The organism is Vibrio sp. HI00D65, from assembly GCF_001635455.1.
Taxonomy (GTDB): Bacteria; Pseudomonadota; Gammaproteobacteria; order Enterobacterales; family Vibrionaceae; genus Vibrio.
Genome location: NZ_LWEH01000181.1, coordinates 1 through 56,922, shown reverse-complemented (window position 1 = coordinate 56,922; position 56,922 = coordinate 1). Strand labels below are relative to the sequence as shown.

56 protein-coding genes, 14 tRNA genes, 2 rRNA genes, 1 other RNA gene and 1 pseudogene (1 of these 74 only partly in view) are annotated in these 56,922 nt (G+C 44.6%); 43 read left to right on the top strand and 31 right to left on the bottom strand.

Annotated features, from left to right (window positions below; genetic code table 11):
• From pdxJ to rpoE, 10 genes are all read right to left on the bottom strand, one after another.
• A protein-coding gene (gene pdxJ, locus A3712_RS14955; RefSeq protein WP_063524081.1) for a pyridoxine 5'-phosphate synthase crosses the window boundary here: on the bottom strand, positions 1-226 show its 5' end (the start). It extends 512 nt beyond the left edge of the window; 226 of the gene's 738 nt are visible here — the first part of the coding sequence; it begins with the start codon at positions 224-226; the stop codon falls past the left edge of the window.
• A complete protein-coding gene (gene recO / locus A3712_RS14950; RefSeq protein WP_032498827.1) occupies positions 223-951 on the bottom strand; it encodes a DNA repair protein RecO in 729 nt (242 codons plus the stop codon). Before recO ends, pdxJ begins: the two co-directional genes overlap by 4 nt.
• 104 nt (positions 952-1,055) lie before the next feature.
• Positions 1,056-2,027 carry a GTPase Era gene (gene era, locus A3712_RS14945; protein ID WP_008224485.1) on the bottom strand — a complete coding sequence of 324 codons (972 nt, stop codon included), beginning with the start codon at positions 2,025-2,027 and terminating at the stop codon, positions 1,056-1,058.
• Positions 2,020-2,697, bottom strand: coding sequence for a ribonuclease III (rnc, locus tag A3712_RS14940; RefSeq protein ID WP_063524080.1), 678 nt, complete (start codon positions 2,695-2,697; stop codon positions 2,020-2,022). Before rnc ends, era begins: the two co-directional genes overlap by 8 nt.
• A gap of 26 nt (positions 2,698-2,723) precedes the next feature.
• Positions 2,724-3,620 carry a signal peptidase I gene (gene lepB / locus A3712_RS14935; protein ID WP_063524079.1) on the bottom strand — a complete coding sequence of 299 codons (897 nt, stop codon included), beginning with the start codon at positions 3,618-3,620 and terminating at the stop codon, positions 2,724-2,726.
• Positions 3,621-3,717: 97 nt separating this feature from the next.
• The gene (gene lepA, locus A3712_RS14930; RefSeq protein ID WP_063524078.1) at positions 3,718-5,511 is read right to left on the bottom strand and encodes a translation elongation factor 4; all 1,794 of its coding nucleotides are present in this window, start codon (positions 5,509-5,511) and stop codon (positions 3,718-3,720) included.
• 132 nt (positions 5,512-5,643) lie between these two features.
• Positions 5,644-6,114: a SoxR reducing system RseC family protein gene (locus A3712_RS14925; protein WP_063524077.1), complete on the bottom strand. Its 471-nt coding sequence runs from the start codon at positions 6,112-6,114 to the stop codon at positions 5,644-5,646.
• Positions 6,111-7,073, bottom strand: coding sequence for a sigma-E factor regulatory protein RseB (gene rseB, locus A3712_RS14920; RefSeq protein WP_063524076.1), 963 nt, complete (start codon positions 7,071-7,073; stop codon positions 6,111-6,113). The genes A3712_RS14925 and rseB overlap by 4 nt, the downstream gene beginning before the upstream one ends.
• Positions 7,070-7,693 (bottom strand): RseA family anti-sigma factor, encoded by a 624-nt coding sequence (locus tag A3712_RS14915; protein WP_063524075.1) that lies wholly within the window; start codon positions 7,691-7,693, stop codon positions 7,070-7,072. Before A3712_RS14915 ends, rseB begins: the two co-directional genes overlap by 4 nt.
• A gap of 26 nt (positions 7,694-7,719) precedes the next feature.
• On the bottom strand, positions 7,720-8,298 hold the full coding sequence (gene rpoE, locus A3712_RS14910; protein ID WP_004739025.1) for an RNA polymerase sigma factor RpoE: 579 nt from the start codon (positions 8,296-8,298) through the stop codon (positions 7,720-7,722).
• A gap of 387 nt (positions 8,299-8,685) precedes the next feature.
• Here rpoE and nadB point away from each other — a divergent pair, with 387 nt between their 5' ends.
• Positions 8,686-10,302, top strand: coding sequence for an L-aspartate oxidase (gene nadB, locus A3712_RS14905; protein ID WP_063524074.1), 1,617 nt, complete (start codon positions 8,686-8,688; stop codon positions 10,300-10,302).
• An 88-nt stretch (positions 10,303-10,390) separates the two neighbouring features.
• On the opposite strand, the gene A3712_RS28715 is transcribed toward nadB, so the two are convergent.
• Positions 10,391-10,843 carry a protein YgfX gene (locus A3712_RS28715; RefSeq protein ID WP_331710893.1) on the bottom strand — a complete coding sequence of 151 codons (453 nt, stop codon included), beginning with the start codon at positions 10,841-10,843 and terminating at the stop codon, positions 10,391-10,393.
• On the bottom strand, positions 10,767-11,027 hold the full coding sequence (locus A3712_RS14900; protein WP_004735374.1) for an FAD assembly factor SdhE: 261 nt from the start codon (positions 11,025-11,027) through the stop codon (positions 10,767-10,769). Before A3712_RS14900 ends, A3712_RS28715 begins: the two co-directional genes overlap by 77 nt.
• Positions 11,028-11,194: 167 nt before the next feature.
• Between A3712_RS14900 and ygfZ the strand changes: the two genes are divergently transcribed.
• The 3 genes from ygfZ (at position 11,195) to A3712_RS14885 (ending at position 13,401) form a co-directional block, all read left to right on the top strand.
• Complete coding sequence (gene ygfZ / locus A3712_RS14895) at positions 11,195-12,166, top strand: tRNA-modifying protein YgfZ (protein WP_063524073.1); 972 nt, start codon at positions 11,195-11,197, stop codon at positions 12,164-12,166.
• 4 nt (positions 12,167-12,170) lie between these two features.
• Entirely contained in the window at positions 12,171-12,632 is a 462-nt protein-coding gene (locus tag A3712_RS14890) for an aminoacyl-tRNA deacylase (RefSeq protein WP_063524072.1), read from the top strand.
• 562 nt (positions 12,633-13,194) lie between these two features.
• On the top strand, positions 13,195-13,401 hold the full coding sequence (locus tag A3712_RS14885) for a DUF1107 domain-containing protein (RefSeq protein WP_004739018.1): 207 nt from the start codon (positions 13,195-13,197) through the stop codon (positions 13,399-13,401).
• Between the two features lie 104 nt (positions 13,402-13,505).
• Here A3712_RS14885 and A3712_RS14880 read toward each other — a convergent pair whose 3' ends face one another.
• From A3712_RS14880 to A3712_RS14870, 3 genes are read right to left on the bottom strand one after another with little or no spacing between them, the layout of a single operon-like run.
• On the bottom strand, positions 13,506-14,729 hold the full coding sequence (locus A3712_RS14880) for an FAD-dependent 2-octaprenylphenol hydroxylase (RefSeq protein WP_063524071.1): 1,224 nt from the start codon (positions 14,727-14,729) through the stop codon (positions 13,506-13,508).
• Between the two features lie 12 nt (positions 14,730-14,741).
• Positions 14,742-15,920, bottom strand: coding sequence for a 2-octaprenyl-6-methoxyphenyl hydroxylase (gene ubiH / locus A3712_RS14875; RefSeq protein WP_063524070.1), 1,179 nt, complete (start codon positions 15,918-15,920; stop codon positions 14,742-14,744).
• Positions 15,921-15,943: 23 nt separating this feature from the next.
• Positions 15,944-16,519 (bottom strand): YecA/YgfB family protein, encoded by a 576-nt coding sequence (locus tag A3712_RS14870; protein WP_004739012.1) that lies wholly within the window; start codon positions 16,517-16,519, stop codon positions 15,944-15,946.
• A 307-nt stretch (positions 16,520-16,826) separates the two neighbouring features.
• Here A3712_RS14870 and zapA point away from each other — a divergent pair, with 307 nt between their 5' ends.
• From zapA to serA, 5 genes are all read left to right on the top strand, one after another.
• Complete coding sequence (gene zapA / locus A3712_RS14865) at positions 16,827-17,135, top strand: cell division protein ZapA (RefSeq protein ID WP_004739010.1); 309 nt, start codon at positions 16,827-16,829, stop codon at positions 17,133-17,135.
• An 11-nt stretch (positions 17,136-17,146) separates the two neighbouring features.
• Positions 17,147-17,330, top strand: a non-coding RNA gene (ssrS, locus tag A3712_RS14860) — 6S RNA.
• 6 nt (positions 17,331-17,336) lie between these two features.
• Entirely contained in the window at positions 17,337-17,936 is a 600-nt protein-coding gene (locus tag A3712_RS14855; RefSeq protein WP_063524069.1) for a 5-formyltetrahydrofolate cyclo-ligase, read from the top strand.
• Positions 17,937-18,037: 101 nt separating this feature from the next.
• Positions 18,038-18,694 (top strand): ribose-5-phosphate isomerase RpiA, encoded by a 657-nt coding sequence (rpiA, locus tag A3712_RS14850; protein WP_063524068.1) that lies wholly within the window; start codon positions 18,038-18,040, stop codon positions 18,692-18,694.
• Between the two features lie 260 nt (positions 18,695-18,954).
• Positions 18,955-20,184, top strand: a complete 1,230-nt coding sequence (gene serA, locus A3712_RS14845) for a phosphoglycerate dehydrogenase (RefSeq protein ID WP_004739005.1) — start codon at positions 18,955-18,957, stop codon at positions 20,182-20,184.
• Between the two features lie 92 nt (positions 20,185-20,276).
• On the opposite strand, the gene A3712_RS14840 is transcribed toward serA, so the two are convergent.
• Positions 20,277-20,990 carry an oxidative stress defense protein gene (locus A3712_RS14840; RefSeq protein WP_063524067.1) on the bottom strand — a complete coding sequence of 238 codons (714 nt, stop codon included), beginning with the start codon at positions 20,988-20,990 and terminating at the stop codon, positions 20,277-20,279.
• A 110-nt stretch (positions 20,991-21,100) separates the two neighbouring features.
• On the bottom strand, positions 21,101-21,997 hold the full coding sequence (locus A3712_RS14835; RefSeq protein ID WP_063524085.1) for a LysR family transcriptional regulator ArgP: 897 nt from the start codon (positions 21,995-21,997) through the stop codon (positions 21,101-21,103).
• Positions 21,998-22,140: 143 nt separating this feature from the next.
• Between A3712_RS14835 and A3712_RS14830 the strand changes: the two genes are divergently transcribed.
• On the top strand, positions 22,141-22,770 hold the full coding sequence (locus A3712_RS14830) for a LysE/ArgO family amino acid transporter (protein WP_063524066.1): 630 nt from the start codon (positions 22,141-22,143) through the stop codon (positions 22,768-22,770).
• 82 nt (positions 22,771-22,852) lie between these two features.
• Here A3712_RS14830 and mscS read toward each other — a convergent pair whose 3' ends face one another.
• The 5 genes from mscS to tkt form a co-directional block, all read right to left on the bottom strand.
• On the bottom strand, positions 22,853-23,719 hold the full coding sequence (gene mscS / locus A3712_RS14825; RefSeq protein ID WP_063524065.1) for a small-conductance mechanosensitive channel MscS: 867 nt from the start codon (positions 23,717-23,719) through the stop codon (positions 22,853-22,855).
• 377 nt (positions 23,720-24,096) lie between these two features.
• Positions 24,097-25,173 (bottom strand): class II fructose-bisphosphate aldolase, encoded by a 1,077-nt coding sequence (gene fbaA / locus A3712_RS14820; protein ID WP_032549831.1) that lies wholly within the window; start codon positions 25,171-25,173, stop codon positions 24,097-24,099.
• 155 nt (positions 25,174-25,328) lie between these two features.
• On the bottom strand, positions 25,329-26,492 hold the full coding sequence (locus A3712_RS14815; protein ID WP_063524064.1) for a phosphoglycerate kinase: 1,164 nt from the start codon (positions 26,490-26,492) through the stop codon (positions 25,329-25,331).
• 165 nt (positions 26,493-26,657) lie between these two features.
• Complete coding sequence (gene epd, locus A3712_RS14810) at positions 26,658-27,707, bottom strand: erythrose-4-phosphate dehydrogenase (RefSeq protein ID WP_063524063.1); 1,050 nt, start codon at positions 27,705-27,707, stop codon at positions 26,658-26,660.
• Positions 27,708-27,921: 214 nt separating this feature from the next.
• A complete protein-coding gene (gene tkt / locus A3712_RS14805; protein ID WP_063524062.1) occupies positions 27,922-29,916 on the bottom strand; it encodes a transketolase in 1,995 nt (664 codons plus the stop codon).
• A gap of 356 nt (positions 29,917-30,272) precedes the next feature.
• On the opposite strand from tkt, the gene metK reads away from it, so the two are divergent.
• From metK to A3712_RS14785, 4 genes are all read left to right on the top strand, one after another.
• Complete coding sequence (metK, locus tag A3712_RS14800) at positions 30,273-31,427, top strand: methionine adenosyltransferase (RefSeq protein ID WP_063524061.1); 1,155 nt, start codon at positions 30,273-30,275, stop codon at positions 31,425-31,427.
• A gap of 365 nt (positions 31,428-31,792) precedes the next feature.
• A complete protein-coding gene (locus A3712_RS14795) occupies positions 31,793-32,590 on the top strand; it encodes a DUF2189 domain-containing protein (protein WP_063524060.1) in 798 nt (265 codons plus the stop codon).
• Between the two features lie 79 nt (positions 32,591-32,669).
• Positions 32,670-33,170, top strand: a complete 501-nt coding sequence (locus A3712_RS14790; RefSeq protein WP_063524059.1) for a SprT family zinc-dependent metalloprotease — start codon at positions 32,670-32,672, stop codon at positions 33,168-33,170.
• 152 nt (positions 33,171-33,322) lie between these two features.
• Positions 33,323-34,054 carry an endonuclease gene (locus A3712_RS14785; protein ID WP_063524058.1) on the top strand — a complete coding sequence of 244 codons (732 nt, stop codon included), beginning with the start codon at positions 33,323-33,325 and terminating at the stop codon, positions 34,052-34,054.
• 81 nt (positions 34,055-34,135) lie between these two features.
• On the opposite strand, the gene A3712_RS14780 is transcribed toward A3712_RS14785, so the two are convergent.
• Complete coding sequence (locus tag A3712_RS14780) at positions 34,136-35,473, bottom strand: hypothetical protein (protein WP_231891818.1); 1,338 nt, start codon at positions 35,471-35,473, stop codon at positions 34,136-34,138.
• 198 nt (positions 35,474-35,671) lie between these two features.
• On the opposite strand from A3712_RS14780, the gene rsmE reads away from it, so the two are divergent.
• From rsmE to A3712_RS27400, 5 genes are all read left to right on the top strand, one after another.
• Positions 35,672-36,403 carry a 16S rRNA (uracil(1498)-N(3))-methyltransferase gene (rsmE, locus tag A3712_RS14775; protein ID WP_063524056.1) on the top strand — a complete coding sequence of 244 codons (732 nt, stop codon included), beginning with the start codon at positions 35,672-35,674 and terminating at the stop codon, positions 36,401-36,403.
• Between the two features lie 9 nt (positions 36,404-36,412).
• Positions 36,413-37,363, top strand: coding sequence for a glutathione synthase (gshB, locus tag A3712_RS14770; protein WP_063524055.1), 951 nt, complete (start codon positions 36,413-36,415; stop codon positions 37,361-37,363).
• 106 nt (positions 37,364-37,469) lie between these two features.
• Positions 37,470-38,033, top strand: coding sequence for a YqgE/AlgH family protein (locus A3712_RS14765; protein ID WP_063524084.1), 564 nt, complete (start codon positions 37,470-37,472; stop codon positions 38,031-38,033).
• A 44-nt stretch (positions 38,034-38,077) separates the two neighbouring features.
• Positions 38,078-38,500: a Holliday junction resolvase RuvX gene (ruvX, locus tag A3712_RS14760; RefSeq protein WP_063524054.1), complete on the top strand. Its 423-nt coding sequence runs from the start codon at positions 38,078-38,080 to the stop codon at positions 38,498-38,500.
• A gap of 98 nt (positions 38,501-38,598) precedes the next feature.
• Positions 38,599-38,769 (top strand): hypothetical protein, encoded by a 171-nt coding sequence (locus A3712_RS27400; protein ID WP_157618766.1) that lies wholly within the window; start codon positions 38,599-38,601, stop codon positions 38,767-38,769.
• 60 nt (positions 38,770-38,829) lie between these two features.
• Here the strand turns inward: A3712_RS27400 and A3712_RS14755 are convergent, their stop codons facing one another.
• Entirely contained in the window at positions 38,830-39,939 is a 1,110-nt protein-coding gene (locus A3712_RS14755; RefSeq protein ID WP_063524053.1) for a PilT/PilU family type 4a pilus ATPase, read from the bottom strand.
• A 14-nt stretch (positions 39,940-39,953) separates the two neighbouring features.
• Positions 39,954-40,991 carry a type IV pilus twitching motility protein PilT gene (locus A3712_RS14750; protein ID WP_063524052.1) on the bottom strand — a complete coding sequence of 346 codons (1,038 nt, stop codon included), beginning with the start codon at positions 40,989-40,991 and terminating at the stop codon, positions 39,954-39,956.
• A 26-nt stretch (positions 40,992-41,017) separates the two neighbouring features.
• On the opposite strand from A3712_RS14750, the gene A3712_RS14745 reads away from it, so the two are divergent.
• From A3712_RS14745 to hemW, 7 genes are all read left to right on the top strand, one after another.
• Positions 41,018-41,722: a YggS family pyridoxal phosphate-dependent enzyme gene (locus A3712_RS14745; protein ID WP_063524051.1), complete on the top strand. Its 705-nt coding sequence runs from the start codon at positions 41,018-41,020 to the stop codon at positions 41,720-41,722.
• Positions 41,723-41,802: 80 nt separating this feature from the next.
• Positions 41,803-42,621, top strand: coding sequence for a pyrroline-5-carboxylate reductase (gene proC, locus A3712_RS14740; protein WP_063524050.1), 819 nt, complete (start codon positions 41,803-41,805; stop codon positions 42,619-42,621).
• 57 nt (positions 42,622-42,678) lie between these two features.
• Positions 42,679-43,236, top strand: coding sequence for a YggT family protein (locus tag A3712_RS14735; RefSeq protein ID WP_063524049.1), 558 nt, complete (start codon positions 42,679-42,681; stop codon positions 43,234-43,236).
• A 29-nt stretch (positions 43,237-43,265) separates the two neighbouring features.
• Positions 43,266-43,556 carry a DUF167 family protein YggU gene (gene yggU / locus A3712_RS14730; RefSeq protein ID WP_063524048.1) on the top strand — a complete coding sequence of 97 codons (291 nt, stop codon included), beginning with the start codon at positions 43,266-43,268 and terminating at the stop codon, positions 43,554-43,556.
• Positions 43,557-43,584: 28 nt separating this feature from the next.
• The gene (locus A3712_RS14725; RefSeq protein ID WP_063524047.1) at positions 43,585-44,016 is read left to right on the top strand and encodes a DUF4426 domain-containing protein; all 432 of its coding nucleotides are present in this window, start codon (positions 43,585-43,587) and stop codon (positions 44,014-44,016) included.
• 41 nt (positions 44,017-44,057) lie between these two features.
• On the top strand, positions 44,058-44,657 hold the full coding sequence (locus A3712_RS14720; protein ID WP_063524046.1) for an XTP/dITP diphosphatase: 600 nt from the start codon (positions 44,058-44,060) through the stop codon (positions 44,655-44,657).
• Complete coding sequence (hemW, locus tag A3712_RS14715; RefSeq protein ID WP_063524045.1) at positions 44,657-45,844, top strand: radical SAM family heme chaperone HemW; 1,188 nt, start codon at positions 44,657-44,659, stop codon at positions 45,842-45,844. Before A3712_RS14720 ends, hemW begins: the two co-directional genes overlap by 1 nt.
• A gap of 66 nt (positions 45,845-45,910) precedes the next feature.
• Here hemW and glsB read toward each other — a convergent pair whose 3' ends face one another.
• Positions 45,911-46,831: a glutaminase B gene (glsB, locus tag A3712_RS14710; protein ID WP_004738957.1), complete on the bottom strand. Its 921-nt coding sequence runs from the start codon at positions 46,829-46,831 to the stop codon at positions 45,911-45,913.
• 351 nt (positions 46,832-47,182) lie between these two features.
• A complete protein-coding gene (gene trmB / locus A3712_RS14705) occupies positions 47,183-47,902 on the bottom strand; it encodes a tRNA (guanosine(46)-N7)-methyltransferase TrmB (RefSeq protein ID WP_063524044.1) in 720 nt (239 codons plus the stop codon).
• A gap of 165 nt (positions 47,903-48,067) precedes the next feature.
• Here trmB and mutY point away from each other — a divergent pair, with 165 nt between their 5' ends.
• The 17 genes and pseudogenes from mutY to A3712_RS14620 all read left to right on the top strand — a co-directional run bounded on the left by mutY (position 48,068) and on the right by A3712_RS14620 (position 55,691).
• On the top strand, positions 48,068-49,123 hold the full coding sequence (mutY, locus tag A3712_RS14700) for an A/G-specific adenine glycosylase (protein ID WP_063524043.1): 1,056 nt from the start codon (positions 48,068-48,070) through the stop codon (positions 49,121-49,123).
• Between the two features lie 28 nt (positions 49,124-49,151).
• Entirely contained in the window at positions 49,152-49,424 is a 273-nt protein-coding gene (locus tag A3712_RS14695; RefSeq protein ID WP_004738952.1) for an oxidative damage protection protein, read from the top strand.
• A gap of 69 nt (positions 49,425-49,493) precedes the next feature.
• Entirely contained in the window at positions 49,494-50,627 is a 1,134-nt protein-coding gene (gene mltC / locus A3712_RS14690; protein WP_063524042.1) for a membrane-bound lytic murein transglycosylase MltC, read from the top strand.
• Between the two features lie 103 nt (positions 50,628-50,730).
• Positions 50,731-50,806: transfer RNA gene (locus A3712_RS14685), tRNA-Phe, on the top strand.
• A 74-nt stretch (positions 50,807-50,880) separates the two neighbouring features.
• Positions 50,881-50,956 (top strand) — tRNA-Thr (locus tag A3712_RS14680).
• Between the two features lie 7 nt (positions 50,957-50,963).
• Positions 50,964-51,039, top strand: a tRNA-Phe gene (locus tag A3712_RS14675).
• A 39-nt stretch (positions 51,040-51,078) separates the two neighbouring features.
• Positions 51,079-51,154, top strand: a tRNA-Asn gene (locus A3712_RS14670).
• Positions 51,155-51,225: 71 nt separating this feature from the next.
• Positions 51,226-51,301 (top strand) — tRNA-Thr (locus A3712_RS14665).
• A gap of 7 nt (positions 51,302-51,308) precedes the next feature.
• Positions 51,309-51,384, top strand: a tRNA-Phe gene (locus tag A3712_RS14660).
• Between the two features lie 39 nt (positions 51,385-51,423).
• Positions 51,424-51,499: transfer RNA gene (locus A3712_RS14655), tRNA-Asn, on the top strand.
• Between the two features lie 557 nt (positions 51,500-52,056).
• A pseudogene (locus tag A3712_RS14650) lies at positions 52,057-53,154 on the top strand (cache domain-containing protein); the annotation flags it as partial.
• A 356-nt stretch (positions 53,155-53,510) separates the two neighbouring features.
• Positions 53,511-53,586: transfer RNA gene (locus A3712_RS14645), tRNA-Phe, on the top strand.
• Positions 53,587-53,642: 56 nt separating this feature from the next.
• Positions 53,643-53,718, top strand: a tRNA-Thr gene (locus A3712_RS14640).
• A 24-nt stretch (positions 53,719-53,742) separates the two neighbouring features.
• A tRNA-Asn gene (locus A3712_RS14635) sits at positions 53,743-53,818 on the top strand.
• Positions 53,819-53,828: 10 nt separating this feature from the next.
• Positions 53,829-53,904 (top strand) — tRNA-Thr (locus A3712_RS14630).
• Positions 53,905-53,940: 36 nt separating this feature from the next.
• Positions 53,941-54,016, top strand: a tRNA-Asn gene (locus A3712_RS14625).
• A 427-nt stretch (positions 54,017-54,443) separates the two neighbouring features.
• Complete coding sequence (locus tag A3712_RS14620; protein WP_063524041.1) at positions 54,444-55,691, top strand: DUF1835 domain-containing protein; 1,248 nt, start codon at positions 54,444-54,446, stop codon at positions 55,689-55,691.
• Between the two features lie 507 nt (positions 55,692-56,198).
• On the opposite strand, the gene A3712_RS14615 is transcribed toward A3712_RS14620, so the two are convergent.
• The 4 genes from A3712_RS14615 to rrf (A3712_RS14600) all read right to left on the bottom strand — a co-directional run bounded on the left by A3712_RS14615 (position 56,199) and on the right by rrf (A3712_RS14600) (position 56,728).
• Positions 56,199-56,275: transfer RNA gene (locus A3712_RS14615), tRNA-Asp, on the bottom strand.
• Positions 56,276-56,305: 30 nt separating this feature from the next.
• Positions 56,306-56,421, bottom strand: a 5S ribosomal RNA gene (gene rrf, locus A3712_RS14610).
• 42 nt (positions 56,422-56,463) lie between these two features.
• Positions 56,464-56,540, bottom strand: a tRNA-Thr gene (locus A3712_RS14605).
• A gap of 72 nt (positions 56,541-56,612) precedes the next feature.
• Positions 56,613-56,728 (bottom strand): 5S ribosomal RNA (gene rrf, locus A3712_RS14600).
• Positions 56,729-56,922 lie beyond the last annotated feature (194 nt).

Genomic DNA, 56,922 nt, shown 5'->3' with positions numbered 1-56,922 from the left:
TCACTGCCATTTCTAAGTTCATGCGAGTTTGGATAGTTTCAGCCAGAATACGTACATCGCGATCAACGATGTGACGACGGTCTTCACGCAGGTGAATGGTGATACCGTCAGCACCAGCGCGCTCAGCAATTTCAGCTGCGTGTACTGGATCTGGGTATTTAGTACCACGTGCATTACGTAGTGTTGCAATATGGTCGATATTAACGCCTAAAAGGATTGAGCTCATTTTCCAATACTCCGTGCTCTAGAAAGACCTGCTCTTGGCAAAAACAGTTCTCTACTTTTTAATGGTTTGCCGCCAAGATACGGCTTTAAGGCTATGCGTGTAAAGCGTTTTGCCGCTTTTAACTGCTCTTTAGTGATAAACCTACGTTCGCTGATCGCAATAAGTTCATCGCCCATAAAAGTCAGGTTGTCTCGTCGCACTGAAGCAATGAAACCTTTCTGCTCTCGATAGCGATAAGTCATTGTTGGATCAATCGGTTCGCCAGTACCTGCACAGTGTAAAAAGTCGACACCATAGCCCATAGCAGATAGCAGTGCCAACTCAAAACGACGTAGTGCTGGCTCTGGGTTTTCATTATGCGCCAGCTCTGTTAAAGCATGAAGATAGTCGTGAAAAAGAGCAGGCATTGGCACTTCAGCCATCAGCACTCGGCCAATCAGCTCATTCACATACATTGCGGAGTAGAGGTTAATGCCAGTGAGAGGCAAACCTAAACTGATAGGCTCAGCTTGGCGCAGTGTTTTCATTGAGCTATTCCCCGACCACTTCAGTAATAGAGGCGTAAAAGGCTGCAACGCTCCTTTTAAATTGGAACGCTTGCTACGAGCACCTTTCGACATCAACGTTACACGGCCAAACTCTTCACTGAAAATATCCAGTATCAAACTCGACTCGCTATATGGCCTACGGTGCAATACAAAGCATCGCTGTAACCCTTCGCTCAATGATTCATCCTTCTTGCAGATACAAAAAGAGAGAGTTCGCACTCTCTCTTCAACTCACTATTTTGATTTCACATCCCGGTAAGGAAGGTGAAGTCCAATCTAGATTATAGATCGTCGATGTAGCCTAGTGAACGAAGTGCACGCTCATCATCAGCCCAACCAGATTTAACCTTAACCCAAGTCTCTAGGTAAACCTTACGACCGAATAGCTCTTCCATATCGATACGTGCCTCGCGACCAATCGTTTTGATCTTCTCGCCTGCTTTACCTATCACCATTTTCTTCTGACCGGTACGTTCAACAAGAATCAGTGCGTTGATGTGGAAACCATCATTATCTGGGTTGTAGTCGAAACGTTCGATCTCAACCGTTACCGAGTAAGGTAGTTCATCACCCGTAAAGCGCATTAGCTTTTCACGGATAATTTCCGACGCCATAAAACGCTGCGAGCGATCCGTCACATACTCTTCTGGGAAGTGATGTGTCGCTTTAGGTAAGTGTTCACGTACGTGCTTACGTAGTACATCAATGTTCTTACCTTGTTTCGCCGAGATTGGCACAACATCAATGAAGTCCATCTTCTTAGAGACTTCCATCATGTGCTGCATCACGTTAGTACGGTCTTGAACGTTATCTACTTTGTTGATGCAAAGTACAACTGGGAAGTCAGTCTTCTTCAGCTTGTTCAGAACCATCTCATCGTCTTCAGTCCAGTGGGTACCATCGACCAGGAAGAATACTAGGTTCACATCACTCAATGAGCTGTTTGCTGCACGGTTCATCAAACGGTTGATAGCACGCTTTTCTTCAATATGAAGTCCAGGAGTATCTACGAAGATCGCTTGGTAATCACCTTCAGTTTCCACGCCCATAATACGGTGACGTGTCGTCTGTGGTTTACGTGATGTAATAGAAATCTTCTGTCCCAGAATATGGTTCAGAAGTGTCGACTTACCTACGTTTGGGCGACCTACAATAGCGATGAAGCCACAGTGTTGGTTTTCCGGTAGGCTAGGTTGTTTGCTATCAGATGAAAAGAATGCATCGATATCGAATTCTTGGTTGTTATCAGACATTGCTTAGTTGCTCTAATGCTGTTTCAGCAGCCGCTTGTTCTGCCTTGCGGCGGCTAGTGCCTTTACCGATAACAGGTTTATCCACACCTGCCACTTCACACTCAACCGTAAACTCTTGGTTGTGTGCTTCACCTTTAATATTAGTCACTGTGTAGACAGGTAGAGGATTTCTTCGACCTTGTAAGAACTCTTGAAGACGAGTTTTCGGGTCTTTTTGAGATACTCCAGGCTGAATAGCTTCTAGGCGAGATTGGTACCAGCTTAAAATAATGCCGCGAACCGTCTCAGTATCACTATCTAAATAGATAGCGCCGATGATCGCTTCTACAGCATCCGCTAGAATAGAATCACGACGGAAACCGCCACTCTTCAACTCACCTGGACCTAATTTTAAGTAATCTCCTAGTTCGAATTCACGACCTAGTTCTGCCAATGTATGACCACGTACTAATGTCGCGCGCATGCGGCTCATATCACCTTCGTTTACCTTAGGAAAACGGTGATATAGATCATCAGCGATAACAAAACTTAAAATTGAATCGCCCAGAAACTCAAGACGTTCGTTATGTTTACCAGCGGCGCTGCGGTGAGTCAGCGCCAAGTGGATAAGATCGGCATCATTGAACTGATAGCCAATCTTTCTCTCTAGTTTATCAATTTGAGAATTCATGCTCTCTCGATGTGTTAATTGATCGATTAATGAATCCCACCGATGCGATTAAAACGCACACCAGTAGGAATCCATGTTGGAAGTACACTGTCGGAACCACGTTCGAATTCGAAGCTGATCCAAATAGCAACGGCCTTACCAACAAGGTTTGCTTCAGGGACAAAACCCCAGAAGCGGCTGTCTTTACTGTTGTCACGGTTATCACCCATCACAAAGTATTGCCCTTCTGGAACGACCCATTCGTTAACACCAGGACGAGGCTGATATGATTGCACACGATTACGACGCAATGGGTTAACTAAGATTTGGTGCTCTACGTCTCCAAGCTGTTCATTCAGTTGAATCAAAGGCACGCCGTCTTGAATAAATTGGCTCTCTTCAACATTACTTAATTTCACTGGTTTACAGCTACTTGTACCTTTCGCTTGGATACAGATTTCTTTACGACTGCTGTAACGAATAGTATCACCTGGCAGACCAACAACACGTTTAATGAAGTCAACATCTGGATCTAGCGGGTACTTAAATACGATTGAATCACCACGTTCTGGCTTACCTGTTTCTACCAATTGAGCGCGCCATACTGGGTCTTTAAGACCGTAAGCGTACTTCTCTACCAAAATGAAATCACCAACCAAAAGCGTTGGCATCATCGAGCCAGATGGGATTTGAAACGGTTCATAAATAAATGAACGCAAGATCAAAACAAATGCAAATACCGGGAAAATGGACACACTGTTCTCAACCCACCAAGGCTGATCCGTAACTTTTGCGCTGGTTTCAGCGTCTAGGCCATTGGTTTGTGCTTCCACATCAGCAAGCTTCTGCTGGCGTTTCTTCGCCCACACAAACTTTTCCAATGCCCATACAATGCCGGTCACTAGAGTTAAGAGCACTAAAAGGAGCGAAAATTTGTTAGCCATTGATATCCCTTAAATTTCATTTCTTTAAAAATAACGAAAGTGAAAGAATAGCGAGCTACCCTTTCACTTTCAATTATTCGTTTATCGTTGGATAAGCCTAGTCTTTGCCAACGTGAAGAATTGCTAAGAATGCTTCTTGAGGCAGCTCTACGTTACCGATCTGCTTCATACGCTTCTTACCTTCTTTCTGTTTCTTCAGAAGCTTCTTCTTACGACTCACGTCACCACCGTAACATTTCGCGATTACGTTCTTACGCAGTTGTTTAACTGTAGAACGAGCGATGATGTGGTTACCGATAGCCGCTTGAATCGCGATGTCAAACATTTGACGAGGGATGAATTCTTTCATCTTCTCAACGAGCTGACGACCACGAGTTTGCGATTGATCTTTGTGTGTAATCATCGCAAGTGCATCAACCGTGTCACCGTTTAGAAGTACGTCTACACGAACCATGCTTGATGCTTCAAAACGTTGGAAGTTGTAATCAAGTGATGCGTAACCACGAGACGTTGATTTCAGACGGTCGAAGAAGTCCAGTACTACTTCAGCCATTGGAATATCGTACACAACCGCTACTTGGTTGCCGTGATAAATCATATCAACCTGAACACCACGCTTCTCAACACACAGTGTGATTACGTTACCTAGGTAGTCAGAAGGTACTAAGATATTACAGCGTGCAATCGGCTCACGAATCTCGTTGATATCATTGATAGCAGGCAGCTTAGCTGGGCTATCAACATACAGCTGAGTGCCGTCTGTTTTTTCAACTTCGTATACTACGGTTGGCGCAGTTGTAATTAGGTCTAGGTCGTATTCACGCTCTAGACGTTCTTGAATAATCTCCATGTGAAGCATACCCAAGAAACCACAACGGAAACCAAAACCAAGTGCTGCAGAGTTCTCTGGTTCATAGAATAGAGAAGCATCGTTCAGGCTTAGTTTACCTAGTGCATCACGGAAGTTTTCGTAATCATCAGATGATACAGGGAACAGACCCGCGTATACCTGTGGTTTTACTTTCTTAAAGCCAGGTAACGCTTTTTCACAGCCGTTTTTAGCCAGTGTTAGCGTATCACCAACCGGTGCACCTAGAATGTCTTTAATACCACAAACAACCCAACCTACTTCACCAGTGTTTAGCTCTGTAGTGTCGATTTGCTTAGGCGTGAAGATACCTAGGCGATCTACCCCCCAAACTTGGCCGGTGCTCATTACTTTGATCTTGTCGTTCTTCTTCAAAGAACCGTTCTTGATACGAACAAGAGAAACAACACCAAGGTAGTTATCGAACCAAGAGTCGATGATTAGCGCTTGCAGTGGCGCTTCAGGATCGCCTTCTGGAGCAGGAATTGCTGAAACAATGTTTTCTAGAACATCGTCTACACCGATACCTGTTTTTGCAGAACAGCGCGTTGCCTCCATCGCGTCGATACCTACGATCTCTTCGATCTCTTCAGATACGCGCTCTGGATCAGCTGCTGGAAGGTCAATCTTGTTTAGGATTGGCACAACTTCCAGATCCATTTCGATCGCTGTGTAACAATTTGCTAGAGTCTGAGCTTCTACACCTTGACCAGCATCGACAACCAATAGTGCGCCTTCACAAGCCGCAAGAGAACGTGATACTTCGTATGCGAAGTCAACGTGTCCCGGAGTATCGATGAAGTTAAGTTGGTAAGTTTCACCATCTTTTGCGGTGTAGTTTAGTGTCACACTCTGAGATTTGATGGTGATGCCACGTTCACGCTCAAGATCCATCGAATCAAGGACTTGTGCAGCCATTTCACGATCGCTTAATCCTCCACAAACTTGGATTAGACGGTCAGATAGGGTCGACTTACCATGGTCGATGTGGGCGATAATCGAAAAGTTACGAATGTGCTTCATAATTTGGTGTGACAAACTCTTTAAATTAGGACGGTAAGAAAGCCGCAAAGCTATTTAAAAATAACCAACGGTGGCGGCATTTCAATCAAGTTGGCAGATTCTACCCAATTTAACAGCAAGACGCATCATAAATTAGACGAGCGGCTCACCGAGGATTCGAATCAATACGACTTCTTGCTTGGATTTGTCTTCAATCGGTTTAGCGAGTCGCTTCGCTAAAGCAATACCACCAGCTGTAAATAGGGCTGCGCTCAGTATAACAATCCCCTCGCCTCCTTGAAGTAGGGGTTGTAACAAGAGTTGTCCAATGCCAGCACCAATCATCAACATGAAAAGTGGGATGAGGTAAACAATAGCCGCAGACTGAAGTAGGCTTTTTTCAGGAAAGCCGATTTCTACAATCTGACCCACTTTCACAAGGTTTTTGGTCTTTAATTGCCAAAACAAGGATTTGTTGCCAACCGCTTTGGTGACAATACCAGTACCGCAGCTTTTTTGTGAAGAACAGCTGCTGCAACTAGTTTGTTGTTCGCAGCTCAATTGAACAAAGTATTGCTTACCTTTTTGTTCAACGGAGCTAACGGTAGCCAGCGCGGTCATCATTGCGCTGACACCTGATTATTGAAAGTAACAGATTGAGCGATACGCTTTGCTGTAGCTGGCGGGATATCGCCTACGACAGACACTTCTCTGTCACCCATGACTAAGCTGTGCAAGGTTCTGCGCCCTTGACGTACCAACTGGCCTTTCAATGAGTGTTCGTCTTTGTCGGCGATATATACCGAAAAGCTGAATAATCCATCGCTGAAAAGCTGACTCTCGACCATTTTATCGGTCGCAGCCATCTGGTAACGGCTCAACTCTTTTGACTTAAACCCTTCTGGAACCCATGAAGCTTGCCAGTCGGTCTCACTCACCAAACCTTCAGGTAATGATAAAACCTTCGGCAGTTGCGCTTGGTTTAAGCCGCCCATAGCTGCAGCGATTTTATCGTTCACGACATAAGAGATAGTTCGGTACTGTTCCAGTATTTCACCATCACGATCTAATAGATCGGCACGTAAAGGAAGACTGGTTTTCTCGTCCACCCAAACCACGTAAGAGTAACGAAGGCCATCTTTTGGCACTACGCGTAACACTTGGGTAGTGCTGCCCGCTTCACGAGAGCGCCCAACTTTTACAAAGTCGTAGTACTGATTCAGGGATTCGATATCTCGATTAATCATCGGAATAACAGGCGCAACCATGCTACCTGACTGGATCGTGAACGGCTCTGTGCCCGGTTCGATATAGCTCACTTCGTTACCGCGACGAATCACTTCACGAACGGGGCCACTCAGGTAGACAAGGTGTGCGAGTTGTTGGTCGTCGTTAACCGCATGGCGATAAACAAGAGGTTCGATACTGCTCTTCTTGATCAGTATGTAAGAGAGTTCGTAATTTAAATGCTGACTGGCCTCGTTCATTTGATGCAGCAAGGCCTTTGCAGTTATTTCCTCTGCAAAGGCTGTTGAAGACATCACGCTGAACAGTGTCAGTGCACTGACCAGGATTTTCTTCATTCAATGTCCGATTCTAGATGTGCATCTTCCATAGGCGACGCATCACTGTTTAATCTTAGTTGTAGCTCATAATCTTCTAGCATTGCATGAACGCGTTTACGCTGCTCTTGCAAATTTGCTTCAGATGCAGGTCTCTCTACCGACTCGCGCGTTAAGCTTACTGGCTCAGCAGATCCCGCAAATGGAATAGTCTGAAGTACAGGTAACTGTTCTGGTGCCGCTGGATCGCTGACACCATATTGTTGAACACCTAATACAACCGCTAAAGAAACACACGCTGCTACAGCAACTTGTCCAAACTGTTGTAACCACGCAGGAAGCTGTCGCTTCGCTTGCTGAGGTTTTGGTTGCTCTTCAATTGGAGCAACAGTAGGTTCAACATTCACTTGGTGCAGGTTTGGCATTGCACTGTGTGCAGGCTCATCTTCAAGCGCTGCTGCTACACTATCCGCAATGTTCCAATTTTTAGTTTCTGGCGCATCCCCACGCATAACGTCACCAATTAGGTGGTAACTCTGCCAGGTATTCATGCTTTCTTGATCAGATTCTAGATCTACAATGAGAGCTTTATCGATCGTTTCACCATCCATGAGTGCCGAAAGCTTTTCTTTATCAGCCATTATTTTCACCATAATTATTACAAGTTCTAGCGCTGCAAAAGAGGTTTAATTTTCTTTTCCACCGCTTCACGAGCTCGGAAGATACGCGAACGTACGGTTCCTACAGGGCAATCCATTACTTCTGCAATCTCTTCGTAGCTCAAACCTTCAAGCTCACGCAGCGTCATTGCAGTTTTTAAGTCTTCTGGCAGCGCTTCAATCGCTCCAAAAACGACTTGTTTCAATTCTTTTGACAGCGTTAAGTTCTCAGGGTTCGATATTTCTTTTAACGCGCTGCCTGTTTCGTAATATTCAGCATCTTCTGCATCTACATCCGTTGCGGGCGGTCTACGTCCCTGGGCAACGATATGATTCTTTGCGGTATTCACGGCAATTCGGTACAACCATGTATAGAAGGCACTCTCGCCACGAAAATTAGGTATCGCGCGGTAAGCTTTAATAAAAGCTTCTTGTGCTACATCAGGTACATCACCAGAATTATTCACGTATCGAGAGATAAGGTTACAAACTTTGTTTTGATACTTAACCACTAGTAAGTTAAATGCTTGCTTATCTCCACTCTGAACTCGCTCAATCAACACTTGATCGGTTAGCTGCTCGTTCATTCGAGCGGGTACTCCTATTGTTATAACCCTCACCTTCACAGATATGGGTACTAATTATACGAAATGTAGTATTGACACCACCGTCTACAAGAGCACTATTGTGACTAAGCCAAATACCGAAAGTTCCAACTTTCTTAAAATTATTTGCCATTATTGTTTCACAATGTGATGTAATAAAAATAGCTATCCCTGTCAATTTAGGGAAACTTGAGCAAAAGCAATGGTATTGAGCATTAAATATTTCTAGATAGCTGTCTATATCTTGATTTTGCATGGCGTTTTAGGACGACTTGAAGAAGATTATAACAGTCTTACCGCAACTCCTAAAACAAGACAAAGTCAATTGAGAGTAGACAACTCGACTATAGCCCGGGATTTAATAAGTTTATGAACGCAAACCGTGAACATCAATGTGATGTATTAGTGGTAGGAAGTGGTGCGGCAGGCTTGTCATTAGCCTTACGCGTAGCAGAACATGCAAAAGTAATTGTATTAAGCAAAGGACCACGCAGCGAAGGATCGACGTATTACGCACAAGGCGGTATCGCTGCGGTGTTCGATGAGTCGGACAGTATTGAGTCTCACGTTGAAGATACTCAAATTGCCGGGGCTGGGTTATGTGAAGAAGATACAGTTCAATTCATTGCTGAAAATGCGAAAGAGTGTGTACAGTGGCTGATTGATGGCGGTGTTCCATTTGATAAAGATAAGAACAGCACTGATGGTCAACCTAAGTATCACCTAACTCGTGAAGGTGGACACAGCCACCGCAGAATCCTGCACGCTGCCGATGCAACTGGCATGGCGATGCAAACCTCACTGCAAGATAACGTCAAGAATCACCCAAATATCGAGATCTTCGAGCGTCACAATGCGCTGGACTTGATCACTGAAGATAAAGTTGGTGGCTCGAAAGACAAGGTTATCGGTGCCTACATCTGGAACCGCAACCAAGAACACGTAGAAACCGTACGTGCTAAATTTGTTGTACTTGCTACTGGCGGCGCATCAAAAGTGTACCAATACACTTCTAACCCAGATGTCTCTTCTGGTGATGGCATTGCTATCGCTTGGCGTGCAGGTTGTCGTGTAGCAAACCTAGAGTTCAACCAATTCCACCCGACTTGCTTATTTCACCCAGAAGCACGCAACTTCCTACTAACGGAAGCACTTCGTGGCGAAGGCGCTTATCTGCGTCGCCCGGATGGTACACGCTTCATGAAAGACTTCGATGAGCGTGGTGAATTAGCACCTCGTGATGTGGTTGCACGCGCAATCGACTTCGAAATGAAGCGATTAGGTGCAGACTGCATGTACGTCGACATTAGCCACAAGCCTGAAGAGTTCATCACTGCACACTTCCCAATGATCCACACACGTTTGATGGACTTGGGTATCGATATGACCAAAGAGCCGATCCCGATCGTACCAGCTGCGCACTACACCTGTGGTGGTGTGATGGTCAATAAAGATGGCCAAACGGATCTGCAAAACCTCTACGCGATTGGTGAAGTGAGCTATACTGGTCTTCACGGTGCGAACCGTATGGCATCAAACTCACTACTAGAATGTGTGGTTTACGCGTGGTCGGCAGCAAAACACATCGTTGAGAACATTGAACAATCTCAATTGTGTGCGGAGCTTCCAGCATGGGATGAAAGCCAAGTAACAAACAGTGATGAAGAAGTTATTATCCAGCACAACTGGCATGAGCTTCGTCTATTCATGTGGGATTACATGGGTATCGTACGCACAGACAAGCGTCTTGAGCGTGCAATGCGTCGTATTCAGATGTTACAGCAAGAAACTCACGAGTATTACAGCAACTTTAAGGTGTCGAACAACCTTTTAGAGCTGCGTAACCTACTTCAAGTCGCTGAGCTAATGGTTCGCTGTGCAATGCAACGCAAAGAGAGCCGTGGCCTCCACTACACATTGGATTACCCAGAGCTGGTTGAAGACAGTGGCCCAACGATTCTGACACCAGAGAAACGTCAATCGTAACTTGGCGCATTCGTCACTCACGAAAAGTAATCAAACGAAAGGGAGCCTAATGCTCCCTTTTCTTTTAACTCACGACTTGTCGATTACTTTAGCTTAGCGAACGCATTCGTTGTAAATTCGCCAAAAAGTGCCGATATTCTTGCTCTTGGCAACTGTCTCGCCATAGCAGTACCGAGTGACCACATTCAAATTGTAATTTTACGAAGAATTGCGCCCAAACCTGATCGACCGACTTTAAACTGTATGTATTGCCATTCAAATGCACTTCACCATCATCCTTATAATCAAGCCCCCCTTGAGCGCTAGTGATAAGCATGTGATTAGTACTAAACAGATTGAAAGTTAAATACAGGCTATAAAGGCTGACTACTAGCGGAATAGAAGAGACAACGATAAAAAACAAAAGGCACCCGAAAGCAGTGCCTTTTGTTAATAATGCGAAATACGAAGGGTTAAGCTGGAGCTTAACGAACCTTGCTGAGGTTGTGTGCGACAATTTTATCAACCATTGATGCGTGACCCAGGTTTTCACTACGGCCATGGCCCATCACCCACGTAAACAGATCTGGATCATCACACTCTAACAAAGAAACAAACTCGCGCTGTTCCTGCTCTTGCAATGAATCAAAACACTCTTCGAAAAATGGCATGATGACTACATCAAGTTCTAACATGCCGCGACGGCAACCCCATTTAATTCGTGCTTTCTGCTCTGCAGTGTACATTGGCTATCCTCACCTATAATTTTTCTTTCTTGGAGTGTAACAAGTCATACGCTCTGCAACTACTATATGGGTCACAGTCCCTATCTCCGCTCACAAAAAAACCTAGGCTGACAAATAAACAGAACAGGATTAACATAGAGCCAAATAAAATTCTTGGGAAAGATAAAATGGATTGGAAAAACACCTTTCAGCCGCACGTTCACACGCAAAACGATTCGCTTCCAGAACTGATGATGACACATGTGTCAGACTGGAGTGCAATTACTATGGTAGGCGATGACAAAAAATCGTACCTACAAGGTCAAGTAACGTGCGACGTTGTGACTCTTCCTAATGATGAATCCACATTAGGCGCCCACTGTGATGCAAAAGGAAAGGTATGGAGTATCTTCCGCCTATTCCATCACAACGGTGGTTACGCGCTTATGCAGCCTAAGTCTGCGATTGAAGTTGAGCTCGTAGAAATCAAAAAATACGCTGTCTTCTCTAAGGTCGATATTGAGCAAACCAGTGATGTGGTTATTGGTGTGATGGGCGCTGCTGCGGATCAGTACATCGATTCTATCGCAGAGAGCCAAGGTAAAGTTCGTGCGATTTCAGGCGGTACAGCCGTTCAAGTTGCTGGCAACCGCTGGGCTCTGCTTGTGACAGAACAAGCTGCAGAAGCTTTGGTGACTGACAGCTCTGCGGAGAAAGTCTCAGAGGCGCTATGGCAGTATCATGAAATTATCGATGCTAAGCCTAATCTAACCAAAGCAGAGCAAAATGAGCACATCCCTCAGGCGCTTAACCTACAAGCGATTGGTGGCATCAGCTTTACCAAGGGTTGTTACACAGGTCAAGAAACAGTAGCTCGCGCTAAATACCGTGGCATGAACAAACGTGAAATGCGCATTGTTTCAGGCCCAACAGCGGAAGTGCTAACACTAGAAAGCCCTATTGAGCTAGAGCGCAGCGTTGGTGAAAACTGGCGTGGAGCGGGTCAACTGCTCAACGTATATCAATTTGCTGACAACCAAGCGATTGGCCTAATGGTACTACCGAACAACTTAGATGACGATGTTCAGCTGCGTTTGACAGCACAACCTGAACAAATCTGGAGTATCCAGCCACTGCCTTACAGCCTTGACGACGAGTAATTTCGTGGAAACAGTGATTACACAATGGCTGGATCAACAGCAGGTGAACTATCGCCTGCTGTTACAAAATAAGCCAACCACCAGCATCGAGGAAACCGCGCAAGAACGAGGTATCGACCCATCTCAAATGGTGAAATGTATTCTACTCAAAGACATGGGCAATCAATACGCACTAGCGTGCACCGCTGGTGATCGCTCAGTCGATCCGAAGAAAGTGCGCTCAATTCTAAATTGCCGCCGCATGACCTGTGTCTCGTTAAGCGATGTAGAGTCTATTACTGGCTTTAAGGCCGGTTGTGTTGGCCCGCTTGCATTGAAGAGGCATATGCCGATCATCTTTGATCCTTCGATTCAAAACAATTCAACGGTGACCATCAGCTCTGGGGATCGAATGGCAGGTATCGCTCTGGATCCCAATGATCTCATGACGCTATGTGCGCCTATCATTGCTGAAATCAGTCGATGATCCGATCAATACAGTGATTGTTCGCAAACTCTTTCCCTAGTTTTCACCGGATACATATTTAGTGTGAAACTCGTCGTAAGATAACTAGATTAAATGTAAATATTTAATCAAAATTAGAACATAAGCAGTCACAAGTAAAAATCTGCGTTATTGTGAATTTACTGACTAGCCCTCAGGCAAATCAGTACAAGTGAATCCACTGAGTAACATCAGTATCCACTTTTGTGTAATGCATCTGTGACTATTCGCCCGTTTTAGACGGGCTTTTTTTGGTCTTAATTTTACAATTTGATTACACAAACAAAAAAATTCCGCCTATTCTTATACTTGTCATATTTAAGCTGCTTAATACCGAACAGAAAAGTTCACGGCAGTTCACTACTCAGTATTATTTTGGGGAGGAGCTCACGTAAAAATAGATATTTACTATAGAAAGTGCTTAGAACGGCACAAATATCTAATTAACGTCAACGCTACTGCATATTACTCCATGCTTATCACAATTATTATCTCGGAGTTTTTCTATAATGTGCAGGCTAGGTAAATATAAGGATAATTAAAAATGAGACTGTTTAAGCGCTATACACCGAGTATGATTGCTAAACATGTAAGTCGACTTTTCAAAGGACGAATCTACATTTACGGCGTAGGGAAATTTGAGTTCGATAACGGCAAGCTAGTGCTGCCAGACCGAGCAGAGAAACGCCACTTTGAAACAGTGAAAGAAATAAATAGTGAAATTATGAAGCTGCGCTGTGCTTACGCATAATCAAATTATCTAGAGAATTAAAAAAAGGGTTGGCTAACGCCAACCCTTTTTTCGTACCAATGATTCAAACGAAACACTGGTGCGAAACATTAGAAACAAAATCATTATCGATGAATAACAGGGGGCTGCGCTAAATCAGGAAGGTTACCCGCAAGACCTAAAGCTCGTTTCATGATTTCATCTTTTGCACCAGGTAATTGGCCTGCGAGTTTCATACCGATGCCACGAATCAGCTTCTTCGCTGGGTTATCGCCTTCAAACAGATCTTTGAAGCCCTGCATCGATGCAATCATCTTCGCGGCTTCTGCTTTTCTCCAGCGTTCATAACCACGTAAGTTACGCTTGGTACCAATGTCCTCGCCCGTAGCCCAGAGCTTTAACAGCTCTTGTGCTAGGCTGGCAGCATCTAACAAGCCAAGGTTAACGCCCTGCCCAGCAAGGGGGTGAATGGTATGCGCGGCATCCCCCACCAAAGCCACACGCTCTACGGCGAAGTCTCTCGCATATCGCATGCGCAGTGGGAACGCAAAACGCTCGCCAACCACTTCACACAAACCTAGTTTAGAGTCGAACTCAGCTGTTAGCTGTTTATTAAACTCCGCATCCGACATAGATACGAGCTTCTCGGCACGATTCGGCTCAGTAGACCAAACGATAGAACTCATATTACTCGGCTGCATTGGTAAGAATGCCAACGGGCCCTGTGGCGTAAATATTTGACGAGCTACACTGTGGTGCGGTTCTGCCGTTTTAACGTTCGCAACAATTGCACTGTGTCCGTAGTCCCAATGTGTTAGAGGGATATCTTGCTGCTTACGAACCCAAGAATTTGCACCATCTGCGCCAACGACAAGCTTAGCCGTTAGCGCTTGACCGTTGTCTAAAGTCAGCCACGCTTCACTTTCACCAATTGCCATTGTTTTGCACGTTGCTGGCATGTATAGGCTGACGTTTTCTTGCTTTTTAACCTGTTCAAGCAACGCCAATTGAATCACACGGTTCTCAACAATATGACCTAAATTAGGCTGCGCTAAACGCGTTGAGTCAAATTCAATGCGAGCGAAGCTATCTTGTTCCCACACTTCCATCGCTTGATAAGGTGCGGCACGTCTTTGCTCAATTCCCTGCCACGCACCTAGATTACGCAAAATCATTTCACTAGAACGGCTCAATGCAGAAACACGTACGTCAGGCAATTTATTAAGCCCTTCGCTTGGTGCCTTGCCTTCAATTACAGCCACTCTCAGATCACTGTCTTTCAAAGCTGCTGCAAGGGCTAAGCCAACCATGCCTCCACCAACGATTGCGATATCAACACTTTGCATCATTATTTATCTACCTTATCTTTCTACTAGGCCAAGCGTATGACGCAAAAGTGGACCTTTAAGTGGTGGAAGGTTATCCATAACAGCTAACCCAAGGTTGCGCCCGATACGAGCGGTTAAAAAGTCATTTGAGAATAGATGTACAAGGCTCGATGTCAGTGTAATCGTCGCCCTTCTATCCTGTTCTCTACGTTTTTTAAAGTTAACAAGACCAGTGTATCGACCAACATCATCCAACTGAGTACACAACTCTTCGGCTAAAGAAGCCACATCACGAATACCAAGGTTAAAGCCTTGACCCGCGATCGGGTGAAGTGTTTGAGCTGCGTTGCCGACAATCGCAAATCGATGAGAAATATTTTGCTGACGATGACGAAGAATCAGAGGATAGCTCGCACGCTTACCCACCTTCTCTAAACGACCTAGTCGCCAACCAAAATCATTCTGCAGCTGTTCAAGGAACTGGTTGTCGTTCAAAGCCATCACTTTATCGGCTTTCTCTGGCGGCAAGCACCACACTAACGATAGGCGGTTGTCCGTCATCGGTAATAAAGCAACTGGCCCATGATGGGTAAAACGCTCAAAGGCACGACCTTGATGCGGCTCACTAGCCACAATGTTGGCAATGACAGCCACTTGCTCAAAGTCATGCTCGCTCAACGAAATATTCAGTTGTTGGCAGCAGGTAGAGATCGCTCCGTCAGCAGCAACCAACAACTTAGTAGTAATGGTTTGCCCGCTATTAAGGTCAATGGTCGTCAGTAAATCACTGCGTTCAATTTTCGCTACTGAGTCAGGGCACAACACCGTGATGCTCGATTCAGACTCCAGCTTTTGCTGATAGATTCGACCGACATCCGCCAACTCGACCACATAGCCAAGCGCATCAACCGCAAGATCTTCGCTGTAGATATCAGTCATTCCTGCATGCCCACGATCCGAGACGTGAATATCTTTAATCGGGGTTGCAACTGGAGCAATCGATTGCCACAACTGCAATGAATCAAGGATCTGCGCTGTGCCATAAGACAAAGCAATAGAACGAGAATCAAACCCAGGATGAGCTTGATGATCAACCTGATAAGGTTCCACTACCGCAATCGATAGCGAGCCTCGGCTTAGGTGATTCAAGGCAAGCGCCAAAGTCGCCCCCGCCATCGCCCCACCAGCAATTACAACATCATACTGAGCCATCATAACCTCAAACTGGCAAACGATTAGTGAATGGTTGGAGCTACATCTTCAGACGGGCGTGCACCAAACTCAGCATGAATGGTTAATGCACACGCTTTTACGTGCTCAATAACGTGCTCTAGAAGTTGCGCTTGCTCTTCCAGATCATCATCTTCATCAATGCCTAGCTTTGCCATCTCTTCAAGATCAGCCAGCGCTTCTTTAGTGCCTTCCGACGCCTTATTTAACTGAGCGCCAACTAGCCCTAAACCAGAAATAAAGTGGTTGATCCAATCAGACACACCGTCAGCTAAATCAAATAGGCTCGCACTTGCGTCTTCATCAGGCAGTAGCATAGACAATTCCATACCTGAACCAGTGATCTCACTAGTGGTTACTTTCAATGTCGCTTCCGCTAACGTTAATGCGCGATCCGGCCAACCCATACCTTCGTTGGTGTAATCGAAGATCAGTGGTTGCCAGCTCTTATCTGCTAGGCTTAAGCCTCCGCTTAACATACCCGTTAATAAGCCATGCATCTCAGCAGGGGTTACGGCTAGACTTGCCGATTGAAGTTCAGTCGCAACCGTTAGGTAGTCAGGTAAAGTAGTTTCGCTCATCAGATAGCTCGCTCAGTTATTCTTTATATCGATAGTATAATCGTACCACTTCACCCCAATTCTGGTAAGCATCGATCCCTAGCAATTGAAGGATGACTGACTACCAATTGTTCAATTTGCTGAATTACTGTGTGCTCAAGCTCTCATTTACAAACAGTCACTCTGAAAAGCTTGAATCTTAATAGCGGTTTACCTATAGTTTCTCCCTCAGAGGAGATTGCTTCCTCATCGGTACTTGCACTTTTGGTTTCAAGAAAATAACGAAGAGCAACAGCCTTAAAATAGCGCGTTAAAGAGTTCATCCATCATGAGTAATCAAGCGGTAGACGTTGAAATATTAGGAAAACTGACTCGAGTAAATTGTCCAGCAGGGCAAGAGGAGTCATTGATTGCAGCGGCGGCCGATCTTGATAATCGATTGAAAGAGATGGCTGAACGTACTAAGGTAACCAATGAAGTGAAGCTGCTGACTATCGCAGCTCTGAACATTTGCTATGAATTACAAACCAAGAAGTTTGAAGCAAATGACGAACAAAACGCACTGACCGAGCGAATGGAACAGCTCACAACATCGCTTTCAGATGTTCTCAGTAAGGTTAAGCACGGACAGCAATAGCGTACACAAAATTTACCCTGGAGTGTTTGTCAGAGGATTCACGTCCCCGAGCCGATAAGCAATCCCTAAGGGTTAGTACTTGATTGCTATTGAGCATGCTCGGCCCGACCGAGAAGCCTACGGTAATCATTGCTGATCCGCCTTGAACTCGCTGGTTCAAGGGCCATCTATTCTCAACGGCACTTTGGGGTATCCCTTCTTATGAAGACGCTCACACGCAGCGAATTTCGCAAACAGATCCGTATCAAACGCAACTCCCTATCTAGCGAACAACAAACTCAGTCCGGCATCGACCTAGTTAAGCAGTGCGCTCAACTTGATGACTTTCAGTCTGCCCAACATATCGCACTTTATATCTCTATCGACGGTGAACTTGATACCCAACCTTTAATCGAGTGGTTATGGGCGCAAGGTAAGCAGACCTATTTACCTGTATTGCATCCCTTCTCTGACGGGCATCTGTTGTTTTTGCACTACTCTCCGACGACCCCAACGGTATTAAATAAATACGGCATCGTTGAACCACAGCTTAATCAAACGTTGGTGAAACCTTGCCATCAACTCGACCTGATTCTTACACCGTTGGTTGGTTTTGACTCTCATGGTCATAGGTTAGGCATGGGTGGAGGCTATTACGATCGTACTCTAGCGAAATGGTTCGAGACAGGACAAGGGGCAATACCAATTGGTTTGGCTCACGATTGCCAACATGTCGATACCCTACCGATTGAAGAGTGGGATGTTCCGTTACCTAAAATCGTGACTCCAAGTAAAACTTGGCAATGGGAAAACAACCGTTAAAGCGCTATAATCTCGCCGCAAACGTTAACCTCGATACTCAAACGTTAACTTAATACGCGAAAGACTAATTCAAAGCGCAAGGACTTATTCAGGAGAATGGCATGACTCAAGATGAAATGAAAAAAGCAGCTGGTTGGGCAGCACTTAAATATGTTGAAGAAGGCAGCATTGTAGGTGTTGGTACTGGCTCTACAGTAAATCACTTCATCGACGCACTGGGCACAATGAAAGACAAAATCAAAGGTGCAGTTTCAAGCTCTGTTGCTTCAACGCAACGCCTAGAAGAGCTAGAGGTCAAAGTGTATGAGTGTAATGATGTTGCTAAGCTAGACATCTATGTTGATGGCGCAGACGAGATCAACCCAACTCGCGACATGATCAAGGGTGGCGGTGCAGCTCTAACTCGTGAAAAAATCGTAGCGGCTATCTCTGATAAATTTGTATGTATTGTTGATGGCACGAAAGCTGTTGATGTACTGGGTAAATTCCCTCTACCGGTAGAAGTTATCCCAATGGCGCGTTCATACGTTGCACGTGAGCTCGTTAAGCTTGGTGGTGACCCGGTTTACCGTGAAGGTTGTACAACAGATAACGGCAACGTGATCCTAGATGTTTACGGCATGGCGATTGAGAACCCGAAACAACTAGAAGATATCATCAATGGTATCGCTGGTGTGGTAACGGTTGGCCTATTCGCACACCGTGGTGCAGATGTGGTTATCACAGGTACACCTGAAGGTGCAAAAATCGAAGAATAAATAATAGAAGATTGAGTTTTTCTGTCACTTCATTACATACGGTGCCCAAGGGCGCCGTTTTTTTGCTTTGTATCGGTAAAATTATGTCTTATTCCGTAATTTTCTTACCCAAAACATTTTTTTTTTGTTACTTTATTGTTCAGAAGACGCACAGGGAAAACGTTTGTCTCCTAACAAAGTGGTGAATTTGTTCCCCTTTCAGCCATTTTGTAGCACGTGCGCCGCATTTGCCCAACCTTTCCATTTTAAGGACGAGAACAATGGCCAAAGTTTCACTGGAAAAAGAAAAAATAAAAATTCTACTTCTAGAAGGTCTTCACCCTTCTTCAGTAGAAGTACTTCAAGCCGCTGGTTACACAAATATTGAGTACCACAAAGGCTCACTACCGGAAGATGAACTACTCGAAGCAGTTAAAGACGCTCACTTCATCGGTATTCGTTCTCGCACAAACCTTTCCCAAGAAGTGATTGATGCTGCTGAAAAATTGGTTGCTATCGGTTGTTTCTGTATCGGTACTAACCAAGTAAACCTTGAAGCAGCTGCAAAACGTGGTGTACCGGTCTTCAACGCCCCCTTCTCAAACACGCGAAGCGTTGCTGAGCTGGTTCTTGGTCAGGTTCTATTGCTGCTACGTGGCATCCCAGAAAAGAACGCTCTTGCGCACCGTGGCATCTGGAAAAAGAGTGCAGACAACTCTTACGAAGCTCGTGGTAAGCGTTTAGGTATTATCGGTTACGGTCACATTGGTACTCAGCTGGGTATTATTGCGGAAAACCTAGGTATGCGTGTTTACTTCTACGATATTGAAAACAAGCTTTCACTGGGTAACGCAACACAAGTTCACACCATGACGGAACTGTTGAACAAGTGTGACGTGATCTCACTGCATGTTCCAGAAACCAATGAAACCAAGAACATGATGGGTAAAGAAGAGTTCGACCGCATGAAGCCGGGCGCTATCTTTATCAACGCAGCGCGTGGCACTGTTGTCGATATCCCTGCACTGTGCGGTGCGCTTGATTCAGGTCACTTAGGTGGTGCAGCGATTGATGTGTTCCCAACCGAACCAAAAACCAATGCTGACCCATTTGAGTCACCATTGATGCAGTTCGATAACGTGATTCTAACTCCGCACGTAGGTGGTTCTACTCAAGAAGCTCAAGAGAACATCGGTGTAGAAGTGGCAGGTAAACTGGCTAAATACTCTGATAACGGTTCAACGCTATCAAGTGTTAACTTCCCAGAGGTATCGCTACCATTGCATACGGGCACATCTCGCCTATTACACATTCACCAGAACCGTCCAGGCATCCTGACTCAGATCAACACCATCTTCGCAGAAGAAGGCATCAACATCGCAGGTCAGTACCTACAGACTGCCGCTGATATGGGTTACGTAGTGATCGATGTTGAGGCAGACCGCTCTGAAGAAGCACTGCTGAAACTGAAAGAGATCGAAGGCACCATCCGTGCTCGTCTACTTCACTAATCACCGAACTCGACATAAGAAAAAAAGGCTCTCATTGCGAGAGCCTTTTTAGTATTTGGCCTTTGGTAGGTAATTAGATCATGATGATCTAATTACTCTTCAAGCTGATAGATCACATTCACACGATCACGAATAGTGATCGTTGAGTCTTCATAAGAGTTCGACTCCGTTCTCGCATCCATCGCCATAGAACGCATTAGTACCGGTTGGGAGGACTGTGCGTTGTAATCAACACGCCACACGTCGCCAAGCTCACGCTCAAAACCAGTCGCTAATGATTTAGCTTTTACTCTTGCGTCTTTGATTGCTTCTAAACGCGCTTGCTCTTGATATTTCGCTTGGTCACGCACTTGCAATTGGATGTTATCGATCTGGTTAATCCCTTGAGCAATGGCAATATCCATATACTCATTAAGATTCGATAAGTCCTTTACTTCAACCGTCACATTACGTGAAGCTCGGTAACCGACTAACTCCGGCTTACCGTCTTTCGGGTAGTGATATTGAGGTGCTAAGTACAGGTTAGAGCTATGAACGCTCGCCTCATCAACCCCAGCTTTATGCAGCTTATTAAGGAAGCTCGTCACCACTTTATCAACGGTGATCTTTGCTTGCTCTGCGGTCATCGTTGACTCTACAACTCTGACTGAAAATGTGGCCATATCTGGCGTCGCGATTACTTCGCCATAACCGGTCGTCGAAATATGCGGAAAAGATGGCGAGTTCGCCAATGCCGAGAAACTTACGGTACTTAGGGCTGCAGTAAGAGTAAGAAAGGTTGCTAACATCTTTGGTACAAACTTCATGGGGGAGACCTATGCTAAACAAATGTCTTTTCATCATAGAGTAATTTGCCGTTTATCCAATCTAGGCACCGCACTTCTAACAGAACTTTGACGCTGAAAAAAACACCAGCTTATTGTGGTAAATGTTCGTGAGCAAAACTCAAAATCGCTTGTGAGATCTCTTTAAGTACCCCACTTTCAAGCTGCCAATGGTGCCAGTAAATCCGATAGGACAATAAAAAACCGGGCGTAATATCAATTAACAAACCCGATTCTAGCTCCTCGATGATCTGTAACCTTGGAATCAAACAGTAGGCAACACCCGACAATGCCAAACGCACAAAAGCTTCAGAGCTACCAACTGTATGGTTAATCACGCTGTCTCTAGGCACATTAAAATGATCATGCAGAAACTTCTTATGAAGATCATCATATTGATCATAAGACACTGCTGGAGCTTTTCTCAATGTGGTGTAGTTGACCCCTTCCGAGAAGTAGCGCTGGTGGAAATCTGGACTTGCCACACACACATAATCCATGCGACCAAGGTAGTCGGCACTGCAACCAGGAATCGCTTGAGGCTCTAAACTAATTGCACCTGCAACTTCACCACTTTTGATCTTCTCTATGGTTCTCGATTCGCCATGAATAGCGAGGTTCAACTCCACCTGGCGATATTTCATCACATCCGACAAAGCTGGCAGTAACCAAGTCGCTAAACTATCTGCGTTGGTAGCAATGGATATTGATAGAGGCTGATTGCCATCTTCATTCATCAGCTCGGGAACCAGTTCATGCTCCAGCAAACGGACTCGACGATATAAGCCCAGTAACTTTTTACCAGCCGGGGTTGGCCTAGGTGGGTTTTCCCTTACCAATGCAGGTTGAGCGAGCCACTTTTCTAGCTGTTTAATGCGCTGCGACACTGCTGATTGGGATATATATAACTGCTCTGCCGCTCTTTCAAAACTGCGTTGTTTAACCACGGCATCCAGCGCTTCTATCCATTTATAATCCAAATCACGCACCACTTTGCTTCCTTTTTGATCAAACTTCACACTACATTAGCAAGTCTAATAATGGATTAAAATCATTAATTATACTTATCAAAAGGAGCGGAGTATCTTCCCCTTATCACCAGTATGTGCCGTTAATTAAATGGGAGGTTAAAATGAATTTTTGGGTTTTATTACAGGGTTTTGGTCTAGGGGCAAGTATGATTATTCCTATTGGCGCACAAAATGCGTATGTCCTAAATCAAGGGATAAAGCGCAATCACCATTTAACCACAGCAACGATTTGTAGCTTGCTCGACACCCTATTTATCTCGTTAGGCATCTTTGGTGGTGGCGCTATCTTGTCGCAAAATGAAGTCCTGCTAACTTCAGTAACACTAGGTGGTATCGCTTTCCTGACTGTCTATGGTTTGTTTTCACTGCGTAGTGCTATTAAAACGCCATCAGACAAGGAATCAAAAGGTGAAATATTGGCTCGTGGTAAACGTACAGTCATCCTAGGAGCATTGGCAGTTACAGTATTAAACCCACACCTCTACTTAGATACTGTGGTAATTCTTGGTTCCATCGGTGGGCAATTTGAAGGCAATGATAGAATCGCATTTGCTATCGGGACCATCTTGGCATCATTTGTTTGGTTTTACTCGCTCTCACTGGGTGCCGCAAAACTTGGGCCAACGCTATCTCAACCAAGTGTTAAGAGAGGCATTGATATCGCTGTTGCGACGATGATGTTTGCTATCGCAGCGGTACTCGCCAATGGACTTATTGAGCAGTATTGGTAGAGGTCATTTGAAAATATAGCTCCAAGAAAAAAGGCGGATAACCTAAGTTATCCGCCTTTTTATTCGACTTGTCGGAGCTTTATTAGCTCTCAACTTTGTTCATGTGAACATCCATTTGTGGGAATGGGATTTCGATACCTTCTTGATCCAAGCCTTCTTTGATTGCTTGCATTAGATCGAAGTAAACATTCCAGTAATCAGCAGTGCTTACCCATGGGCGAACCACGAAGTTAACTGAAGAATCAGCTAGCGTGTGAACGCCAACTTGAACACCAGGTTCTTTCAATACACGCTCGTCAGATTCACAGATCTTAGTCAAAAGCTCTTTGGTCTTTTGTAGATCTGCGCCGTAAGAAACACCAATCATTAGGTCGATACGGCGCGTATCATGGCGAGAATAGTTAGTGATTGAGCCACCGATAACATTACCATTTGGCACGACAACCATTTTGTTATCCGGCGTTGTTAAAACCGTTTGGAAAATCTGAATTGAATCAACTGAACCTGCCACACCGCCAATTTCTACGTAATCACCAGATTTAAATGGACGGAATGCAACGATAAGCACACCTGCTGCAAAGTTCGATAATGCACCTTGCAATGCAAGACCAACCGCTAAACCAGCGGCACCAATGACCGCAACAACAGAGGCAGTTTGAACACCAAGGCGACCAAGAGCTGCAATCAGAACGATAACAAACAACAAGTAACGAACTAAACCATGGATGAACTCAACAACCGCTCGGTCCATCTTCTTCTTCTGAAGAACCTTAGCCACACTGTTAGCTACTGCTTTAACGATTATGTTACCAATGAATAGAATAATCAGTGCAGAAATAATGTTTACACCGTATTGAATAAACAAATCTGAGTTATCCGTTAACCACTGTTCTGCGTTTGAAAGACCATCCACAAGCGGGGTCTCAATCGCTGTAGAACTCTCAGCCATAATGTGCATCCTCCATGTAATATGCTATGAGCTAAACTGCTTTAAACTAAGTTTTCAGCCGAATAGGCCTTGTTAACTTTATTTAAATAAATCATAAGGTTAATGTAAAACTTGCTAAGTCCTTTTTACGAAACAGAGTACCTACCCCTGTTTTTCGGCACGATATCCTATCTTTGAAAGATTGCAAAGTCATATTTATGTAAGCCTTTGAATAAAGGAAAATTACGCATAAGCACAAATACCGTTAACTCAATCCTAGGAAATTTATTCACCACACGCTAGGTTTTTCACATAAATAATACAACTTTTTATCAGACATAAAAAAACCCGCTCAATGAGCGGGTTTTTAAAACTTAGAGAGTACTTAATTCAAAGAATTATAGTACGTCTACAGCGTTAAGGTCAGCGAATGCTTTCTCAAGACGAGTAACCATAGAAGCTTGACCAGCACGTAGCCATACGCGTGGATCGTAGTACTTCTTGTTTGGTGCATCTTCACCAGTTGGGTTACCGATTTGACCTTGTAGGTAGTCACGGTTTTCAGCTTCGTATGCACGGATACCATCCCATGTAGCCCACTGAGTATCAGTATCGATGTTCATTTTGATAACACCGTAGCCGATAGACTCTTGGATTTCTGCTTCAGTAGAACCAGAACCACCGTGGAATACGAAGTTTAGAGCGTTAGGTGCGATACCAAACTTCTCTGCACAGTATGCTTGAGAGTCACGTAGGATAGTTGGAGTTAGAACAACATTACCTGGCTTGTACACACCGTGTACGTTACCGAAAGATGCAGCGATAGTGAAACGTGGGCTAACAGCGCTTAGTTTCTCGTATGCGTAAGCAACGTCTTCTGGAGAAGTGTAAAGCTCAGATGCATCCATATCAGAGTTATCAACGCCGTCTTCTTCACCACCAGTACAACCAAGTTCGATCTCGATTGTCATGTTCATTTTAGCCATGCGCTCTAGGTACTTAGCACATGTTTCGATGTTCTCTTCTAGAGACTCTTCAGAAAGGTCTAGCATGTGAGAAGAGAATAGAGGCTTACCAGTTTGAGCGAAGAACTCTTCACCAGCGTCTAGTAGACCGTCGATCCATGGAAGTAGTTTCTTAGCAGCGTGGTCAGTGTGTAGGATAACTGGAACACCGTAAGCTTCAGCTACAGCGTGTACGTATTTAGCACCAGCTACAGCACCAAGGATTTGTGCACCTTGACCTTCAAGTTTAACGCCTTTACCTGCGAAGAAGGCAGCGCCACCGTTAGAGAACTGAACAACTACTGGAGATTTAACTTTAGCAGCTGCTTCTAGTACTGCGTTTACAGAGTCAGTACCAACAACGTTTACAGCAGGAAGAGCAAATTTGTTTTCTTTTGCTACTTCAAATACTTTCTGTACGTCATCGCCAGAAATCACACCAGGTTTTACAAAATCGAAGATCTTAGACATGGAAATAGTCCTATTTATTCTATCGTTTTAAGATTAAAAAACTTAAGTTTAAAAACTTGCAATCGTTTGCTCACAACTTAAACCATTCTAGCAAAAAAGTGTGATATGCAGCAAACGTTAAAAGGCGAGATTCGCATCTCGCCTTTCCAAATCAATTATGCTTTAGCACGCTCTTCAAGCATTGCTACTGCAGGAAGTACTTTACCTTCAACGAACTCAAGGAAAGCGCCGCCGCCAGTAGAGATGTAAGAAACGTCAGCTTTAATACCGAACTTGTCGATAGCTGCTAGCGTGTCACCACCACCTGCTACAGAGAAACCTGCAGACTCAGCGATTGCTTTAGAAATACCAGCAGTACCCGCTTCGAAGTTCTTGAATTCGAATACGCCTACAGGACCGTTCCAAAGGATCGTTTTTGCGTTGCCGATGATTTCAGCTAGAGCAGCAGTTGAATCTGGACCTAGGTCGAAGATCATGTCGTCGTCTGCAACTTCAGAAACGTGCTTGATTTCAGCTTCTGCGTTCTCATCGAATGCTTTCGCACATGCAACGTCAGTTGCTACTGGAATAGCGCACTCTTTCATTAGTTTTTGAGCAGTTTCTACTAGGTCTGCTTCATATAGAGACTTACCTACGTTGTGACCTTCAGCTGCGATGAATGTGTTTGCGATACCACCACCAACAACCAGTTGATCTGCAACTTTAGATAGAGACTCTAGAACTGTTAGTTTAGTAGAAACTTTAGAACCACCAACGATAGCAACTAGTGGACGCTCTGGGTTGTCCATTGCTTTACCTAGTGCTTCTAGTTCAGCAGCAAGAAGAGGACCAGCACATGCTACAGGAGCGTGAGTACCAACACCGTGAGTAGATGCTTGTGCACGGTGAGCCGTACCGAATGCATCCATTACGAAGATATCACATAGAGATGCGTATGCTTTAGATAGCTCTTCTTCGTTCTTCTTTTCGCCTTTGTTGAAGCGAACGTTTTCTAGGACAACTAGTTCACCAGCGTTTAGCTCTAGGCCGTTTAGGTAGTCTTTAGCTAGTTTAACTTCGCAGTCTAGTGCGTCGTTTAGGTAGTTAACTACAGGAGCTAGAGAGAACTCTTCGTTGTACTCGCCTTCAGTAGGACGACCAAGGTGAGAAGTAACCATTACTTTTGCACCAGCTTCTAGACAAAGCTTGATAGTTGGTAGAGATGCTAGGATACGTGCATCTGAAGTTACTTTACCGTCTTTTACTGGTACGTTTAGGTCAGCACGGATAAATACGCGTTTACCTGCAAGTTCCAGGTCAGTCATCTTGATCACAGACATGATTTGTCCTCTCAAATTTAAATAAAAATAAAGTTTGAAAACTCAGCAACCCTGCTAAGCCTATAAATTATTCAACTGGCAGTTCTTTTACTACTAGTAATATGTGGACTCTTGTTATTTATTTCAAGCTAAAAAATAAATAATCCGCACATTTGCTTCTAGGTCTTACTGCTTGCCTTCAGAAGCTTGCATTGCAAGTACCGTATCCAACATTCGGTTCGCAAAGCCCCATTCGTTATCACACCACACTAGCATTTTTACCAAGTGGCCGTTGCTCACTCTGGTTTGAGTACCATCCACAATCGCGCTATGAGGATCGTGATTAAAGTCGATGGATACGAGCGGCGCTTCAGTATAGTCAACGATGTTGTGTAATGTACACTGAGAAGCGTTAACAATGGTTTGATTTACGTCATTAACTTTCACATTCGTATTAATTGTGACACTTAAATCCATCGCTGTTACGTTTACCGTTGGTACACGCACAGATATTGCTTCGAACTTGTTAGAAAATTTCGGGAAGATTCTTTCAATACCTTTATGCAATTTGGTATCGACAGGGATAATGGATTGGCTTGCTGCACGAGTACGGCGAAGATCGCTGTGGTACGCATCAATAACTTGCTGATCATTCATTGAAGAGTGAATGGTCGTGATGGTGCCTGACTCGATGCCAAAGGCTTCATCAAGAACCTTAATGATAGGAACGATACAGTTGGTAGTGCATGAACCGTTAGAAACGATTCTGTGGTCGGCTTCGATAGTATCGTGATTCACGCCGTAGATAATGGTGTTGTCTAGGTCATTAGCTCCGGGATGTGAGAACAGTACCTTTTTCGCGCCAGCAGCAATGTGCGCTAGGCCGTCTGCACGGCAACCGTAAACACCAGTACAATCAAGAACGATGTCCACTTCTAGGTCACGCCAAGGCAGCAACTCGATATCAGCAAGGTGTAAAATACGAATCGTATCAAACTCACCTTTATCTTCCACACCGATGCCATGATGGACATAGATGTGCTCTTGGTCGTTGGAGATCTTCTTACCGAAGCGACCGTGACTGGTATCGTACTGTAATAGGTGAGCCATAGCGTCAGGCTGAGCCAGCTCATTGACAGCTACTACTTTGATTTGTTGGCTTTTGCCACTTTCATAAACAGCGCGTAATACATTACGCCCTACTCGTCCAAATCCGTTTATCGCGACTTTTAGCATAGTTCCGTACATCTAACCAAAATTTCGTGCAACAGATAATAACTGAATCCTACCCAAAAGGCATTACTTGAATAACCCCATTGATTTAAGACAGGTTAATCTGTTGCTAGTAAAAATAAGCCTAGAAGAAAACGAATCCCAAATACAAAAAACCGAGCTCAACGCTCGGTTTTTTATTTCATTACATTGTTAGCACTAGGCTAGCAATCGATGATTAAGCAAGAAGCTCTTTTGCTGTGTTTACTACGTTTTCAGTAGTGAAACCGAACATCTTGAATAGCTCACCTGCAGGTGCAGATTCACCGAACGTTGTCATACCGATGATCTTGCCACCGAAGCCAACGTACTTGTACCAGAAGTCAGCGATGCCAGCTTCTACAGCGATACGAGCAGTTACGTCAGATGGAAGTACAGATTCACGGTACTCAGCGTCTTGCTTGTCGAATGCGTCAGTTGCAGGCATAGATACTACGCGTACCTTCTTACCTTCAGCTGTCAGTTCAGCCGCAGCGTTAACCGCTAGCTCAACTTCAGAACCTGTAGCGATAAGGATAAGCTCAGGCTTACCTTCACAATCTTTCAGGATGTAACCACCCTTCGCGATGTTAGCTACTTGCTCTTCGCTACGCTCTTGCTGTGCAAGGTTTTGACGAGAGAAGATTAGAGACGTTGGGCCTTCTTTACGTTCGATAGCCAGTTTCCAAGCCATTGCAGACTCAACTTGGTCACATGGACGCCATGTGCTCATGTTTGGAGTTAGACGTAGAGAAGCCATTTGCTCAACTGGTTGGTGAGTTGGGCCATCTTCGCCAAGACCGATAGAGTCGTGCGTGTAAACTTGGATGTTCTGAACTTTCATCAGAGCAGCCATACGCATTGCGTTACGAGCGTATTCCATGAACATTAGGAAAGTAGCGCCGTATGGTACGAAACCACCGTGCAGAGCGATACCGTTCATGATCGCCGTCATACCGAATTCACGTACACCGTAGTGGATGTAGTTACCAGAGAAGTCATTTGCTTCTAGAGGCTTAGAACCAGACCACATAGTTAGGTTAGAAGGCGCTAGGTCAGCAGAGCCGCCCATGAATTCTGGAAGTATTTGACCAAATGCTTCTAGTGCGTTTTGCGATGCTTTACGTGATGCTATGTTTGCAGGGTTAGCTTGAAGGTCAGCAATGATTGCGTTTGCTTTCTCTTCCCACTGTGCTGGAAGTTCGCCGTTAGTACGACGTTTGAATTCTGCTGCTAGCTCAGGGTAAGCCGCTGCGTATGCATCAAACTTCGTGTTCCATGCCGCTTCTTTTGCTGCGCCCACTTCTTTCGCATTCCACTCAGCAGCGATATCTGCTGGGATTTCGAAAGGACCGTGCTCCCAACCAAGCGCCGCTTTAGTTGCTGTAATTTCCTCGGCACCTAGTGGAGCACCGTGACAGTCGTGCGTACCCGCTTTGTTTGGAGAACCAAAACCGATGATAGTCTTCGTACAGATAAGTGATGGACGAGGATCAGCTTTAGCCGCTTCGATAGCTGCGTTGATTGCTTCAGGATCGTGGCCATCTACTGCTGAGATTACGTGCCAGCCGTATGCTTCGAAACGCTTAGGTGTATCGTCAGAGAACCAACCTTCCACTTCGCCATCGATAGAGATTCCGTTGTCATCCCAGAAAGCAACCAGCTTTCCAAGACCTAGCGTACCTGCTAGCGAACATGCTTCGTGAGAGATACCTTCCATCAGACAGCCATCACCCATGAATGCATAAGTGTAGTGGTCTACGATGTCATGGCCTTCTTTGTTGAACTGTGCAGCCAGTGCTTTCTCTGCCATTGCCATACCAACAGCGTTAGTGATGCCTTGACCTAGAGGACCAGTCGTTGTCTCGATACCAGGAGCGTAACCGTACTCTGGGTGGCCTGGAGTCTTAGAATGCAGTTGACGGAAGTTTTTCAGGTCTTCAATTGAAAGCTCGTAGCCTGCAAGGTGAAGCAGAGAGTAAATCAACATTGAACCATGGCCGTTAGACAGGATAAAACGGTCGCGGTCAGCCCACTCTGGGTTTGCTGGGTTATGGTTCAAGTGGCCACGCCAAAGAACTTCAGCGATGTCAGCCATACCCATAGGTGCGCCTGGGTGGCCTGAATTTGCTTGTTGAACACCGTCCATGCTAAGTGCGCGGATTGCATTGGCTAGATCTTTACGAGAAGGCATGTCTGCTCCTGGATACATAAGCGATTTAAAAAAGAGATAGTGCTAAAGTTTTCATTTGTATTAGCGCGAGTATTCTCTCAAACGACTATAGCGACTGCAAACGTTTTACTGGCATTTTAACGGTCATTTTTCGCAGTTTTCGAACATTTACATCACTTAGCAATGGCTTATCTCGACCAATACGCAAACGTTTAGTTATGACGTATCATAAAAAAGAGCTTGTAATTCGACCGCTGGAATTTAGAATAGACGTCTAGATGTAGAAACACCTACAAAATATACTGTATTTGATGGCGGCGCTTCCTAGAGCGCGACGCCATGAATTATTTACACCAAAAACTAAAAGTGGAGCTCTCATGGCTAAGCACCTATTCACTTCTGAATCTGTTTCAGAAGGCCATCCAGATAAAATTGCAGACCAAATCTCTGATGCTGTTCTTGATGCCATCTTAGAACAAGATCCAAAAGCACGTGTTGCTTGTGAGACTTACGTAAAAACCGGCATGGTTATGGTTGGCGGTGAAGTAACAACTTCTGCTTGGGTTGATATCGAAGAAATCACTCGTGAAACAGTTCGTGAAATTGGTTACGTTCATTCTGATATGGGCTTTGACGCTGACTCTTGTGCAGTTCTAAACACAATTGGTAAGCAGTCTCCAGATATCAACCAAGGTGTTGATAAAACTGACCCAAAAGAGCAAGGCGCTGGCGACCAAGGCATCATGTTTGGTTACGCGACTAACGAAACTGAAATCCTAATGCCAGCTCCAATCACTTACTCTCACCTTCTTGTTAAAAAGCAAGCTGAAGTGCGTAAGAGCGGCAAGCTAGACTTCCTTCGCCCAGATGCGAAATCTCAAGTTACTTTCCAATACGACCAAGGCAAGATCGTTGGTATCGATGCAGTTGTTCTTTCTACTCAGCACTGTGATTCAGTAACAACACCTGACCTACGTGAAGCGGTAATGGAGGAGATCATCAAGCCAGTACTACCTTCAGAGTGGATCAACAAAGACACTAACTTCTTCATCAACCCAACAGGCCGTTTCGTAATCGGTGGCCCAATGGGTGACTGTGGTCTAACAGGTCGTAAGATCATCGTTGATACCTACGGCGGCGCAGCTCGTCACGGTGGCGGTGCATTCTCTGGTAAAGATCCATCAAAAGTTGACCGTTCTGCAGCTTACGCAGCACGTTACGTTGCGAAAAACATCGTTGCTGCTGGCATGGCTGACCGTTGTGAGATTCAACTGTCTTACGCTATCGGTGTTGCAGATCCAACATCTATCATGGTTGAAACGTTCGGTACTGAGAAAGTAGCGCACGAAATCATCATTGAAGCGGTTCGTCAAAACTTCGACCTACGCCCATACGGTCTTCAAGAGATGCTGAACCTTCTTCAGCCTATCTACAAGCAGACTGCAGCATACGGCCACTTCGGTCGTGAAGAGTTCCCTTGGGAAGCAACTGACAAAGCTGCAATCCTTGCAGACTTCGCTGGCCTAAAATAATTTAGCCGCAGCGCATATTACTTTTAAAGCCCTTACTTATTAGTAAGGGCTTTATTTTTAGATACTTATCGAAACCTCACTCACTTTACCTGCCATCAACTCCCTCATTTACCGATAGCCACTTAGTATAAAAAGCCACGGATAATTTGTGTTTTCTAGTACTACTGACAATAGTTAAGGTAACTCCTAGGCGATCAAGCTCACATTTAACTTACAGAAATTCAGTCTGATAACGCCCGTTAGATGCACGCTAGAACAATAACTGGGATGAAAAGAGCACGTTAGCTCAACACCATAAAGTTCATGCTCCACACCTCTGAACTCTATTGGCTTATAACTAGGACGTTATTTAACTAGGGGGATCTATGCCTCGTACTGCGCACCCATCCGAACTGAACGAAAAGAAACACAAGGTCAGCGACCAAGATTACGCTCGAACCATTCCTTGCAACCAAATCAGTATCTCAGCACCTTTTCATTGGTTGTCGCTTGCTTTGCATGACTTAGTGAGAATGCCACTTATCAGTGCATTCTACGGCTTATGCTTTATGGCAGCGGCCATCGCCATCGTGCAACTTGTCCAGTGGCAAGGAACACATCTCGTTGTGATGCCAAGCTTAATTGTATACATGCTGATAGGGCCATTTTTAGCTCTAGGCTTATACGACGCAAGCTGGGAGAGAGAGAAAGGACACAACGCTAGCCTATTCCATTCAATGAAAGCCATCACACGTAACTCGACTCACCAATGGGCATTTGCGATTATCTTAATGGTCGCAATGATATTCTGGATGCGAATCGCAGCGCTACTGCATGCGCTTTACCCTTCCGTACAGGGCGCTCCACTTTCAGAATTTGCCCCGTTTTTGATTACAGGTTCGATCGTTGGATTCGTGATTGCTAGCCTTATTTTTAGTATCTCAGCTTTCTCTATCCCATTAATGATGGAACGACGCGTTGACGTGATGAGTGCAATCTTCACCAGCTTCAATGCGGTGAAATCAAATATCCCTGCGATGATCGTATGGGCGAGCATCATCTGCGCCGGTATTTTGGTTGGCTTTGCTACCTACGGCATCGGTATGGTCGTCACAATGCCTCTACTTGGCTACGGTACATGGCATGCTTATCACGAAATCATCAAGAAAAAACATCACGTCTAAGTAGTCGCCAGACTAACGAGCAATGTTATGATGAGACCTCAGCTACAGTGCTGAGGTCTTTTTTTGGAGTTAACAAAGTTTGTCTTACACCCCGCAACAGCACAGAGCAAATAAGAAACTGGCCGAATGCCTAGCTATCGCCAACCAGCATTTCTCTCGTGAATTCCCTTCCCCAACGATCACTTACAAGCTAAGAGGCAAAGCGGCAGGAAAGGCCTACCTTCAACTCAATGAGATTAAACTCAACCCAGTTCTATTCGCTGAAAACGAAGATGCCTTCATCAACGAAGTCGTGCCTCATGAGCTCGCACATCTAATCACTCACCAAGTGTTTGGGCGAGTGAGGCCTCATGGAAATGAATGGAAATACGTAATGGAAAAGGTATTCAACGTGCAAGCTAAAACGACTCATAGCTTTGAAATTTCCTCAGTGCAAGGTAAGACCTTTGAGTATCGCTGTGCCTGCACGGTTTATCCACTTTCTATCAGACGTCACAACAAGGTGTTACGTAACCAATCAAGCTACCGCTGCCAACAGTGTAATCAAACCTTATCCTTCACAGGCACACAACTCAGCTAGCGCTCTCAATCGGCACTAGCTTTCTTTTATAGCGACACCTTTCTCCAATTTAGAAAGCAGTACTCGATGGAGTCAGTGATAGGAATGTAATGGAGAAATCCATCCTTTGAGTGCTAGACTGATGTTTATCATACTTTTATCAGTCTTTTTCTATGCAAAAAATTACTCCCAAAGCATTTGGCCTATCGGTGTCTTTTTACTTAACGATAGTATTTGGCCTACTGGTAACCCAAAGTGTTTCTGCCGCTCCGCCCAGCTCATTTTCCAAAGCCAAAAAAGAAGCGGTGAAGATTTACCTTGATCACCCAACGTCATTTTATTGTGGCTGTGACATAACATGGAAAGACAAAAAGAAAGGCATTCCAGACCTCGACGGCTGTGGCTATCAAGTACGAAAGCAGCAAAAACGTGCCAGTCGAATTGAATGGGAGCACGTAGTACCGGCTTGGCAATTCGGCCACCAGCGTCAGTGCTGGCAAGACGGTGGACGCAAGAATTGCACTCGCAATGACAAAGTCTTCAAATCCATGGAAGCCGATCTTCACAATCTGACTCCGGCCATTGGCGAGGTTAACGGAGATCGCTCCAACTACAATTTCAGCCAATGGAATGGTATGGATGGAGTAAGTTATGGTCAGTGTGAAATGCAGGTCAACTTCAAGCAACGTAAAGTAATGCCGCCAGACAGAGCGAAAGGTTCTATCGCTCGAACTTATCTTTACATGAGCCAAGAGTACGGTTTTAAGCTATCTAAACCACAAACCAATCTGATGATAGCGTGGAATAAACAGTTCCCAGTCAACGAATGGGAATGTACTCGTGATGAACGTATTTTCTACATTCAAGGCAACCACAACCCATTCGTTCAAGAGAACTGTAAGTAAGCGAACCACTGAGTGTTGTTAGAAAAGTATCCACCGAAAAAACAAAAGGCTCTTTAAAAAATCAAGAGCCCTTGGGGTCAATTAGTGTTCGAAGTCTTCTAGGTAGCGCAAGTCACCCATGGCGACAGCGTTCTCTTCCCACTGTACAGAGCGAGAGGCGGCCATCACACTTGCTTGGCGACTATCACACCAACCCACTCCCTGGGCAAACGCACTCGGGTTATCTGGTAAGTTCGCAAGCTCCTTGCGAATTTCTACGTTAGGCTTGCCCAAGATTCTATTAACCACGAATACTGCTCTGTCTTGAACACCGTGATCTGATAATCGGGAACGTTGTCCCCATTGGATCTTCCATTCGTTACATGACGCATTGCTTGATTGCGGAATGCTCACAAACGCAAAGTCAGAGATCGCGTTGTACTTTTTGTACATCATGTACGCTTCAAATAGCATCGCGACATCTTCAGCAGAATGCGAATAAGAGTAGAATGCCGCTGCCGAGTCTCCCTCGAACTCAATGCCGGCGGCTTCGCCAGTCAAATTGCGGACATCATCAGTCATCGCCTTACCACGAAACGCAACCTGGGCAGCACCTCTTAATGTTGTTGAGTTTAACGGATTGCTATCAGACAAATCTCGATTCAAAGTCTGTAGTTTCTGAAGGTAATCATAGATAGTGCCTGAGTTTGGCATTTGTATTAAATCACTTGCAGGTAAAAAATCATTGGCATGAGCGAGCTCGTGCGCCAACAATCGAAATAGCCCTGGCGCGACATGCTCAGCTCGACGTTGATGGTAGGTCGCTGCATTGTATGTATTTGAATAGGTCACGTAATCATAAGAGCCCTGCTCAACATAACGCTGAGCCTTGTCGAACTTAAACTCTGTTTGGAAGTTCTTACGGTAATCATCTTGTTGGTAAATAGAGTCCCATTCACTCTTCGTACGCCACAGATTCCTCGGGTCAATATACATTGATGCCGTAGAGGGTTCATAAAAAGATGGACGCACATCATAACTAAGAACGATGCTGTTGAGTGGCTTAAACAGGTTAAGTAAATCCTGATCGTTAATTTCTCGCAATGCCGCAATAAAGCTTTCAGCCATCCATGGATGCGAAACGACCAACCGACTTTCAATTTGTTTAATCGTGAGATCTGTACCATCTACTCCGATAGGTTGAATAACCGATAGATCACAAGAACGCTTTTCCAAAAATGCCTTAGCACAATCCACAATATCTGGTGATGATGACGTCGTTTTAAACGTCGATATAGACTCCAAAGAAGGAGTACCATTCACATTAGGAGCTGCAATACTCGAAGGGGCGTCTGACGATGAGCCAGAGCTTCCCCCACAACCAACTAGCAGTGTGCCAACAATAAAGCCAACTAAAATAGAACGTTTTTTAATTTTCAAAATAAATGAGCCCAGCTTTAATTATATATAATTTCAATTATTTGGAGTCTATCCCTCAAGTTTATAAATTACAAACTGTGACACTCCAAACTTCGGATAGCCGCCTATATTATGCCAACCACTTGTTTTTTCTTCACTGCGCATCCATGTTAGGCTGAGATACTAAATCCCAGATAAAAAACTTACAGGTCAACCAGCATGAGAATCCCTCGTATCCATCACCCAGAACGCATTCATCAGTTAGGTTCACTCGCTTTAGGCGAAGATGCCGCGGGTCATGTTGGTCGTGTCCTTCGTATGAAAGAAGGCCAAGAAGTTATTCTTTTTGATGGCAGCGGCGCTGAATTTCCAGCGACAATCACTGAGGTATCAAAGAAGAATGTCACTGTTGATGTGACTGAACGTATCGAGCGCAGCAGTGAATCTCCATTAGACTTACATTTGGGACAAGTGATCTCACGTGGTGACAAAATGGAGTTCACGATCCAAAAGTCAGTAGAGCTTGGTGTAAACACCATTACTCCTCTTATTTCAGAACGCTGCGGCGTTAAACTGGATACTAAGCGCTTCGAGAAAAAGCTCGCCCAGTGGCAAAAAATTGCTATCGCCGCATGTGAACAGTGCGGTCGTAATACAGTTCCAGTGATTCGCCCTGTTATGCAACTTGAAGAGTGGTGTAGCGAACCAAGTGACGCGTTGAAGCTGAACCTGCACCCTCGCGCACAATACTCAATTAATACCCTTCCTGAACCTATCAATAAGGTACGCCTATTGATCGGTCCTGAAGGTGGCTTGTCTGCTGAAGAGATCGGCATGACAGAACAATACAAATTTGAAGAGACGCTACTCGGCCCACGTGTACTTCGTACCGAAACAGCAGCTCTAACCGCAATTACTGCCTTACAAGTCCGTTTTGGCGATCTAGGCTAGGAGAAAAAAATGATCAAACTTGGCATCGTAATGGATCCAATTTCATCCATTAACATCAAAAAAGACTCTAGCTTTGCCATGATGCTTGAGGCTCAGCGTCGTGGTTACGAAATCCATTACATGGAAATGAATGATCTACACTTAGATCGAGGCGTTGCGATCGCAGACACTAAAGTCGTTGAGCTCAAAGAAGATCCAAATGACTGGTATGAATTCAAATCAGAGCAAACTATCGCACTATCTGATTTAGATGCAGTACTGATGCGTAAAGATCCTCCGTTTGATACTGAATACATCTACGCAACCTACATCCTTGAGCGTGCTGAAGAAAATGGCGCACTGATCGTAAACAAACCACAAAGCCTGCGCGACTGTAACGAGAAACTGTTCACAGCGTGGTTCCCAGAACTAACACCAACCACTATCGTGACTCGTAAAGCGGAGAAAATTAAAGAATTCCGTGAGAAGCATGGTGATGTGATCCTTAAGCCACTTGATGGTATGGGAGGCGCATCGATCTTCCGTGTGAAAGAAGGCGACCCAAACGTATCAGTTATTATCGAGACACTGACTAACCATGGCCAAAACTACGCGATGGCACAAACTTTTGTTCCCGACATCAGCAACGGTGACAAGCGGATTCTTTTAGTTGATGGCGAACCAATGCCTTACTGTCTGGCTCGTATTCCAGCTAAAGGCGAAACTCGAGGTAACCTTGCAGCTGGCGGTACTGGTGAAGCACGTCCTCTAAGTGACACAGACTGGGCGATCGCAAGAGCCGTTGCTCCTGCACTAAAAGAAAAAGGTCTAATCTTCGTTGGTCTAGACGTTATCGGTGATAAGCTAACTGAAATCAACGTAACGAGCCCTACATGTATCCGCGAAATCGAAGCCGCTTTCGATATCTCGGTAACGGGCAAGTTAATGGATGCTATTGAGCGTCACGTTAACGCAAAATAACCTAAGCTAAGAAAGCCCTAGCGCTTCACACATACGTCTTAGGAATAGAATGAGCGGCTTTACGCCGCTCTTTTCCTTTATTGGTGACACACTGGCAGGAGGCTCTATGAACCTAACGAACCACTTTTTGGTCGCTATGCCCGGGATGAAAGATCCGTATTTTCAAAACTCGGTAATCTACCTCTGTGAACACAACGAGGAAGGTGCGATGGGGTTAATGATTAACGCTCCCATCGATGTCACTGTCGGCAGTATGCTCAAACAAGTTGAGGTTGAATCTGAGCAACCAAAACCGAATCAAGCCAGCCTTGATAAGCCAGTATTAAATGGTGGACCGGTTGCTGAAGACCGTGGGTTTATTCTGCATAAACCTAAGGGCAGCTATCAATCAAGCATCAGCATGACCGACCAAATCTCGGTAACGACCTCAAAAGATATTTTAATGGTGTTAGGCACTGAAGATGAGCCGATGCACTACTTGGTCGCTCTTGGCTATGCAGGTTGGGAACCCGGTCAGCTAGAAACCGAGCTAACTGAAAACTCATGGTTAACCGTTGAAGCGGACCCTAAAGTCATCTTCGATACGCCAATTTCAGATCGATGGAAAGTCGCAGTACAAATGTTAGGTATCAACGCCGCGCAGCTTTCGTCTGACGCTGGTCACGCCTAGCCTCATAACAGAAACACTCAAACACGGATAAATTTGGAAGCCCCATGTCACGAACAATTATGGCATTTGATTACGGTACAAAAAGTATAGGCAGTGCTATTGGACAAGAAATCACTGGCACAGCTAGTCCTTTAAAAGCGTTTAAAGCTAAAGACGGTATCCCGAACTGGGACGACATCGAAAAACAGATTAAAGAGTGGCAACCAAATCTTATTGTCGTCGGGCTACCTACCGATCTTCACGGTCGTGATCTAGAAACCATCACACCTAGAGCAAAGAAGTTTGCTAACCGATTAAAAGGTCGTTTTGGTGTTGATGTTGAGCTGCATGATGAAAGATTATCGACCGCAGAAGCAAGAGCCGACCTCTTTGACATGGGTGGCTACAAAGCATTAAGTAAAGGAAATATTGATAACCAGTCTGCAGTTGTCATTCTCGAAAGCTGGTTTGAAGCACAATATTCTTAACGAAAATTAAGTGAGCAAAAAGCAACCCGATTTGTGATCCCGCAAGAATTTCGCGCCGTAAAATTGATGCAATTCATCAAAAATAAGTGGGAGTTCAGATGAAAATTTTTCTAGCAATCTTCGCCGCTCTAACCATTTCAGCGTGCAGCTCAACAGGGTCTAGTAGCGCTAGTTACATGAATGATGGCAAAACTAATTCAGGTTTCAATAGTGGCAAGATGTACTACGACGACAGTCGAAGACATGATGATTCGCTACATAGCAAATAAGCTAGTTGTTTTAAGCCTGAGCTCTACACCATAAAAGTTCGGGCTTCCTTATTTCTGTATCTACCCCATATCGATCTTCACGCCAGATAAAGATCCATTACCGTAACCACCATCACCTCGTCTGGTTTTAAGCATCAAGCGTAAGTCGTTAGCCGAATCGGCGCTGTGGAACGCATCTTCTTCGCTGATCTTTCCTGCTACGACCAAATCATACAAAGCCTGATCAAAAGTCTGCATGCCGACTTCTTTCGATTTTGCCATCGTTGCTTTTAACTCGTGCAACTCACCGCGGCGAATTAAATCAGACACTCGTGGGCTGTTCAGTAGAATCTCAAACACACCATGACGCCCACTGCCATTTTTATCTCTGATTAACTGCTGAGCAACCACACCACGCAGGTTCATCGACAGATCAAACAGGAACTGCTCTTTCTGCTCTTTCGGCACCAAGTGGAGAATACGCTCTAGAGCTTGGTTGGCATTATTCGCGTGTAAAGTTGCCATACACAGGTGACCCGTCTCAGCAAAGGTCATCGCATATTCCATGGTTTCACGGCTACGGATTTCACCAATCAGAATCATATCTGGCGCTTGGCGTAATGAATTCTTAAGTGCGACTTCGTAGCTCTCAGTATCAAGCCCCACCTCGCGCTGAGTCACAATACATTTCTTGTGTTCGTGAACAAATTCAATCGGGTCTTCGACCGTCAAGATATGCCCCGAGCGGTTGGTGTTGCGGTAGCCTGTCATCGCAGCCATCGAGGTCGATTTACCAGAGCCAGTAGCACCAACCACCAGCACAAGTCCGCGTTTAGCAATTGAAAAGTCTTGCAGTACATCAGGAAGCTTTAATTGCTCAAAGGTTGGGATGTTGGTCTCGATACGTCGAATTACCGCGCCAGGTAGCTCTCGCTGAAAGAACGCACTAACACGAAAACGACCAAAATCACGCACAATCGCAAAGTTAGCCTCGCGCGTTTGCTGATATTCATCACGTCGATCTTGATTCATCATCGCATCAAGTAATTGACTGACCTGGGCTGAATTCAGCTTCTCGCCTTGCGGTCGCAGTTCACCATCGACACGGAACAAGACTGGCGCATCAACCGTGATGTAAAGATCGGACGCTCTTTGAGAAAGCATTCCCTCAAGGATTTGTTTCAATTCCATTATGTGCACCTTGATTAGAACATTGAGGTTTCAATTTCGATCTTTTTCTCGACCTCTTCCGAGTCAACCAAGCCTTGAGCCATCAGCTGTTTCGCATTTTGCTCCATGGTTTGCATGCCATGTGCCGCCCCTGTTTGAATGATCGAATACATCTGAGCGACTTTATCTTCACGAATCAAGTTTCTGATCGCTGGCGTCGCCATCATGATTTCGTGACAAGCCACACGACCACCACCGACACGCTTTAATAGTTTCTGGGCAATCACCGAGCGTAATGATTCAGACAACATTGAACGAACCATATCTTTGTCGCTACCAGGGAATACGTCAATAATACGGTCGATAGTTTTAGCAGCAGAGCTGGTATGTAAGGTGCCAAAAACCAAGTGCCCAGTTTCTGCTGCCGTGAGTGCTAAGCTAATGGTTTCTTGGTCACGCAGCTCACCGACAAGGATTACATCAGGATCTTCACGTAACGCACTGCGCAACGCCGCTTTAAAGCTATGGGTATCACGATGAACCTCACGCTGGTTCACTAGGCACTTATTGTTGGTGTGAACAAATTCAATCGGGTCTTCGATGGTGAGAATATGCTTATTGTGGTTACGGTTTACGTAATCGACCATCGCCGCAAGAGTGGTTGATTTACCAGAGCCTGTAGGGCCTGTAACTAGCACTAGACCCTTTTCATAATTAGCAATCTTCTCAAAGATGTCAGGGGCGCCTAACTGCTCTAACGTCGGAATCTCGACAGGGATAGTTCGAAAGACAGCTGAGCAACCACGAGATTGGTTAAAAGCGTTAACACGGAAACGACCAACATTGGGTAATTCAAAAGAGAAGTCGACTTCCAGTTTTTCCTCGAACTCACCGCGCTGCGAGTCGCTCATGATCTCAAAAACTAAACGGTGTACATCAGAATGACTCAAAGCTGGTACTCCAAGCTTCCTTACTTCACCATCTATACGTACCATTGGAGATACACCCGCAGAAAGATGTAGATCTGACGCGTTATGCTTTACACTAAAATCTAGTAACTCAGTGATATCCATTTATTTTCCCTTAAGTAAAGTCAGCTATGAGTAGTATTCAACAAAACATCGAACAAATCACCTCACAGATTCGTAGCGCTGAGCAAAAGTGCGGACGAACTCCAGAGTCCGTACAACTTTTAGCCGTCAGCAAAACCAAACCTATTGATGTGATTCTAGAAGCCGCACTCGGAGGGCAAATTGCCTTTGGTGAAAACTATGTTCAAGAAGGTGTCGATAAAGTAAAACACTTTTCAGAACAACATTCTAACCTAAATTTGGAATGGCACTTTATTGGTCCAATCCAGTCAAATAAAACTCGCTCTATTGCAGAAAGCTTCGCATGGGTACATTCCATCGATCGCGATAAGATCGCTCAGAGACTGAATGACCAGCGCCCAAGCGCACTTCCACCTTTACAAGTGTTAATTCAAGTAAACACAAGTGGTGAAGCATCCAAGTCTGGCACATCTGAAGAGTCAGTTTTTGCACTGGCAGAGTTGATTTCCTCATTGCCCAACCTCACTTTAAGAGGGTTGATGTCAATTCCTGCAAACGTTTCTGACTATCAATCACAGCTTAGTGCTTTCTCTCAACTGGCAGAGCTTAAAGATAAGCTAGCTGCAAAATATCCTGATATTGATACCCTTTCGATGGGCATGAGTGGAGATATGGAGGCAGCAGTCGAGGCTGGCAGCACCATGGTTCGTATTGGAACCGCGATTTTCGGAGCTCGTGATTACGCGAAATAGCGACACCTAACAACCTCAAAAGTATAAGTATTGATACCGCTCCGCTCTCACCGCGCAGCGATACGCTCAGGATTTGATATATGGAACATAAGAACATCGCCTTTATCGGGGCGGGAAACATGGTTCGCTCAATTGTAGCGGGCTTAGTAGCGAGTGGTTACCCAGCGCAAAAGATTACGGCGACTGCACCTTCTGACACCAGAAGAGTGCCGTTAGAGCAAGAGTACGGAATCAATACCACCAGCGATAATATTGCCGCAGCAGAGCAAGCAGACGTTGTTGTATTATCAGTGAAGCCACAGATGATGGCTGATGTATGTAAACCCTTACAAAGCATCGACTTTAGCAACAAACTGTTAATCTCAATTGCCGCAGGTATTAATGCGAATCGACTCAATGAGATGTTAGACTGCCAACTGAACCTGGTTCGTGTGATGCCAAACACGCCATCACTGCTTGGTAAGGGTATGAGTGGGCTTTATGCTGATTCAACCGTTAGCCAAGCAGATAAAGATTTTGCATCACAGCTAATGCAAGCTGTAGGTGAAGTGAGCTGGGTTGAACAAGAATCTGGTATCAATAACATCATTGCAGCGGCAGGCAGCGCTCCGGCTTACTTCTTCCTGTTTATGGAAGCAATGCAAGCGGAAGCAGTCAATCAAGGTTTCGACCAAGAGACGGCCCGCAAGCTAGTGCAGCAATCGGCATTAGGCGCAGCAGAGATGGTGGTCGCGAATCCAGATACAAAATTATCTACACTGCGTGAGCAAGTGACTTCAAAAGGTGGTACTACCGCCGAAGCACTGCGCACCTTTAATGAACATCAACTATCAGACATTGTAGCCAAAGCCATGCAAGCGGCAGTTGCTCGAGCTGAAGAGATGGAAAAACTGTTTTAAGCATTTTGTCGCTCATGTGATAACTAAGCGGCAAGTAAATCCGAAAAAGGAAACAATATGAACTCGATGAGCTTTCTGATCTCGACCGTTTTTGATCTTTACATCATGGTTGTGATCTTGCGTATCTGGCTACAAGCATCACGTGCAGATTTCTACAATCCGTTCTCACAATTCATCGTAAAAGCGACGCAACCAGTGGTTGCTCCACTACGCCGAGTTATTCCATCAATCGGCAGCCTAGATCTGGCAACGGTTGTTTTCGCTTATGTGCTATGTGTACTCAAGTTCGTCGCTCTGAACTTAATTATCTCTGGTGGCGCAGCAGTGTTCGATATCAGCTTCCTAATCTTTGGCGGACTTTCTCTGATCAAAGCGGCTGGTGGTTTGCTCTTCTGGGTACTACTAATCCGTGCAATCCTAAGCTGGGTTAGTCAAGGTCGCAGCCCAATCGAGTATGTGTTCCATCAACTGACTGAGCCAATGCTAATGCCTATCCGCCGTATCCTACCGGATATGGGTGGCTTCGACTTAAGCGTTCTGGTTCTGTTCATTGTTCTTCAGTTTGCGAACTTCCTTATGGGTGACATGATTGGTCCTATTTGGTATCAGCTATAATTCAAGTACGAACATCAGGTACTTTGACGATGCCAAAAGCGGTTTGGACCGAAGAAGACTATATTCTTCTTAGGGTCTATATCCAGCCCAAAGCAAGCCGAGACAAAATCGTCGGCCTGCACAGTGAGGAACTAAAAATTGCCATTACTGCTCCACCAGTAGATGGCAAAGCCAATGCCCACTTAGCGAAATACCTAGCGAAACAATTTAAGGTCGCTAAAGGGCAAATTAAAATTGAAAAGGGAGAACTCGGCCGGCACAAACAAGTTCGAATATGCTCGCCAAGCCAAATCCCCACTGAAGTCAAAGCCATCCTATGATGGCTTTTTGCTATTTATTGGAGTCATTATGCGTCTATGGATAACAACACTACTTACCGCTCTCATTGCCCTACCAAGCTCAGCAGGGCAATTTAAGAACATTAAGGATATCGAGGTTCACTACTCGGCCTTTAACTCGACATTTTTAACAGCTCAAGTCGCGAAACAATACAAGCTCAAGCGAAACGGCTACTCAGCTATTTTAAACATCAGCGTACTAGACAATGCCTCCCTTGGAAAACCTGCGACAACCGCTAAAATAACGGGAACAGCCAAGAACCTAGTGGGCAATACTCGCACGCTTAACTTCCGTGAAATCAAAGAGGGTGATGCCATCTATTACCTTGCAGAGTTCCCTATTACGCACGAAGAAAACATCACGTTTAATATCGATGTTAACGCAGGCTTGAAAGGCACTGGTCCATTACGTTTCACGCAAAAATTCTATACAGAAGAGTAAGCTCACTGTTCTGTTCATTAACTTATTTAGAGCCCCATTCCATGAGTAAGATTGTTTTAGCTACAGGCAACCAAGGCAAAGTTCGCGAGATGGCAGATATTCTGTCTGAGTTCGGCTTTGACGTTGTCGCACAAAGTGAATTTAACGTTTCAGAAGTCGCTGAAACAGGAACAACATTCATTGAGAATGCCATCATTAAAGCTCGTCATGCAGCGAAAGAAACCGGTCTACCAGCGATTGCGGATGACTCTGGTTTAGAGGTTGATTACTTAAATGGCGCGCCGGGAATCTACTCAGCTCGTTACTCAGGAGAAGACGCTACCGATAAAGAGAACATCGAAAAACTGCTTGATGCTATGCAAGGTGTTGAGTCAGAGAAGCGTACTGCTCGTTTTCACTGTGTATTAGTCTTAATGCGTCACGAAAATGATCCAACACCACTGGTATGCCATGGTAAATGGGAAGGACAAATCCTGACTGAAGAGCACGGTGAGAACGGCTTTGGCTACGACCCAGTATTCTTTGTTCCAGAAGACAAGTGTGCATCTGCTGAGCTTGCCCCTTCACGCAAAAAGCAACTATCACACCGAGGTAAAGCCCTTGCGTCACTATTCAAAGCACTGAAAGAGCAAGCTCTGTAATGCACAACGCAGCACTCGTTCCACCAGCTCTTAGCCTTTATGTACACATCCCGTGGTGTGTACAAAAGTGTCCGTATTGTGATTTCAACTCACATGCTCTGAAAGCCGATATCCCCGAAAAAGAGTACATCGATGCGCTACTTGAGGATCTCGATACTGATATCGAAAAATACCAACTCAATGGTGCACCTCGTCCGCTGTATTCGATCTTTATTGGGGGGGGAACTCCAAGCCTGTTCTCTCCAGAAGGTATCGGTCGACTGCTTCAAGGTATTGAGCAACGCATCCCATTCAAACCTGAAATTGAAATCACCATGGAAGCCAATCCAGGCACCATTGAAGCGGAGCGTTTCGCTGGTTACCAAAAGGCGGGGATTACCCGTATCTCAGTTGGTGTACAAAGTTTCGAGCAAGAGAAGCTAGAGAGGCTGGGCCGTATCCATGGTCAAGATGAAGCAGTCAACGCTGCTTATCTTGCACATAAAATCGGTCTAAACAGCTTTAACCTCGATCTTATGCATGGCTTGCCAGATCAAAGTATCGATCAAGCATTGGCTGATCTAGATAAAGCGATCGAGTTAGATCCGCCGCATTTATCTTGGTACCAGCTAACAATAGAACCTAACACCATGTTCTATTACAAAACGCCAACTTTACCAGACGATGATGATCTCTGGGATATCTTCGAATTAGGCCACAAAAAGCTCGCTGATGCAGGGTATGTGCAGTACGAAATATCAGGCTACAGCAAGCCGGGCTACCAGTGTCAACACAACCTCAACTACTGGCGCTTCGGTGACTACTTGGGTATTGGCTGTGGCTCTCATGGCAAGCTGAGTTTTGCTGATGGACGAATTATTCGAACGACTAAGGTTAAGCATCCAAAAGGCTATCTAGCGGCTTATCAAAATATGGTAAAGCCTTATGTTTCAGATGAATTTGAAGTAGCAAACGAAGACCGCCCTTTTGAATTCTTTATGAACCGTTTCAGGTTAATGGAAGCGTGTCCTAAGCAAGATTTCATTGATACAACAGGGCTTGGTTTTGAGGATGTTCAGCCAACAATTGAATGGGCAAAAGAGCTAGGTTACTTGAACGAAACCGACACTCACTGGCAAATCACAGAAAAGGGGAAACTTTTCCTCAACGATTTGCTGGAAGCCTTCATGGCTGAAGCAGACGAATAACCTAACACCTACAAAAAAGCCTCTCATCACGAGAGGCTTTTTATCAAATTAAGTATACCGATAATACTAGAAAATAGAACGACCAATACGCTCTGAAAGCAGCTCGAGAGCCTTAGTGCCAGCAAGAGAGTTACCTGAAGGATCCAGCTCTGGAGACCACACTGCAATCGTCATCTCACCAGGTACGATAGCGATAATACCGCCGCCTACTCCCGATTTACCTGGCATACCAACGCGGTAAGCGAATTCACCTGCTCCATCGTACAAGCCACAAGTCGCAAGCAAAGCATTCAACTGTTTAGTTTGTACCGGCGTGATGATCTCTTTCTTAGTCTGCACTGACACCCCTTTGTTCGCTAAGTAACTAAAGGTTTTCGCCAAATCCACACAAGTCATCTTAAGTGCGCAAGCATGGAAGTAATTATTGAGTACAGGGATAACATCGTTCTCAAAATTACCAAATGAACGCATCAAGTACGCAATAGCGGCATTACGATCGCTGTGCATCATTTCTGAAGCCGCTACTACCTTGTCGTACACAATATGAGTATCGCCCGATAACTGACGCACAAACTCCAATAAACGCTGTCTTGGCGCTGACAAGCGGCTTTGTAATAGGTCAGCGACAACAATCGCACCAGCATTAATAAATGGGTTTCGAGGGATACCCTGCTCCATCTCAAGTTGGATCATCGAGTTGAAGGCTTGCCCTGAAGGCTCTTTACCCACACGCTGCCAAATCTCTTCCGGCTTATAAAGCACCATCGCTAACGTCAAACTCAAAGCCTTAGAGATAGATTGTACTGAGAATGCTTCCTCTGCATCACCCGCTTGAATCACTTCTCCTTCATTGGTGTATACCGCGATCGCCAGTTTCTGGTTCGATACACGCGCCAATGCAGGAATATAATCAGCGACCTTTCCCTGACCAATTAAAGGGCGAACTTCTTCTAAGATCTCGGCCAAAATAGCTTGAGTTGGTTTCATGTGTACTTACTTCTATATTGTTATTTTTGTAGGGAGGTAACATATACCAATCGTAGTAAATAGTGGCTCACTCTAGCTTGTTAAAACACTCGATAACTGCCTTAGAACTTTTGATTGTAGAGTAACTACTTATCGAAAAATGCTGCCTTGTTCTCAAGCCTTTTTCCTACGCTATTTCTGATCACTTACTTACTGTGATTGGTGTTACTTTCTGTCGTTAAGCCTTTACTGAAATAAAAGCCTAAGGACAAAAAAGCCAACACTACAATAATGTTGGCTTTTATCAATCCCATAAAATGTAAGGTTAAGATCCTAATCAAATCTCACCTTATATTTTTTTGAGGTTCAGAATTACTTAGTACGCTTGTACTTAATATCCCAAACGCCATGACCTAAACGGTGGCCACGAGCTTCAAATTTAGTCAATGGACGCTCATCTGGACGAGGGATGTAATCACCATCTTCAGCGATATTCTCAAAACCTGGTGCAGATTTCATTACTTCAATCATGTGCTCTGCGTAGTTTTCCCAGTCAGTTGCCATGTGGAAAATACCAGTTTCAAGGTGTAGCTTAGCGCGAACCATTTCAGCGAACTCAGCTTTAACGATACGACGCTTGTGGTGACGAGCTTTGTGCCATGGGTCAGGGAAAAACAGTTGCAGTGTATGCAAGCTGCTATCTGGAATCATGTGTTCAAATACTTCAACAGCATCGTGACACATTACACGTAGATTAGTTACGCCAGCATCGCGCGCAGTACCCAAACAAGCACCAACACCAGGGCTGTGAACTTCAATACCTAAGAAGTTCTTCTCAGGTGCATTCTTTGCCATTTCAACCAGTGATGCACCCATACCGAAGCCAATCTCTAGTACAACTGGGTTATCATTGCCAAATACTTCTTTCCAGTTAAGAAGCTCTGGGTTGTAGTCGATACCCATTGTTGGCCAACATTCATTCATCGCGTTCTCTTGGCCTTTTGTTAAGCGGCCTTCGCGGCGAACAAAACTACGGATCTTACGAACAAGTTTGCCGTCTTCAGTATATTCGTTAGTGGTCACTTCACTCATTGATTTTTGCCTGCACATTGATTAATCAAAGCGGGGATTATCCAAAGAATTGCCTTCGGTGCAAGTCTTTCCGTGGATAAATTCCCACACAATTTGTCTGTTTTACATCCAACGTCAAGTGTGGTGCAATTTCGCTTCTAATAATAGCAAAGCATAGAGCATGTCGTGACTCCTTTCGCAACCGCCATATTAAAGTGGTATAACGCCTACGGGCGTAAAAAATTACCTTGGCAACAAAATAAAACCGCCTACACCGTTTGGCTATCTGAAATCATGCTTCAGCAGACTCAGGTAGCTACGGTGATCCCATACTACCAACGCTTCTTGGAACGTTTCCCAACAGTTATCGACCTAGCAAACGCCGAGCAAGATGAAGTGCTTCACCTATGGACAGGGCTTGGTTACTACGCGCGAGCCCGTAACCTCCACAAAGCAGCCAAGATCGTTGCAGAACAATATGGTGGGGAGTTTCCGCTTTCTCTCGAAGAGATGAATGCGCTTCCAGGCATAGGTCGTTCAACAGCTGCAGCCGTTCTATCCTCTGTCTACAAGCTCCCTCATGCGATCCTTGATGGCAACGTGAAGCGAACGCTTGCAAGAAGCTTTGCTGTCGAAGGCTGGCCAGGTCAAAAAAAGGTTGAAAACCAACTCTGGGAATACGCAGAAGCACATACACCGAAGCAAGATGTCGATAAGTACAATCAAGCTATGATGGATATGGGAGCTATGGTTTGTACTCGTAGCAAGCCTAAATGCACTTTATGTCCGATAGAAAGCATGTGTGAAGCTAAGAAGTTAGATAGACAGCTCGACTTCCCAGGCAAAAAGCCAAAGAAAGAGAAACCAGTAAAAGAGACCTGGTTTGTAATCCTGTATCACGATAATCAAGTGTGGCTTGAGCAGCGCCCTCAATCAGGTATCTGGGGAGGCTTATTCTGTTTCCCTCAAAATGAAAATGCAGAGATCGAACACCAATTGGACCTTCGTTCGATCAAAAATACGGATTCAATCAAAACTATGATTGCGTTTAGGCACACTTTCAGCCACTACCACTTAGATATCACACCAGTATTAGTAAAATTAGATAAACAACCAGATTTGATAATGGAAGGGACTAAAGGTCTCTGGTATAACTTATCAAAACCAGACGAAATAGGCCTAGCAGCTCCTGTAAAGCAGCTTATTGAAAGCCTACCCTTTGAACTGAATGACGACGTTTGAATCAACGAACGCGATAAGAGGAACCACTATGAGCCGCACTGTATTTTGTGCTCGCCTCCAGAAAGACGCTGAAGGCTTAGAATTTCAACTTTACCCAGGTGACTTAGGTAAGCGTATCTTTGACAACATCTCTAAAGAAGCTTGGGGACAATGGCAAAGCAAACAAACCATGCTTATCAATGAAAAGAAGCTAAACATGATGGATCCTGAACATCGTAAACTTCTTGAAACTGAGATGGTTAACTTCCTTTTCGAAGGTAAAGATGTCGTTATTGATGGTTACACTCCACCAAGCGAATAAGACATTTATTTAAGCAAATTTTAATGACATCATGGTTAACGCTGCGATGTCATTTTTGTATGAGGAACTATGAAAAAGCTAAGTTACTTCCTAACCGCCATGCTACTCACAGGTTGCAGTCGTGAGTTCGTTGAGAGCATTTATGATGTGAATTACGAACCAACCAACCGATTCGTAAATAACTTGGCGGAGCTACCCGGTCAGTTTGAAAAAGATACAGGCGCATTAGACGCTTTGATCAATAGCTTTTCTGGCAATATCCAAAAGCGCTGGGGTAGAAGTGAAATAAAGATGGCAGGCAAGAGTAACTATGTGAAATATATAGATAATTACTTAAGCCGCTCAGAAGTAAACTTTAGCGAGGGCCTAATAACGGTAGAAACCGTCTCCTCTACAGAGCCTAAAAAACACCTCAAAAACGCCATTATGACAACGCTGCTTACGCCAGATGACCCAGCACATGTCGACCTATTCTCTTCAAAAAGTATCAAATTAGAAGGTAAACCTTTTCTCTACAATCAAGTTGTAGATCAAGAGGAGAAACCTATCCAATGGACATGGCGCGCCAACAAATTTGCTGACTACCTGATAGCTAACAACCTAAAAACCAAAGAAGTCGACTTTAAAAAAGCCTACTACGTTGAGATCCCTATGGTGGCCGATCACGCAATCCAGCGTAGTTACCAATATGCCGATATCGTTCGACGCGCATCTAAGCGCTATGACATCCCTGAAGACTTAATCTACGCAATCATCAAGACAGAGAGCAGCTTTAACCCGTATGCAGTGAGCTGGGCGAATGCATACGGCTTGATGCAAGTCGTGCCGAAAACAGCAGGTCGAGATGTCTTTAAGTTGGTAAAAAACAAACCTGGAGAGCCAACTCCTGAGTATTTGTTTAACCCAGAAAACAACATTGATGCAGGTACTGCGTATTTTTACATATTAAAAAATCGCTATTTGAAAGACGTTCAACACCCAACAACACTCGAATACAGTATGATCTCTGCGTACAACGGTGGCACAGGTGGTGTACTCAACACCTTTAGTAAGGACAGAAAACGTGCAATGCGTGACTTAAACTCACTGCAACCTAGCCAAGCTTACTGGGCTCTAACCAAAAAACACCCGAATAAAGAATCGCGTAGATACTTAGAAAAAGTAACAAAGTTCAAGAAAGATTTTAACCAAGGTAAAACGTAAGCCTCACTTTTGAATAAAAAAACAACTAACGAACGTTTTTTTTAATTATTTTCAAAAAAGGTGTTGACGGTTATGCAGAAAATCCGTTTAATAGCGCTCCGTTGCCCGGATAGCTCAGTCGGTAGAGCAGAGGATTGAAAATCCTCGTGTCGGTGGTTCGATTCCGCCTCCGGGCACCACAAATTGACTTGTTGGTGCCACCACTCTTTAACAGGGAGTAGCAGCACGGACAAAAGCACAAAGAATACAGTGTGCCGACTTAGCTCAGTAGGTAGAGCAACTGACTTGTAATCAGTAGGTCACCAGTTCGATTCCGGTAGTCGGCACCATTCTTTTGCCTCGATAGCTCAGTCGGTAGAGCAGCGGATTGAAAATCCGCGTGTCGGTGGTTCGATTCCGCCTCGAGGCACCATTATTTGGTGTTTAACTTAAATAAGTTAACGCAAGTAATTCCCCCTTAGTTCAGTTGGTAGAACGGCGGACTGTTAATCCGTATGTCGCAGGTTCGAGTCCCGCAGGGGGAGCCATTTACAATTGAAGTGATTGATATCATTTCATATAAAACGAAGAGTAACTTCTTCAGTAAAAGATATAGTGTGCCGACTTAGCTCAGTAGGTAGAGCAACTGACTTGTAATCAGTAGGTCACCAGTTCGACTCCGGTAGTCGGCACCATTCTTTTGCCTCGATAGCTCAGTCGGTAGAGCAGCGGATTGAAAATCCGCGTGTCGGTGGTTCGATTCCGCCTCGAGGCACCATTATTTAGTGTTTAACTTAAATAAGTCAACGCAAGTAATTCCCCCTTAGTTCAGTTGGTAGAACGGCGGACTGTTAATCCGTATGTCGCAGGTTCGAGTCCCGCAGGGGGAGCCACATTCAAGAAGCCAAGTCGAAAGACTTGGCTTTTTTCGTTTTAAACTTCGACTTATTTGTACCAAATAAATGTCTCAGAACTGGCCGCCCACGTTGAGTCCCAACAGGGGGAGCCATTTTAGAAAAAGCCTCATCACATGATGAGGTTTTTCGTATCTAACGCTCCTGCTTTGTGCCAAAGCAATATCTCAGCCCTCCCTAACCAATCACGTCGAACTCCAATACTGAAAAACTCTTTCGAAAAGCTTGGATTATTCTTTTAGACGGCACTAAATCTCTTTCAGTTCAGGCACGCATTAAATGCTGAAACCGCCCCCCTCTTCCTTCGTATACCTCTGTTCAACGAAAATCTTTGACTAATACCGCTCCCTTACGGCCATTCTCAAGACACAATCAAATACAGAAAAGGTAACAAACTAGCGTTCCATTACTTTTTTTCTTGTCGTAAATTTAATCTTCATCATGTTTTGATATCTTTCTATCTGCCTTAAACGACTTAGATTAAGATTCGATGAAACATACCTAATATTTATTATTGAATTGCTGCGCGGGGAAATATAAAACTAAAGACGCAAGCTTACTTACTGCCGGGCATCATTTTAATCGCCCTACTAGCGTTAACCGCTACAGGCTTATGGACCTTAAGAATCGCTAGCAACATAGATAACAAAGCTCGCGTAACTGAGCTATTTAAGAGTGCATACAGCATTCTTACAGAAGTTGAAAAGATGGCCATTGACGGCACTTTAGAGGAACAACAAGCAAAACAGTTAGCGACTCGCCTGCTGCGTAACGATATTTATAAAGACAATGAATATGTATACGTTGCCGATGAGAATATGACGTTTGTCGCTACCCCATTAGATCCTCAGTTACACGGAACTAGCTTTAATGACTTTAAAGATGGAGACGGCAATAGCGATGATCAGTTAATCCAAAGAGTACTTGGTAACCGAACAGGTCAGATCGTTGAGTACATCTGGCCCCAAAAAAAGCCTGATGGAACTATTGAAGAAAAACTATCTATTACAGAGAAAACACCGGATTGGGGTTGGGTTGTAGGTATTGGTATCGGATTCAACGAAGTGAATGCGCGTTTCTGATCTACCGCTCAATGACAGCAATTCCTATGTGTTGTTATTGCAGGCCTTATTCTTTCAAGCTTAATCGTGTCGATTAAAAGAATGCTGGCACTACTTGGTGGCGAGCCTAGAGACGTGAGAGAAGCCGTATAAGCTGCAGCAGAAGGACGCATTCAGACCTCTTTCGAAATTAAAGCGGTCGATGGCAGTATCTATCATGCAGTACAACAAATGAGTAAATCGCTGGCTGAACTGGTATCTAACCTTAATGCTTCGATGTTGGCATTCCGAGGCGAACTTCAACGCGTCGAAGACCGCGCTGGTTCAATTGCTCAACTAACTGAGACACAACAGCAATCCACTGAAATGATCGCAACTGCGATGACAGAGATGGCATCTTCAGTGAACATTGCTGATTCTGCGGGAGATACGGCGCGCAACACTGATGAAGCAGACAAACAGAGCCAACAAACTCAACGCCTGATTCATAACACAGTAAACAATATTCAAGGCCTCGCTGGACAACTAGGAACAGCAAGTGAAGCGGTCGCTAACCTAGATAACGATGTAAATTGAGGAAAGTGGCAACCAACGGAGCAATGTAGTGACCGAAAGTCATAACAGCACCCAAACCTTAACCTCTCTATGTAGTGAATTAGAAGCTTAGGTAAATAGGTTTGAAGTAAAACACTAAAGTTTCGGGAAGATTTTTAAATATAAAAGCACGTTTTCATACGTGCTTTTTTTATTTCGGCACTCATTCCGTCTAGTTAAACGTAGGTTATCAATCTTTTAAGGCATGCTAGACCTAGGTTTTTCATCGCAAATGAACAAAAACAACCCACTAAGTATAGAAAAACATCAAACAATACTTTTTTTGCAATTTAATGTTGACCCAGAACAGGAAAACACGTTTAATACACCTCGTCGCCCGGATAGCTCAGTCGGTAGAGCAGAGGATTGAAAATCCTCGTGTCGGTGGTTCGATTCCGCCTCCGGGCACCACAATTTATTTGTTGGTGTCTTAGACAACAACATAAAAGCACAAAGAAATATTATGTGCCGACTTAGCTCAGTAGGTAGAGCAACTGACTTGTAATCAGTAGGTCACCAGTTCGATTCCGGTAGTCGGCACCATTTCTTTAAAGCTTTAAGAATAATTCCCCCTTAGTTCAGTTGGTAGAACGGCGGACTGTTAATCCGTATGTCGCAGGTTCGAGTCCCGCAGGGGGAGCCACATTTAGTGTGCCGACTTAGCTCAGTAGGTAGAGCAACTGACTTGTAATCAGTAGGTCACCAGTTCGATTCCGGTAGTCGGCACCATTTATATTATTGAGAAGTTTATTCTTCTTAAATAATTCCCCCTTAGTTCAGTTGGTAGAACGGCGGACTGTTAATCCGTATGTCGCAGGTTCGAGTCCCGCAGGGGGAGCCACTTTAGAGAAAGCCTCATCACACGATGAGGCTTTTTCGTATCTAATGCTCCTGCTTTGTGCCAAAGCAATGTCTCAGACCTAGCCGGCCGCGTCGAATCCCGCAGGGGGAGCCACATTCAAGAAGCCAATACTAGGCGTCCCCGACGAAAGACTTGGCTTTTTTGTTTTAAGCTGCGACTTCTTTCTAGCATATAGTCCATATAGCTAATCCTCGATCATCCCTAACTTGCCAAAGACCTCATTCCTTCAGACTGTTACTTTCGTTATCTAAATTCTTAGTATATAGTGGCCAAAGCGTTACCTGCGCTTCCTACTCGCGGAAAGAGTCAAACTCAAGGCCATCAAACTTCTCCCTCTTGGGAAACTACAATTTGATTTACCTTCTCTTCTGATCAGCGAGTGCAGAAGTTACGAGACGGTGAATATATGAATGCTTTTTCTCTCAATCTGACATACCTAAAAAAACACGCTAAATCTCGGCTGAAACGCATCAGATCGGGCTCTGTCGAAGACTTACGCTGGTTACTTACTTTACACCCTAATCCTCTCCTCTCTGCTGATAACGTTAAACTCGCTGACATACACTTATCATTAGCACGAGAGTTAGGCGTAAGCAGCTGGAGTAAGCTGTTATTACATGTTGATAGTTTAGAAAAGAATAAAAGCTCGGATGGCACTCCTCTGCCAGCCCTAGACAATGACTTGCAAACCCTGCACGTGCGTTGCGGTCACGATATACAACGAACATTAGAACAGGCTGGATTCACTGGCGACTTTCTCCCATACATAGAACCGCTATGTATCGGCCCTTTATTTTTGGATGAAGAGAACCTTTCAGAGATCAGAGCAAAATATGTATGTGATCGACTCCTTTCAGAGATGAAAGAGATGGAAAAGTCGCTTGAACAAGTAAAATCTGAAGCCGCGCAAGCGACGAATAAGCTCTTAGATACAGACTATCAACGTATTGTTTTATGGGTTGAGCACGACAACTACGATCAATTGATGTTAATTAGATCTTTATATCTACTTTCATACCCAAATGTTACCAAAGTAGACATTATCGAGGTGAGTACCTACCCTGGTAGAGAAAGGTTCATCGGTTTAGGTCAACTGCCTCCAGAAGCACTGCGTGCACTCTGGAATAGTCGAAAAAAAGTATCTATAGAGCATATAACGGTGGCAACAGAGTTATGGCGGGCTTTCTGTTCAAAGAGCCCTTTAAAGCTAGCCGAGTACTACCATAAAGTAGACCAAGATCTTTTCCCTAATATCAGAATCGTCATATTTAGGCACCTACAGGAACTACCCCACATAGATTCAAAGCTTAGGTTAGTGGAATGCCTTACTATAGATATCTTAAAAGGTGCGAAAGAAGGTCTAGAGTTCAGTGAACTGTTTAAACGATATATGAAGCTAGAGCCATCAGTGTATTTAGGAGACCTTATGTATTGGACTCTCATTAAACCGTTAACTGAAGGCTCTGAGCCTATATTGCAGGTTCAAAAATCAGAGAACGAAAATTGGTATAACAACCGCATTTCCCTCTCCAAATCTGCCCACAATTGGCCTAGTATCATCAAAGATAAATGGATTGGTGGAATTCACCTTACTCCTAACAACTTTTGGACTTGGGATCATCAAGACCTAGCGACGATATCCCATTGTAACTAGGTGTATATAAACGTCTTATCGTGTGGAGAGCTTAGACTTACTCCACACTCACTTTGTATCCGAATTCTTCTCTCCTTCCAGGCTCCTCAGTAAACCTCTAATGAAGATAATCAAAAAGTGCATTTAGGGTTGTTTATTCCATTAGCTCTTTACTAGATAACTCTACGGTTCGATTAAACCCTCTCTATAGGCCTCTGAGGTACCGGGCATGAAGTAGAAAACTGCTAATGAATAAACAAACATGATTTATCGATGATTGGACAGAGTCTTACGAACAAAGAGTAGGCTTATTGACGATAACGGATCAACTGAGACCAAAACGCACAGATCGAAGACCAAGTTATTTATAGCTAGAAACGACGAAAGACTAGGCTTTCTGATAAATGGCGTGGTGGCCGGAGTTGCGGACAACGGGCAAGCCTTTTGCGGGACTCTCTCAACCGAAGGGCAAATACAATCATTCAAACGTAAAAAAGCCCAAGCAGTTATGCTTGGGCTTAGTATAAGTGGCGGAGTGGACGGGACTCGAACCCGCGACCCCCGGCGTGACAGGCCGGTATTCTAACCAACTGAACTACCACTCCGCAGTGTCTATTCAGCTTAAAGCAATTTGAGCCTGACGATGTCCTACTCTCACATGGGGAAGCCCCACACTACCATCGGCGCTATTGTGTTTCACTTCTGAGTTCGGCATGGAATCAGGTGGGTCCACAATGCTATGGTCGTCAAACAAATTCTGTTGTTAACTTGATTAATCAAATCAACTAAATCGTGGTGCTGATACCCAGACTCGAACTGGGGACCTCACCCTTACCAAGGGTGCGCTCTACCGGGCTGAGCTATATCAGCAAATCAAAAGTCATTTAAAACGATTCTGAAAACTTTTTGTCTTCACTTTTGAAAAGTGGAAATAAATTTAAAGCCTGGCGATGTCCTACTCTCACATGGGGAAGCCCCACACTACCATCGGCGCTATTGTGTTTCACTTCTGAGTTCGGCATGGAATCAGGTGGGTCCACAATGCTATGGTCGCCAAGCAAAATTTTGCTTTTACTTTCAGCTTTTTTAAAAGCTGAAGGCAAAATAATCTGGAAAGCTTATTAAAAGTGTTGTCTCTTCAAACTCATTCAAGCGTTTGTATTTTTGAGTCCATCAAAACCCCTTGGGTGTTGTATGGTTAAGCCTCACGGGCAATTAGTACAGGTTAGCTCAACGCCTCACAGCGCTTACA

Excerpts from the sequence above, each read along its gene's own strand:
- era (WP_008224485.1), bottom strand. The coding sequence starts at position 2,027 with ATGTCTGATAACAACCAAGAATTCGATATCGATGCATTCTTTTCATCT.
- rnc (WP_063524080.1), bottom strand. The coding sequence starts at position 2,697 with ATGAATTCTCAAATTGATAAACTAGAGAGAAAGATTGGCTATCAGTTC.
- lepB (WP_063524079.1), bottom strand. The coding sequence starts at position 3,620 with ATGGCTAACAAATTTTCGCTCCTTTTAGTGCTCTTAACTCTAGTGACC.
- lepA (WP_063524078.1), bottom strand. The coding sequence starts at position 5,511 with ATGAAGCACATTCGTAACTTTTCGATTATCGCCCACATCGACCATGGT.
- A3712_RS14925 (WP_063524077.1), bottom strand. The coding sequence starts at position 6,114 with ATGATGACCGCGCTGGCTACCGTTAGCTCCGTTGAACAAAAAGGTAAG.
- rseB (WP_063524076.1), bottom strand. The coding sequence starts at position 7,073 with ATGAAGAAAATCCTGGTCAGTGCACTGACACTGTTCAGCGTGATGTCT.
- A3712_RS14915 (WP_063524075.1), bottom strand. The coding sequence starts at position 7,693 with ATGGCTGATAAAGAAAAGCTTTCGGCACTCATGGATGGTGAAACGATC.
- rpoE (WP_004739025.1), bottom strand. The coding sequence starts at position 8,298 with ATGAACGAGCAGCTAACCGATCAAGTGTTGATTGAGCGAGTTCAGAGT.
- nadB (WP_063524074.1), top strand. The coding sequence starts at position 8,686 with ATGAACGCAAACCGTGAACATCAATGTGATGTATTAGTGGTAGGAAGT.
- A3712_RS28715 (WP_331710893.1), bottom strand. The coding sequence starts at position 10,843 with ATGGCCGTAGTGAAAACCTGGGTCACGCATCAATGGTTGATAAAATTG.
- A3712_RS14900 (WP_004735374.1), bottom strand. The coding sequence starts at position 11,027 with ATGTACACTGCAGAGCAGAAAGCACGAATTAAATGGGGTTGCCGTCGC.
- ygfZ (WP_063524073.1), top strand. The coding sequence starts at position 11,195 with ATGGATTGGAAAAACACCTTTCAGCCGCACGTTCACACGCAAAACGAT.
- A3712_RS14885 (WP_004739018.1), top strand. The coding sequence starts at position 13,195 with ATGAGACTGTTTAAGCGCTATACACCGAGTATGATTGCTAAACATGTA.
- A3712_RS14880 (WP_063524071.1), bottom strand. The coding sequence starts at position 14,729 with ATGATGCAAAGTGTTGATATCGCAATCGTTGGTGGAGGCATGGTTGGC.
- ubiH (WP_063524070.1), bottom strand. The coding sequence starts at position 15,920 with ATGGCTCAGTATGATGTTGTAATTGCTGGTGGGGCGATGGCGGGGGCG.
- A3712_RS14870 (WP_004739012.1), bottom strand. The coding sequence starts at position 16,519 with ATGAGCGAAACTACTTTACCTGACTACCTAACGGTTGCGACTGAACTT.
- zapA (WP_004739010.1), top strand. The coding sequence starts at position 16,827 with ATGAGTAATCAAGCGGTAGACGTTGAAATATTAGGAAAACTGACTCGA.
- A3712_RS14855 (WP_063524069.1), top strand. The coding sequence starts at position 17,337 with ATGAAGACGCTCACACGCAGCGAATTTCGCAAACAGATCCGTATCAAA.
- rpiA (WP_063524068.1), top strand. The coding sequence starts at position 18,038 with ATGACTCAAGATGAAATGAAAAAAGCAGCTGGTTGGGCAGCACTTAAA.
- serA (WP_004739005.1), top strand. The coding sequence starts at position 18,955 with ATGGCCAAAGTTTCACTGGAAAAAGAAAAAATAAAAATTCTACTTCTA.
- A3712_RS14840 (WP_063524067.1), bottom strand. The coding sequence starts at position 20,990 with ATGAAGTTTGTACCAAAGATGTTAGCAACCTTTCTTACTCTTACTGCA.
- A3712_RS14830 (WP_063524066.1), top strand. The coding sequence starts at position 22,141 with ATGAATTTTTGGGTTTTATTACAGGGTTTTGGTCTAGGGGCAAGTATG.
- mscS (WP_063524065.1), bottom strand. The coding sequence starts at position 23,719 with ATGGCTGAGAGTTCTACAGCGATTGAGACCCCGCTTGTGGATGGTCTT.
- fbaA (WP_032549831.1), bottom strand. The coding sequence starts at position 25,173 with ATGTCTAAGATCTTCGATTTTGTAAAACCTGGTGTGATTTCTGGCGAT.
- A3712_RS14815 (WP_063524064.1), bottom strand. The coding sequence starts at position 26,492 with ATGTCTGTGATCAAGATGACTGACCTGGAACTTGCAGGTAAACGCGTA.
- epd (WP_063524063.1), bottom strand. The coding sequence starts at position 27,707 with ATGCTAAAAGTCGCGATAAACGGATTTGGACGAGTAGGGCGTAATGTA.
- tkt (WP_063524062.1), bottom strand. The coding sequence starts at position 29,916 with ATGCCTTCTCGTAAAGATCTAGCCAATGCAATCCGCGCACTTAGCATG.
- metK (WP_063524061.1), top strand. The coding sequence starts at position 30,273 with ATGGCTAAGCACCTATTCACTTCTGAATCTGTTTCAGAAGGCCATCCA.
- A3712_RS14795 (WP_063524060.1), top strand. The coding sequence starts at position 31,793 with ATGCCTCGTACTGCGCACCCATCCGAACTGAACGAAAAGAAACACAAG.
- A3712_RS14785 (WP_063524058.1), top strand. The coding sequence starts at position 33,323 with ATGCAAAAAATTACTCCCAAAGCATTTGGCCTATCGGTGTCTTTTTAC.
- rsmE (WP_063524056.1), top strand. The coding sequence starts at position 35,672 with ATGAGAATCCCTCGTATCCATCACCCAGAACGCATTCATCAGTTAGGT.
- gshB (WP_063524055.1), top strand. The coding sequence starts at position 36,413 with ATGATCAAACTTGGCATCGTAATGGATCCAATTTCATCCATTAACATC.
- A3712_RS14765 (WP_063524084.1), top strand. The coding sequence starts at position 37,470 with ATGAACCTAACGAACCACTTTTTGGTCGCTATGCCCGGGATGAAAGAT.
- ruvX (WP_063524054.1), top strand. The coding sequence starts at position 38,078 with ATGTCACGAACAATTATGGCATTTGATTACGGTACAAAAAGTATAGGC.
- A3712_RS27400 (WP_157618766.1), top strand. The coding sequence starts at position 38,599 with ATGAAAATTTTTCTAGCAATCTTCGCCGCTCTAACCATTTCAGCGTGC.
- A3712_RS14755 (WP_063524053.1), bottom strand. The coding sequence starts at position 39,939 with ATGGAATTGAAACAAATCCTTGAGGGAATGCTTTCTCAAAGAGCGTCC.
- A3712_RS14750 (WP_063524052.1), bottom strand. The coding sequence starts at position 40,991 with ATGGATATCACTGAGTTACTAGATTTTAGTGTAAAGCATAACGCGTCA.
- A3712_RS14745 (WP_063524051.1), top strand. The coding sequence starts at position 41,018 with ATGAGTAGTATTCAACAAAACATCGAACAAATCACCTCACAGATTCGT.
- proC (WP_063524050.1), top strand. The coding sequence starts at position 41,803 with ATGGAACATAAGAACATCGCCTTTATCGGGGCGGGAAACATGGTTCGC.
- A3712_RS14735 (WP_063524049.1), top strand. The coding sequence starts at position 42,679 with ATGAACTCGATGAGCTTTCTGATCTCGACCGTTTTTGATCTTTACATC.
- yggU (WP_063524048.1), top strand. The coding sequence starts at position 43,266 with ATGCCAAAAGCGGTTTGGACCGAAGAAGACTATATTCTTCTTAGGGTC.
- A3712_RS14725 (WP_063524047.1), top strand. The coding sequence starts at position 43,585 with ATGCGTCTATGGATAACAACACTACTTACCGCTCTCATTGCCCTACCA.
- A3712_RS14720 (WP_063524046.1), top strand. The coding sequence starts at position 44,058 with ATGAGTAAGATTGTTTTAGCTACAGGCAACCAAGGCAAAGTTCGCGAG.
- hemW (WP_063524045.1), top strand. The coding sequence starts at position 44,657 with ATGCACAACGCAGCACTCGTTCCACCAGCTCTTAGCCTTTATGTACAC.
- glsB (WP_004738957.1), bottom strand. The coding sequence starts at position 46,831 with ATGAAACCAACTCAAGCTATTTTGGCCGAGATCTTAGAAGAAGTTCGC.
- trmB (WP_063524044.1), bottom strand. The coding sequence starts at position 47,902 with ATGAGTGAAGTGACCACTAACGAATATACTGAAGACGGCAAACTTGTT.
- A3712_RS14695 (WP_004738952.1), top strand. The coding sequence starts at position 49,152 with ATGAGCCGCACTGTATTTTGTGCTCGCCTCCAGAAAGACGCTGAAGGC.
- mltC (WP_063524042.1), top strand. The coding sequence starts at position 49,494 with ATGAAAAAGCTAAGTTACTTCCTAACCGCCATGCTACTCACAGGTTGC.
- A3712_RS14620 (WP_063524041.1), top strand. The coding sequence starts at position 54,444 with ATGAATGCTTTTTCTCTCAATCTGACATACCTAAAAAAACACGCTAAA.